This is a genomic window from Amycolatopsis sp. NPDC021455 (assembly GCF_040640995.1).
Taxonomy (GTDB): domain Bacteria; phylum Actinomycetota; class Actinomycetes; order Mycobacteriales; family Pseudonocardiaceae; genus Amycolatopsis.
The window spans coordinates 1-57671 of the sequence record NZ_JBFACT010000055.1 but is presented as its reverse complement, the minus strand read 5'-3'; the positions used below and the strand labels follow the sequence as shown (position 1 = coordinate 57671).

Sequence of the window (57671 nt, the reverse complement as noted above, 5' to 3'; positions counted from 1 at the left end):
CCACGCGGCGGCCCGCCACGTGGCCGCGGCGCTGTCGGCGCACCCGGCTTCCGCCGAGGCGTTGACGAGCCGGGAGACGGAGGTGCTGCGCATGGTCGCGACCGGGGCGACGAACCGCGAGATCGCGACGAGGCTGTTCCTGAGCGAAGGAACGGTGAAGAACCACATTTCCCGCATCCTGAGCAGGCTCGGCCTCCGTGACCGCACCCAGGCGGCGATCTATGCCCGGGACCGGGGCCTGATCTGAGGGTGCTGCCGGGTGGAGCCGGGGATTGTGCGGCCGGATGCGCCGGGCGGCGGCCGTGCCGTCGGTGCGGATCAGGAAAGCCGGCCGGGTTCACCACCGGCCGCCGTGGTGGCCCGTGGTCCGGCCAGCCGCCGCTGGAGATCGAGCACGGCCTTGGCCCTCGCGAACTCCACCGGGGTGAACGGCAGCAACGGCCGGGTCACCACCACCAGACCGCCGTCGGTGTCCACCAGCCGCAGCACCGTTCCGTCGATGCCTTCACCGGCCCGCTTGCCGCGACGCCCGGCGGGTTTCCGTTCGATGCGGCAAACCCCCAGCACCGCCGGCAGCAATCGGACCAGGTCCGGTTCCTCCTCGGCCGCCATCGTCAGCACGCGGGTCGGCAGGTCGACGAACTCGTGCACGTCCGCCCGGACGACCCGCACGTCCCGGCCGCCGCCCAGTTCGGTGACCGTGGCGATGTCCGCCGCCGTCGCCCCGTCCGGCGTGCGGACGAAGAACTCGTCCACCACACCATCCGGAACCGCGAGCACCTGCAACGAGACGATGTCGTAGCGGTGCGCCGCCAACGCCGCCGTCACCCCCGCCAAACTCCCCGGCACGTCACGCACCGTGGCACGCACCCGCCACGCCACCCCGGTCCGCAGCGGATCCTCGTCCGCGGTGCCGCGTGCCCGCGCCGGCCGAGGACGGTGAGTCCACCACCGGCGCCACCCGGCGGTGGCCACCAGCAGCCCACCCAGCGCGAACAGCACGACCGGCCCGACACGGTCGTGGGACAACGTGCTGACGAACAGATCGGCGACCCCGGTGGCGATGAACAGCGCCGCCAGTTCGATCAGCTCACGGCTGATCGAGGTCCTCGCTCGCTCGCCGGTCTTCGGCGGTACGTCGGCTTCGGTCATCCAGCCAGCGTCCGGTCTTTCCTTTACCCCGCCCGCGCCGTCGGTGTCACGATTCAGTTAAACCGTCGGTGGGGTGCGGGCGAGCCGTTCGCGCAGGCGAGCCGCGAGTTCCGCCTCGTCGGCCGTGACCAGCCGGTAGTCCCGCACGACGACACGTCCCCCGGCGACCACGTGTTTCGGCCGCCGGCCGGGCGATGCCCACAGCAGTCCCGCGATCGGATCGTGCACGCCCGCGTCGGCGACCCCGGACACGTCCCACACGCACAGGTCACCTGCCGACCCGGCACCGAGCTGCCCGAGCTCGGGCCGACCCAGCCCCGCCGCGGATCCCGCCGTGGCCATCCCGAGCACGGTGCGCGCGGGAAGCTGCGCGCCCACGAGGCCGGAGACCTGAAGGGCGAGCCGGGCATCGGCGAGCAGGTGCCCGGCGTCGTTGCTTCCCCCGCCGCTCGTCCCCAGGCCGACGACGACGCCCGCCTCGAGCAGCGCGGCGACCGGTGCCACGCCCCACCCCATGGGCACGTCGCACCCCGGCGCGTGCGTCGCGGTCACCCCTGCCCGCGCGAGCAGGCGGATCTCTCCGGGCGTGACGTCGCACAGGTGTGCCACGGTGACGTCCGGTTCCAGCCAGCCCCATTCGTCGAGGAGCTGGAGCGGCCTGCGCCCGTAGCGCTCGACGGCGATCGCGGTGTCGACCTGCTCGTTGGCCTGAGTCCGGCGGCGCAGGCGGTGGCGGGCCGCGACCGCACCGAGGGCCGCGAACGTCTCCCGTGCGTCGGAATGGACCCCGGCCGGGCCGACCGCGACCTGGAGCATGCCGTCGGGCGAGATCCCGCCGGCGGCCCCGGGAACGAGCGCGGTCACGATGGCCTCGGCGGACTCGCCGGCCCACTCCGGATCGTCCCGCGCAGAGCCGCGGACGAAGACGAGCCGCGCACCGAGGAACCGGACGGCCCCGGCCGTCGCCCTCGCGAGTTCGACCGTGTCCGCGATCGGGGCGCCGTGCGGCCAGTTCAGGTGGTGGTCCGCGATGGTCGTGACACCGCACAGGAGGCTTTCGGCGGCACCCACCGAGGCGGCGACGGCGTAGGCCTCCGGGTCGTGGCCCACCCGCCCGTAGGCGGCGGCCATCGCGGGCAGCCACTCGGCCATCGGCACCCCCCGCGTTCCGGGCAAGGTGCGGAACGCGCTCTGCAGGAGGTGGTGGTGGGCGTTCACCAGCCCCGGCGTCACCACGCATCCGCCGGCGTCGAGCACCGTGCGGTGCGGGGAACCGTCTTCGAGCGCGAGCTCGCCACTGTCCTCTGTGGACGAGTCGACGAGAATGCGCTCGGCGCCCCGGATCGTCAGCATGGGTCCCTTTCACAGATCGAGGACGAGCCGGTCGCCGCGCGAGCGCGAGACACAGATCATCATCGTGCGGTTCGCGGCCTGCTCGTCTTCGCCGAGGATCGAGTCCCGGTGCTCGGCGGCGCCGTCGAGGATCGCGGTCTCGCACGTCCCGCAGGTGCCCTCGCGGCACGAGGAGAGCACGAGTACCCCGGCCTCTTCCGCGACGTCCAAGATGGACTTCCCGGGCGGCACCGGAAGGGTTTGGCCGGACAGCGCCAGCTCGACCTCGAATGCGGCATCGGCCTGCACCGGGAGGGTCTTCGGCGCGAACCGCTCGACTTGCAGGGAACCGCGCGGCCACGACCGCATCGCCGCTTCGACGGCGTCCATGAGCCCCGCGGGCCCGCAGCAGTAGACGACGGTTCCCGCCGCGGGAACCTCCAGGAGCCGGCCGGGGTCGAGCCGGGCGCCCTCGGCGCTCACCCTCAGCTCGACCTTCCCGGGGTGACGGCGTTCCAGGTCGTCGGCGAACGCCATCGACGCCCGGGTGCGCCCGGCGTAAACCAGCCGCCACGGCGTGCCGCTCGCCTCGGCCGCCTCGATCATGGGCAGGATCGGCGTGATGCCGATGCCGCCGGCGACGAAGAGCGCCGGAACCTCCGGCCGGAACTCGAAATGGCTGACCGGTCCACGGGCCCGCAGCGACGTCCCGGCATCGAGGACATCGTGGACGTACGCCGATCCCCCGCGGCCCGGCTCGGCCCGCCGCACGGCGATCCGCCAGGTGTCCGCGGCCAACGGCCCGCACAGCGAGTACTGCCGCTCGTCCGCCGTCGGGAGCACGAGGTCGATGTGCGCTCCGGGCCGCCACGCGGGCAGGCTGCCGCCGTTGGTGGCCGCGAGGTCCAGGACCACGACCCCGTCCGCGGCAGCGGACTTCGAGAGCACGACGAGGTCGATCATCCGTCCTCCCCGAGTTTCTGTTTCACCACGACGAGGTGGAACCGCGATCCGTCGGGCGAGCACCAGCGGTGTGCCGTGCCGCCCGGGTAGTAGACGGAGTCTCCCGCTTCGAGCCGGACCGTCCCGTCCTTCTCGAGGTCCAGCAGGAGCGCCCCGCTCACGACGTGGACGAACTCGTCCTCGGGGTGGCGGAAGTAGTCCCCGAACTCGGTGGTCGTCCCGGTCCACTCGATCGGATCGAACGCCCGCCTGCCTCGCGTGAGCAACCTGACCTCGCCGTTGGGGAACTGGTTGCGGGCGCCCTCACCGGCGCGCAGCACGTCGGGCCGCCCGACGTCGGTGTCCGGCAGGCCCGGGCCACCGGCGGCGATGAGCTCGACCTGGGTGGTGCCGAGGGCCTTCGCGATGCGGTCGAGCGAAACCATGCTCGGCCGCGTGTGTCCTCGCTCGAGCTGGCTGAGGAACGGGTGCGAAAGTCCCGTGCGCCCGGCCAGCTGGACGAGCGTGAGGCCACGGGACCGGCGCAGCTCGCGGATGCGCGCGCCGACCCGCTCGGCCTGGTCGTCGACGACCCGGGAAGACCCGTCCTTCACGGCGACCATCCCGCCTGGTCGCAGGGGCAACACAAAGAACACGGGGATTTACACATCGGAAATCTCGGCTCCGTACCGTTCGGCGATGTTGATGCCGTCAACATTTACAGCATCCCCGCGGTTGCGCAACACCCGAGACCGGAGAACCCCATGGCGAACTCGCTGCCCCGCCCGCTCACCGCGGTGCGCAACGCGCAGCTGCCCGGCGGGCGCGTCGTGGACCTCTCGTTCGCCTCGGGCGTGGTCACCGGGATCACCGAGCACCGGCCCGGAACGGAGCCAGGTCCCGGGCCGACGCTCGATCTGGCCGGCCGGCTGCTGCTTCCGGCACCGGCCGAGCCCCACGCGCATCTCGACAAGGCCGGGAGTTTCGACGCCATCAACCCGAAGCTCGGCGACCTCGGCGCCGCGATCGACGCTTGGCGTTGCCACGCCACGGGAATGAGCGTCGAGTCGATCGCCGAGCGTGCCCGGGCGCAGGCCCTCGCGATGCTCGCCGCGGGCACCACCGCGATCCGGTCCCATGTGGACGTTCTCGGCGACGGCGATGCGGACCTCGAAGACGTCACGCGCGGAGCCCGTGCGCTCGTGCAGGTCCGGGCGGAACTCGCGGGCCTGATGGACATCCAGCTCGTGGCGCTCGCCGGGCCGCACTGCCCCGACCACCACGTGGAAGCGGTCCTGGACGCCGGCGTCGACCTCGTCGGCGGTGCGCCGCACCTGGCCCCCGATCCCGCGGCGGACCTCGCCCGGCTGCTGGCCATCGCGCAGCGGCGCGGGATCGGCGCCGACCTCCACGCCGACGAAAACCTGTTCGGCCCCGTCACCCTCGACGCCTACGCCCGCGCGGTCCGCGGCTGGCCGGACGACCGCCCGCGCACAGCCGGCCACTGCGTGCGGCTCGGCACCCTGGACGCCGCGCGCCGGGACGCGATCATCACCGAAGTCAAAGCCGCGGACCTCGGTATCGTCACCCTGCCCATCACGAACCTCTACCTCCAGGGCTGGGAGCACGCCGTCGCGACGCCGCGCGGCCTCGCGCCGGTGCGCGAGCTGCTCGACGCGGGCGTCCGGCTCGGTGCCGGGGCGGACAACGTGCGCGATCCGTTCAACCCGGTGGGCCGCGGCGACGCACTCGAAACCGCGTCGCTTCTCGTGACCGCGGGCCATCTTTCGCCGGAGGAGGCCTACGGGCTCGTGAGCACCGGGGCGCGCTCCGTCCTGGGACTGCCCGCCGCGGGACCGTCGGTCGGCGCCCAGGCCGACTTCCTGACCATCGGGGCCGTGAACCTCGTCGACGCGATCGCCACCGCGCCCGCCGACCGCGTCGTCATCCACCGCGGGCGCGTCGTCGCGATCACCGAGACCCGGCGCGAACTCCCGGCCCTGTCCGTCACCGCTTCCTGAAGGGAATGGCATGTCCACCACGACCGCGGCCGAGCCCGCCGTCCGCTCGACCCTGCTGGATTTCCACGACGTCGACCTCGTCTTCCCCGACGGCACGGCGGCGCTCGGCGGCGTCGACCTCAGCGTGGACCGCGGCGAGTTCGTCTCGATCGTGGGCCCGAGCGGCTGCGGCAAGTCCACGCTCCTGCGCATCGCGTCGGGCCTCGAGTCGGCTTCGGGCGGAGCGGCCGACGTGAGCGCGAGCCGCATCGGCTACGTCTTCCAGGACGCGACGCTCCTTCCGTGGCGATCGGTCCAGGGCAACGTCGAACTCCTCGCCGAGCTCCACCGGATGACCAACGCGGACCGGGCCGCGAAGGCGGCCGCCGCGATCGGCCTCGTCGGCCTCGACGGCTTCGAGAAGCATCTGCCGAAACAGCTCTCGGGCGGCATGAAGATGCGCGTCTCCCTCGCGCGGTCGCTCACGCTCGACCCCGAACTGTTCCTGTTCGACGAGCCGTTCGGGGCACTCGACGAGATCACCCGCGAACGCCTCAACGACGAACTCCTGCGGCTGTTCGTCGAACAGCGCTTCGCCGGGCTGTTCGTCACGCACTCGGTCTCCGAGGCCGTCTACCTCTCGACCAAGGTCGTCGTCATGTCCGGCCGGCCGGGCTCCATCGTGGCGCGGTTCGACGTGCCGTTCCCGATGCCCCGGGACCCCGACATCCGCTTCACCGCCGAGTTCGCCGAGCTCGTGGGCGACGTCTCGCACGCACTCAGGGAGGGGCACCGCTGATGGCCACGCTCCAGGAAACCGCGGTCCGCCGCGCGACCGCGGCACGCACGGTCCGGCGCCGGCTGTCGTGGTGGCAGCCCGCCGTGGCCTTCGGCGTTTTCGTCGGGCTGTGGTACGGCGTGGCGGCGTACTACGACCGGACGGTCGAGCTGCCCTACCTCGTGCCCTACCCGCACCTCGTGCTGCAGGCGATCGTCCACGACACGCGTCCCGACGGCAAACCGACCGGGTTCAACGCCGAGCTGTGGGCCGCACTCGGCCGCACCACGGTCGTGTCGCTCACCGGGCTCGCCGCCGCCATCGTCCTCGGCGTCCTGTGGGCCACCGTGATGGCTCAGGCCAAGGGCCTCGAGAAGGCGTTGTACCCGTACGCCGTCGTGCTCCAGTGCGTGCCGATCCTCGCGCTCGTGCCGCTCATCGGGGCGCTGTTCGGCTACGCCTTCCTCTCCCGCGTGATCGTCACCGTCATGATCGCGCTGTTCCCCATGGTCTCCAACACGCTCTTCGGCCTGCACTCCACGGACCGGGCGCAACGCGAGCTCTTCGCGCTCCAGGGCGCGGGCCGGCTGACCCGCCTGGTCAAACTGCAGATCCCGGCCGCGCTCCCCTCGATCTTCGTCGGCCTCCGCACCTCGGCGGGCCTGTCCGTGATCGGCGCGATCGTCGGCGACCAGTTCTTCCAGCGCGGCGATCCCGGCCTCGGCGTCCTCATCCAGGTCACCGCTTCCCGGCTGCTGGGTCCCGAGCTGTACGCGACGATCATCATCGCCTCCCTCTACGGCATCGCCGTCTTCCTCGCCTTCGGGCTCATCGGCCGGCTCGCCGTCGGCCGCTGGTTCGACTTCTCCTGACCCACCCCGTCCCCGTCCGAAACCCCGCCGCACCCTGAAACCGGAGCCCCATGCGCACTCGACCCCGCACCGCCGCCATCACCCTGTCCGTCGCCACCCTCGCCGCCGTCCTCACGGCCTGCGGCGGGAGCGGATCGGCCGACGCCGGTGGGCTGTCCTCGGCGCCCGCCCCGACCGGTCCCGCCGTCGACCTCGCCGGCGTGTGCCCGTCGACGGTCGTCGTCCAGACCGACTGGAACCCCGAGGCCGACCACGGGCACGTCTACCAGCTGCTCGGCCCGAACCCCTCGATCGACGCGAGCAAGAAGTCCGTGACGGGCGACCTGTACGCCAACGGCAAGCCGACCGGCGTCAAGCTCGAAGTCCGCGCCGGCGGGCCGGCGATCGGCTACTCGACCGTCTCGGCGCAGCTGAAGCAGGACAAGTCGATCACCCTCGGCTACGTCTCCACCGACGAGGCCGTCCAGTTCTCCGGGGACCTGCCGACCACGGCCGTGTTCGCCGAGAACGACAAGTCCCCGATGATGATCATGTGGGACCCGAAGACCTACCCGGACGTCGCCACGATCAAGGACCTCGGCACCAAACTCCAGGCGAACGGTGGCGTCGTCCGGTACTTCAAGGGCGCCGCCTACATGTCGTATCTCACCGACGCGGGCTACCTGCCGGCCGGCGTCATCGACGGGAGTTACGACGGCGCCCCGGCGAAGTTCGTGACCGCCAAGGGAAAGGACGCGCAGCAGGGCTTCGCGACCGCCGAACCGTACGTCTACCAGAACGAAATCGCCGCGTGGGGCAAGCCGCTCAAGTTCCAGCTCGTCGCGGACACCGGCTGGTCCCCGTACCCCGAGACGATGTCCGTCCGCACCGGCGACCTCGCTTCGCTCTCGCCGTGCCTGAAGAAGCTCGTGCCCGTGATGCAGCAGGCCGACGTCGACTTCCTGAAGAACCCGGAGGCGACGAACGACCTCATCGTCAAGCTGGTGCAGGCGTACAACAACGGCTGGACCTACGACGCCGAGGTGGGCAAGGCCGCCGTCGCGCAGATGAAGGACCTCAAGATCGCGACCGACGCCGGCCACGGCCACGTCGGCGCGATGGACGAAAAGCGCGTCACGGACCTCATCAAGCTGGCGGCGCCGATCTTCACCAGGTCCGGCGGGCACGTCAAGGACGGCCTCGTCGCGGGCGACCTCGTCACGAACCAGTTCCTCGACCCGAAGATCAGCCTCGGCTGGTGAACAGGAGCGCCATGACCAGCACCGAACGCATCGAGGCGCTCCACGCCGAACTCGTCGGACTGCTCGGCGAACGCGGCGTGAGCGCCGACCTCAAGACCCGCGAACGGGCCTCGGTCGACGAGGCCACGTTGAGCCCCATCCTCTCCGAGCAGCTCCCGCTCGGCCTCGCCGATCTCGTGGCCTACCCGGCGAACGCGGACGAGATCGCGGCGGTCGTCGCCGCCGCGACCCGCCACCGCGTGCCCGTCACCGCACGCGGCAAGGGCACCGGCAACTACGGGCAGGGCATCCCGCTGCACGGCGGCCTGGTTCTCGACACCACCCGCGCCCGCGCCATCGTCGAAGTGGGCGACGGCGTCATCACGGCGGAAGCCGGCGCCTCCATGGTCCAGCTGGAACGGGCGGCCGACGCGAGCGGCCAGCAGATCTGGATGTACCCGTCGACCGCACAGTCCACTGTGGGCGGTTTCCTCTCCGGGGGCTCGGGCGGCACGGGGTCGATCGCGCACGGCTCGAACTGGGAGGGCTTCGTCGTCGCGCTCGACGTCGCCCTCCCAGGCCCCGAGCCGACCCTCGCCCACGTCGAGGGCGACGACGCGCGGACCTTCGTGCACACCTACGGCACCGCGGGCGTGATCGCCCGCGCGACCGTGCGACTCGAACCCGCCCAGGACTGGCGCGCTGTCTACGCGAGCTTCCCCACCTTCGAGGAAGCCCTCGGTGCGGTACGGACGTTGCGTTCGATCGAGCCGCTGCCCCGGCTCGTGAGCGCGGACCGGGCCGCCATCGCGGAACGGCTCCCCGCGGACCCGGCGATCCCCGCCGGGCGCGCCAGCCTGCGCGCGATCATCGACGCGGCGGCGCTCGACGAGGCGGCGGCGCTCATCTCCGCCGCCGGCGGCTCGGTCGAGGACGTGCGCGAAGGGGCTCAGCAAACGGTCAAGGTTTCGATGCTCTCCTACAACCACCCCATCTGGTGGCTCAAGAAGAACAGCCCCGGCAAGGAGTACTTCCACGTCGAGGTCGGCGGCGAGGCGCTGATCGACCGCATCCACGACGTCGAAGCCGTGTACCCCGGCGGCATGCTGCACATCGAGGCCGCGCACCGCTTCCCCATCGGGATGCTCACCGCGGAATACACGGGCGCGGCGGACGTCTACGCGGGGTACGCGAAGCTCGTCGAACTCGGTGTGCGCGTGCACAGCCCGCACCAGTTCTACGTGGACCACGGCGTCGAAGAGCTCCTCGCGCTCAAGGAACGCACCGACCCGGACGGGCTGCTCAACCCCGGCCACCTCGGCGTGCCCGAGCTCGCCGTGACGCTGCCCGCGCAGGCCAAGATATGAACCGCGCCATCGCCGACCTCGCGGGCCCGTCCCTCGCGGATCGGATCGGCCGGGAATCGATCGTCGTCCTCCCCACGGGCGCGATCGAGCACCACGGACCGCACCTGCCGCTCAGCACCGACGCCCTGCTCGCGGAAGCAGTGGCCGGCGCCGCCGTCGAACGCGGCGCGGCCGAGGGCGTCGACGTGTGGCAGCTCCCCACCCTCACCTACACGAAGTCGGACGAACACAGCTGGGCCCCCGGCACGGTCTGGCTCGACACCGAGACGCTGTTCCGCACCGTCGTCGAAATCGGGCGGGCCGTGGAGCTCGTGGGAGCCGGGACGCTCGTGTTCCTCAACGGTCACGGCGGCAACGTCGCGCTCCTGCAGGTGGCGCTGCGGGAAATCCGGAAACGCTCCGGGCTCAAGACGTTCCTCATGCCTGCGCTCGTCCGCACGGCCCCGCCCGCGGGCGAAGGGCTCGACGAACGGGAGCTCGGCATCCACGGCGGCGCCGCGGAGACCTCCCTCGTCCTGCATCTGCGCCCCGACCTGGTGGACCTCTCGCGGGCTGAGCGCTGGGTGCCCGAGCACCTCGCGGACTTCCGGCACATCGGATTCAACGGGCGCCCCGTGAGCTTCGGCTGGCTGTCGGACGACTTCGGCACGCCGGGCGTCGTCGGCGACCCCACGCAAGCGACACCGGCCTACGGCGAGGTGCTCTGGGAAGCGTCCGTGCGCCAGGCGGTCGAGTCCCTCCGCGAGATCGCCCGCTTCGAGCACCACCCCGCGGCACGCGCACGGTTCGAATGACCGGCACCCGACGAGGATCTTCCGGCCAGGTGTGCGAGCACGGCTCCCCTGCGACCCCGCGGGGAAGCCGTGCTCGCGGTCGGTGGGTGTCTCGTCAGCTCCAGGGCGAGGCGACGAGCCAGCTGGTGTCCTGGGCCCACGATGTCGTGGAGTCCCAGGCGTTGCTGCCGCCATTGCTCGCCACGTAACCCGTGAAGTTGTAGTGGCGGATGTACTTCGTCGGGTAGTTGACCGACTGGAACGACCGCCCGACGCCGCTGTTGCCGGTGGTGGGGCAGAACGTCGCGTCCTGGGCGAACGCGGTTCCTCCGTCGTCGGCGTTCAGGTGGAGCTGGAACGCGTAGTGGCGCAGGAACCGGCCGGGTTGGTCGGCCGACTCGAAGGTCAGGCAGGAGGTGTTGGCCAGGCCCGCCCGGACGATCCAGGTGGCGTCGGCCTTGAGGGTGGCCGTGCTGGTGGAGTCGACGGCGGAGATGACGACCTTGTCGTCGGCGTCGTTGTGGCGCAGGTAGTCGGACGTGCAGCACGCCGTCGTCGCCTGGAGGGAGACCTTGGCACCGGGCGTGAGAGTTCCGGCGCCGGTGGGGGCACTGCTGTAGCCGGCCGCGGTGATGTTGGCCTGGACCGCGTTCTCGGTGGCGTCCGAGGGGTAGCCCGCGGTCATGACGCCTTCGTAGAAGGTGCCGCGGCCGCCGACACTGTTGTCACCACCGATGCCGAGGATGATCGCACCCTGCTTCTTCATCGGGTTGTAGCCGGCGACGTTGGGGCGCACGCCGCTGTAGTAGGTGGACAGGCCGCCCGACTGCGCGTTGGCGCCGCGGATGGCCCACTGGTTCGGGCCGCCCTTGACGATCGCGGTCTGGAACCGGTTGCTGACCGTCGGGTCGTTCGCGTTGAAGTGCTGGTTCACGCCGGAGAACAGGCCGTTCTCCAGGTCGGCCATGATCCAGGGGCCGGCGCCACTGCCGTAGCCCCAGCCCTTGTTGTTGCCGAAGTAGATGGCCTCCATGGTGCCGTTGCCGTCGTCGTTGCCGCTCGTCTCGGCGTTGCCGTAGTCGAAGCAGCAGCCGCCGTTGTAGTTCGTGCCGTCGAAGATGGCGTACATCCCCTCCGGCTGGTCACCGGTTGCGATGCCGTTGGTGTTGTTGTTGCGGTAGCCGGTGCCGGGAGCGATGTAGACGCCGTACGCCTTGTGGCCGCCGACCGTGACGGGCGCCTCGAATGCGTTGGCGAGGTTGTCGTTGCCGCCCGCGGCCGGGCCGGGCCAGTGCCCCCGGAGCGCCTGGGTGAGGTGGTTGCCCTTGCCGGACTCGTCGTAGATGACGGTGATGACGCAACTGGTGTTGGCGCAGAAGGAATCCTGCGCGGCGGCGTCGGCGTACCCGCCGGCGGTCAGCACGCCGATGTCCTTGGTCGTGTTGTCGGACGCGCGCCGCACCTGGTACAGCGGGCCGTTGTAGGCCGCGTACAGGGCACGTGTGGTGCTGTGCGCGGCCACGCACGGGGTGTTGCCCGCGGCGTAGATGTCGCACGGCCCTTGGGCGGCCGCCTGCGAGGTGGTGGCCGTGGCCGCGAGCAGGCCCGCGGCGAGGCTGGTGGTGCCGGCCGCCAGGAGGGCGCGGCGGATCCACGGTCGACGGGTCATCGAATCTCCTTCACACGGTGGGAAATGCGTCACTGGACTTCCGGTGCGTGGTCAGTTCCAGGGGGCTGCGGCGAGCCAGGTGGTGTCCTCACGCCACAGCGAGGTGGTGTCCCAGGCGTTGGTGCCGCCGTTGCTCGCGATGTAGGCCGTGGAGGCGTAGTGGCGGAGGTACTTGGCCGGGTAGTTGTACGACGGGAACGAATATCCCGTGCCGCTGTTTCCCGGCTTCGGGCAGAAGGTGGCGTCGGCGGCGAACTGGGCGGTCGCGTCCTTCGGCTGGAGGTGGAGCTGGAACGCGTAGTGCCGCAGGTAGCTGCCCGCCGCGTCGGCCGACTCGAAGGAGACGCAGCTGCCGTCGGCCAGGCCGGGCCGGACGATCCAGGTGGCGGCCGCCTTGTCGGCGGAAGCGCTGCCCGCGGTCACCGGCGCGATCACGACCTTGTCGTCACTCGTGTCGTGCCGCAGGTATTCGTTGGTGCAGCAGGAAGTGGTGGCCTGCAGCGAAACCTTCGCGCCCGGGGGTGAAGGGGGTGGTGCCGGTGGCGTAGCCGGCCGCGGCGATGTTGGCCTGGACCGCGGCGTCGGTGGCGTCGGAGGGATACCCCTTGACCATGGCGCCTTCGTAGAAGGTGCCCGCGCTGGCGTTCCGGTTGGTCTGGCAGCAGTCCCCGCCGCTGCCGAGGATGATCGCGCCCTGCTTGTGCATCGGGTTGTAGCCGCTGGGCAGCGCGCCGCCGTAGAACTTGGTCAGGCTCCCGGACTGGGCGTTGGCGCCCTGCAGCGCCATCTGGGTGGTGCCGTTGTTCTTCAGCATCGCGGTGACGAAGTGGCTCGGCTGGGCGACCTGGCCCGAGTTCCACGTCTTGCTGCCGCCGGAGAACAGGCCGTTCTCCAGGTCCGCCTGCACCCATGGCCCGGTTCCGCTGCAGCCGCCGAACCAGCATTCCGTGCCGAAGTTGATCGCGTCCATGGCACCGTTGCCGTCGGCGCGGTGATCGGTCTCGGTGTTGCCGTAGTCGAAGCAGCAGCCGTTGTTGACGTGGGTTCCGCTGGTGACCATGTACTCGCCTTCCGGCGAGCTGCCGGTCGGCACCCCGGAGCCGCCGGCGAAGTAGCTGTTGCCGGGGTTGATGTACAACGCGTACGCCTTGCGACCGCCCACGGTCAGGGCCTCGGTGGTGGCGACGGCTGCGGTGTCCGCGCCGCCGGTTCCCCCGGGCCCCTGGTAGACCAGCGTGTTGCCGCTGCTGCCGGTCTGGTCGTAGACGCGGGTGATGGTGCACGTGGTGCCCGCGCAGAACGCGTCCTGCGCCGCCGCGTCGGCGATACCTCCGGCGGACAGCAGCCCGATGTCCCGCACCGCGTTGTCCGAGGCCCGCTGCACCTGGTAGAGCGAACCGTTGTAGGAAGCGAACAACGCGCGGGTGGTGCTGTGCGCCGCGACGCACGGCGTGCCGCCCGCGGCGTAGATGTCGCAGGGCCCTTGCGCGGCGGCCTGCGAAGTGCCGCCGAAAGCGATCAAGACGGGCAAAACGAGCGCCACCACGGCCGAAGAGACAGTCACTCCACGACACAGTCGGCGGAACACGGGCAGCGCGGGCATCATGAACTCCCTTGTTCATCGATGACGAATGTTAGCGCTAACAGTTCAAGCGGCAGGCGATTTCGGCTCGAAGTTCGGATTGGAGTCACCACTATCGACGAACGCCGGGAGCACGTCAAGAGCCAGTCGGATCAGCAGGCGACTCCGGAGCCTTATGTCCCTTATGGACGGATTCGGTGTCCCCTTCGGAGGGACGATTCCGGACACCGGTCCGTCCGCGCACTCAGTTCCGGTCCCGCACCCGCCGGCGCACCACGATCCCGCCGGCGATCAGCAGCACCAGCGCGCCGGCCGCCGAGAACCACCACACCAGCCCGGAACCCGTCACGGTCGCGGCCGGCGAAACCGTGCTGCCCGGCCGGACCGCGCCCGGATCGCCCGTCAGGGCGACGTCGTTGCCGTCACCACCGTGGTAGGTCAGGTGGAACGCACCTACTGCCGCTCCCTCGGGGAGTCCGTCGAAGGTGCCGTTGATCCGGTCGGGTCCTTGGTTGTCGATGATCACTCCGGGGCCCTGCGCCGGGTCCGGAGCGAAGGTGCCCGCGAGCGTCACCGCGCCGGTGACACTCATCCGCGTGCCGGTCAGGCGGGCACCGGGCCGCTGGGTGTAGGAGCCGCGCACGGTCATGCCGGTCGCCTCGACCGTCCCGGCGTTGTCGACCGCACCCTCCACCGTGCCACCGGCCCGCAAGGTGCCGGTGGGCCGCACGGCGACCTGCCGTGCCTGGACGGACCCGGCCAGCGCGAGCGTTCCCTCCCGGACGGTCCAGGCGGCGTTCGGGGTGGTGTGCTTGCCGGTCAAGGTGAGTGTTTCGGCCCCGGTCTTCGTGACGCCGTCAGTGGCCTTCAGGGCGCCGCCGAACGTCGTCGCGGCCGTGGCGCGGACGGTCAGCGCGCGCCCGGCGACCACCGTGCTCCCCTCGGCGCCGGAGAGATTGCCGACCGTCCCGTCGCCCGCCCGGGTCAGGTCCAGCGTCGCCCCGGCCGCCGGCAGGTCGACCGCCGCGCTCGCGACGAGGGAACCGCCGGCGACCACGAGCGTGCCCGCCTTCACCGTGGTCCTCCCCGTGTAGGTGAGCTGCCCGGTCAGGGTGGTGCCGGCCGGGCCGGCCTGGGTCACCGACCCCTTGCCGCCGATCCGGCCCAGTCCGGCGTCCCTGGTCGCGTTCTGCACGATCAGCTCGCCGTTGTCGACGATCTCGCCGGTCGGCAGCAGCGCACTGTCCCCCTGCGGGGTGCCGTCACCCAGCCGCAGTGACGCGCCATCCCCGATGGTCGTGTCGCCGTCGTAGTTCTGCGGCGCGGTGAAGGTGACCGCGTTGCCGCGGGTCGCCGCGATGACGACGTCGCCGCGGCCGACGTCCGCCATCGTGTCGTGGTACCGGCCGCCGGAGATGGGCGCGTCCAGGGTGACCGGCCCGTTGTAGTCGAAGGTCAGCACGCTGCGGGTGCCGTTCCGTTCCGCGTGCATGTTGATGTAGACGGTTTTCTCGTTGCCCGGCAGGAAGAACCGGTTGCTCGTGCCATCGCCCCAGGTGACCGTGGCGCCCTCGATGTTGATGCCGCGTTTGTTGTCGCTGTGCGGCACCGTGGCGAAGTTCCGGGACGGGGCGCTCAGCGCGGGATCGGTGTCCGACCCGTTGTCCGACCAGCTGTACACACCCGACATCCGCACCACCCCGGAGCCCCAGGTGTGGAAGTTGATGTCGTTGCCGTAGAACTGCGAGTAGATGTCGGCGGCGTCGGTGACGACCTCCCCGTCCGGTGCATTGTGGATGAACGATCCCTGGTTGACGACCTTGCGCACGTGCGGCATGGCGGTGAGGTAGTTCACGCTGCCGTAGTCCGCGCCGGTGCCGACGTACAGCGTGCCCGAGAACGGGTGCGTACCCGGCAACTCGATACCGGGCCAGGTGCTCCGCCGTTGCTTGACGAGTCCGGAGCCGCTGATCACGCCCAGGTCCACCGACCGGTGCACGGCAAGGTCCAGGGTCCCGTCGACCTGGTGGTTGAGGGTGTTCAGCGACACCCCCGGCGCCTGCGCGAAATGCCCGATGACACCCTCTTCACCCGATCCGGCCCCGTACTGGAGAGTCGCACCGCGTTGTACGATCACCGCGGGTGGGTCGGGGTTTTCGATCGTGGTCACCGGGTGGTTGCCGCCCACCGTGACGACCTTCTGCCGGCGGCGATCGGCAGGCAAGGTGAAGTCACTGTCCTTCACCAGCACCAGAGTGCCCGTTCCCCCGACGGTGAAGACACCTTCACCACTGAGCACGCCCGTGTAGGTGGTGACACCGCCGGTGAGCCGCACGACCGTGTCCCCGCTCAGCGTCACGTCCCGGTTCGCGAGAACGTCGGCGGTGACATCCCTGCCCCCGGCTTGCGCGAACGCACCCGGTGAACCCAGGACCACGAGGAGGATCGCGGTCACCACCACCGAAAACCAGCAACCGCCACGCTGAACGCGCACGTCCGACCTCAAGATGTTAGCGATAACATTTCCGGCGCTCAGTCTTCGTCCCCGGCACGGTCCTGTCAACCCGCGGCGGTGCCCGGTGACGCATCCTTTGCCCGACGTTCTCCGGTCAGCGATCGCTTGCCGGCGCCTGGCACGCCCACGCACTCCGCGATCGGCTCGATGCCGGGCCTCGCGCATCCCCAGGTCCCGGAGCGCTTGCGCGGATCCGGCTCCCCCGGCCGGCGGCCCGTGCTTCAGTTCCGCCGCTCGGGTGGCACGTACTCGAACGTCGGGCCCGCGGTCGTCTTCCCGTCGCCGGTGGGCATCTTCATCAACGCCATCGCCTGCTTGCGCAGCGCGAACATCGTGCCGACGGCGTCCCTCATCCCGCCCGGGTTGCCCGTGAAAGCCTCCTCCAGCTGGAAGAGCAGCAGACAGTACGTCTGTTGAACTCCTCCTGCGCGACCCGGACAGGGCTGCCCTCCGGGTAGTCGGCGGTCCGCGGGTTGTGCCGCATCGGCAGCACGCCGTCGAGGTCGACCACGATCTCCTCGCCGGTCGGGCCGGACTGCGGGGTGTCGCCGGTCCGGTAGCGGCGGCCCACTTTCAGCTCCTGGAACCGGAAGTAGTGCGCGACCTCTTCCCGATCGGGGTGGAAGACGTCACGGTCGCCGTCCCCCACGTCGGTGCGCGCGGCCCCTTCGCCCTGCTCGACGATTTCCGCCAGCGCGGCCGTCGCGGACTTCAGGTCGTGGACCGGCAGCACCTCGCCACCGCCGCCGCGGAGGTGGCGCCGAAGGTCGCGATGGCCACGGCGATGGCGAGTTCGAAGTTGTTGCCCGCGGCGGTGAACGCCAGCGTGGTGGACCGCTCGCAATTCAGTCCCACGGCCTTGCCGAGCGCGTAGGAGCCGGCCCACATCAGTCCGAAGTAGACGAGCAGTGGAACGGCGATGCGCACGACGTCGAGCGGGCGGCTGGTGATCTGGTTGCCCTGCAAGGCGAAGAGGATGAGGATGGTGAACAGCAGCCCGTAGAGCGCGATGGGCCCGACCTTCGGCAGGAAGTTCTTCTCGTACCAGTCGCGGCCCTTGGCGCGTTCGCCGAAGCGGCGGCTCAGGTAGCCGGCGACCAGCGGGATGCCGAGGAAGATCAGCACGCTCTTGGCGATCTGCCACCCGGACACGGCGAGATCGGCCTGAGGGAGACCGAGCCAGCCGGGCAGGACGGCGAGGTAGAACCAGCCGAGCAGCCCGAACGCGGTCACCTGGAACACCGAGTTCAGTGCGACGAGTACGGCGGCGGCTTCGCGGTCGCCGCAGGCGAGGTCGTTCCAGATGATGACCATGGCGATGCAGCGGGCGAGGCCGACGATGATCAGCCCGGTCCGGTACTCCGGCAGGTCCGGCAGCAGCAGCCAGGCCAGGGCGAACATCAGCGCCGGACCGGCAAGCCAGTTCAGCACCAGCGACGGCCACAGCAGCCGCCGGTCACGGGTGACGGTGCCGAGCCGGTCGTAGCGGACCTTCGCCAGCACCGGGTACATCATCACCAGCAGCCCGAGAGCGATCGGCAGCGAGATCCCGTCGACTTGCACCGCGGACAGCGCGGTGTTCAGGCCCGGCACCCCACGCCCCGCCAGCAGCCCGGCGACCATCGCGGCCGCGATCCACACCGGCAGGAACTTGTCCAGAGTGGACAGCCGCGGTGGCGCCTCGACTGTCGTCACGCGGTGACCGCTTCGCCCGTGGTCGTCAGCACCGCCGACAGTCGCGCGAGCACCTCGGGGTGTACGCGGTAGTAGATCCAGGTGCCGCGCCGGTCGCCGGTGATCAGGCCGGACTCGCGCAGCACCTTGAGGTGGTGGGAGATGGTCGGGCCGGTCAGGTCGAAGGCGTCCGTCAGGTCGCAGACGCACGCCTCGCCACCGGCGTGGGAGGCGATCAGCGAGAGCAACCGCAGCCGGACGGGATCGGCCATCGCCTTGAACAGCTGCGACAGCTCGACCGCCTGGTCCTGCGTCAGCGGCTCCCGGGCCAGCGGCGCGCAGCAGGCGTCCATCGCGACGAGCGGCAGTTGCTTCGACATGCCTCTATATTGACAGATTCACATATAGACGGCAATCTAAGTTCTGCTGCTTAGGCAGTCATCTATTCAAGGAGGTAACGGAGATGTCACGGGTACAGCTGGCCTTGCGGGTCGGAGACCTGGCCGGATCGATCGACTTCTACTCGAAGCTGTTCGGCACCGAGCCGGCGAAGCTCCAGCCGGGCTACGCGAACTTCGCGATCGAGGAGCCGGCGCTGAAGCTGGTGCTCCTGGAGGGCGAGCCGGGCCAGGAGACGGTGATGGACCACCTCGGCGTCGAGGTCGAGTCGACCGACCAGGTCAACGCGGCGACCCGGCGGCTGACCGGCGAAGGGCTCGAGACGCTCACCGAGGACGACACCACGTGCTGCTACGCGGTGCAGGACAAGGTGTGGGTGCACGGGCCGGGCAAGGAGCCGTGGGAGGTCTACACGGTGAAGGCCGACTCGACGACGTTCGGCGCCGACAGCGCCGCGCTGGTCACCCCGGCGACGTGCTGCACGCCGGACGCCGAAGCCGCCACCCCCGAGGGCTGCTGCAACTGAAGCCCCGGAGCCGGTGCGCAATCGAGGGGCGCACCGGCTCTGCTCAGCTGCCGACCCGCGAGCTGCGGCGTTCGATCATGACGACGTCCCGCCACACGCCGTGGTGCCGGCCGACGCGTTCACGGACGCCGATCTCCCGAAACCCGGCCCGGCGGTGTAGTTCCCGGCTGGCGGTGTTCTCCGGGAACACGCCGCTCTGGATCGTCCAGATCCCCGCGTTCTCGGTCGAGGCGATCAGGGCGGCAAGCAGCGCCCGCCCGACACCGCGGCCCTGTGCCTCCGGGTCCACGTAGACACCGTGCTCGACGACCCCGGCGTACACGCACCGGGAGGACACTGCAGAGACCGCGGCCCAGCCGACGACCCGCCCGGCCGGATCGAGGGCGACCAGCCGGTGCTCCGGAAGGTGGGCGGCGTCCCAGGCTTCCCAGGCGGGAGCGGCGGTCTCGAAGCTGGCTTGGCCGGTGTCGAGCCCGGCCTGGTAGATCGCCAGCACGCGGTCAGCGTGTTCGGCGGACATCGGGACAACCTCGACCGGCTTGGCGGCACGGATGATCGCGGAGTGGAGCTTGTCGCCGGCCTCGTGGGTGAGCTGGACGTCAACACCGCTGAGCCCGGCACCGTGCAGAAGCGCCCGGTAGCGATCGGCGGTGAGCGCGCCGCCGAGGCATTCGACCGCACCGGCACGGGCCGCGCGCTCGGCATCGGTGAGGCTGTCGTCGGCGAGGATGTCGGCGATGCCGAGCCGGCCGCCGGGCCGCAGGACACGGGCGATCTCGCCGAACACCGCAGGCTTGTCCGCCGACAGGGCGATCACGCAGTTGGAGATGACGACATCGACCGAGGCATCCGGCAGCGGAATCTCCTCGATGGCGCCCTTGACGAACTCGACGTTGGCCACCCCGGCCTGCTCGGCGTGCCGACGGGCGAGTTCCAGCATCTCGTCGGTCACGTCCAAGCCGATCGCCCGCCCGCCCGGCCCGACCCGGCGGGCGGAGAGCAAGACATCCAGCCCACCACCGGAGCCGAGGTCGAGCACGGTCTCACCCGGCTTCAGCTCGGCGACGGCGAGCGGGTTGCCGCAGCCGAGGCTGGTCGCGGCCACCTCGACCGGCAGCTCCCCGTCGGCGTAGTGGACGGCGCCGAGCCGGTCGGCGTCCCCTTCGCCGGCCAGCAGGCCGGTCCCCTCACCGGCCAGGGCCCGCCGGGCGGCGGTGGCGTAGCGGTCATGAACGGCGTCGCTCATCGGGCCTCCGCATCGACGGTCTCGGCGAACGACCGGACCCCACGCCCCATGACAACGTCTGCAGCGCTCGGGAAGCACGACACGCACTCTTCGTTGACCCGGTAGAGCCGAGCGGTCCCGCGCGGCTCTACCAGCACGAACCCGGTATCGGCGAGGACCTTGAGGTGCACGGAGACGGTGGACTGCCCGACGCTGACCTGCTCGACGATCTCCCCCACCGTCATCGGCGTACTGGTCTCGGCGAGCAAGTTGAGGATCTGCACCCGCGTCGGGTCCGCGAGCGTGCGGAACCACTCCGCATAGGTCTTGGCAGTGTCGCGGTCCAGCACAGCAATCCCCTTCCATCGCTCATCGACGATAGACGATAGAGCCGAACCAAGGAAGCAGCTCACACGTGAACTAACGCGTCAGCGAATAGGGCGTTATACGCCATCAACTGCCCGAGCTGCCAGAACCGGCGCCACCTCCACCCGGGACGGTGGACCTGCTCGCGCAGTGGCTGGCCACCGGCAAGCCGACCCGCACTTCTCCCCCACCAGATCACAGCGACGGACCCAGGTTCGCCTTCTACGGCTGGCAACGCACGCCGCGTCCCATGGACACAACGACCACACGCCGCACGGCTCCTGCCCGAGATTGCCGGATCAGACAGGACAATCGACGCGATCGTGGTCGGCGAATACGAGCGCGCGTTCACCGGCTCCCAGTTCACCACCCTGTACACCTGGTGTACCCGGCACGGAGTCCAGCTGTGACTGCCGGAAACAGGAGGTCCTGTCAATCTCGGCAACCGAGACCATCGAGCGCTGATGTCGCTGCTGGCCAACCAGTCGCGGCGCGAAGTGCTCCGCGCCCGCCGTCGGGTGCTGGCGGCGATGCGCAACCAGGCCATCCGCAGGGCCAGCACCTCGGCGGCCGGCCACCGTATGGCTACCGACTCGTCGACGCCGGCCCCACCCCAGTTCCGCGGACGCCCGCCGGGGCGACGGCTGCAGCAGCCAATGAGCGTGGTGTCCCCTGTCCGTCCATTGCCGACCCGGACCGCAACCGGCACCGCACCCGCAGGGCCTGGACGTTGCGCACGGTCGCGGTCATCCTGGCGAATCCGCGCCACACCGGTCGGCAGATCCAGGTCCGCGTGGTGTCGCCCGCCGCGTGTGCTCGACGTCGAAGGCGCTGCCGGTCAGCGCTGCTTACGACCACGCTTCAGCAATTCGATCACTTCGGCGACGCGGCTTTGCCTGGTCTCCTCCTTCTTGGCGCCCTCAATCCACGTCACGTACTCCCGCCGATAAAATCCTGACAGGCTGTCGAAGAAAGACTTCGCCGTGGCATCGGCCCGGAGTGCGTCCGCCAGGTCCGCGGGCATCGCGGGAGCTGAGCTGTCACCCGGCTCCAAGACGACGTGAACGTCGTCGCCGGGACCGATACCGCACGAAGCCCGCAATGCCTTGTTGACCGGAAAGAACCACTCACCGCCCCTGCTGCCGAGCGAACCCTCGAAATCCATCCCATTCAGCGAACCGCGGACGAAGTGCCGTTGCTTCTTCCCCCACGCCTCCGACGGGTTGAACGGCAGCCTGACGCGGACGTGCCCCCGCTGGTCGGCTTCCAGAACGGCGTCGAACTCACGGCGGTCCATCAACCCCTCCTCGGGAAAATCGGTTCACGACCCAGCTTGGATCCTGAACGGGACATGGTCAACCCGACCGCGACAATAGCAGTCTCGAAGAAGAACCGCGTCGCTCATCGGGCAAGAGTTGAGATCGACTAAACCGGTCAGGGCTGGGGAGGAGGCCCCAAGATGACGCTGTCGAGTACGCAGTTGAAACAGATCGCGCACCAGTGGGTGGACGCGATCAATTCCGGGAACGTGGAAGCGCTGGACAACATCGTCGCGCCGGACGTCGTCGACCATTCCGGCCTGACCGCCGGGCACGGTGAGGGCTGCTATGGGTACAAGCAGCTGGTGCAGCAGCTGCTCGACAGCCTTCCCGGTTATTCGTCGCAGGTCGATTCCATCGAGGTGCAGGGCGATCTGGTGACGATTCGGCAGACCGGCAAGGCGCCACCCCCCGCGCACTTCTCGGCCATGCTGGCCCCGGATGCCGCCGGCGTGGACACTGCCGGAGAGATGGAGTTCAAGGTCACCTCGGTCGTCCGGGTCGACGACAACGGCAAGATCGCCGAACACTGGGCGGCCGAAGGACCGTTCGGGCAGAAGAGCACGCCGGACGACTGGCACCCCGGTCCCCCTCCTACGGGATCGCCCGAGGCCAACAAGGTGTTCATGCAGACCTACGTCCGCAACGTCATCGACGCGATGACGGCCGAGAACGCCCGGTACTACATGGCGGACAATTTCTACAACCACGACCCCGCACCCGGCGAGAAGCACGGTGTCGAGGGCGCGATCGCCTTCATATCCAGCATTTTCGCGGCGTTCTCCGAATTCCACACCACGATCGAGGAGCAGCTCGCCGAAGCCGACATCGTCGTCGGACGCTGGTCGCAGAACTTTGTGAACACCGGCCCCTATCTCGGTTTCCCGGCCAGTGGCAAGCAGATCCACATCGGCGGAATCACCATCACGCGCGTGCGCGACAACCGGATTCTCGAGGAATGGGAGGCCCGTGACGCGTTGAGCCTGCTGAACCAGATGGGCATTCCGTCGCCGTTCGGCGCGCTCGAAGGCGACACCGAACCGGGGACCACGGACCCGAAGGAGCTCGCCCGCCGGTTCTTCTACGAAGTGTGGGACAGCGGCGACCTGGCCGTCGCGGACACGATCTTCGCCCCGGACTTCGCCAACAACAGCACCGTCGCCGGGCAACGCCCCGGGGTGGCCGGGGTGAAACAGCTCGTGCGTGCGTTCCGGACCGGCTTCCCGGACTGTTCCGTGAGCGTGGACCTGCAGACCGGGGAAGGCGACCGGGTCGCGACGCGGTACACGTTCCGGGGCACTCACCGCGGGACGTTCCGGGGTCTTAAGGCCACCGGAAAGCCGGTCGAGGTCAGCGGGATCAGCATCCACTCGGTGGCCGACGGCAAGATCACCGGCCACTGGGGCTTCTTCGACGACGCGAGCCTGCTGTTCCAACTCGGCCTCGTCCAGTACCCGGAACCGGGGCCGGGGCCCACACCAGAGCCAGGCCCTTGGGGCACGGCCGGGACTGCCGGCCGATGACCGTGCACACGTCCGTCCGCACCCCGGCCGACGTGGTCCGCAGCCTGATCGACACCGTCTACCGGAGCCGGGATGCGGGTCCGCTCGCCGGGCTGGTGGATCCCGCCGCGCCCGACGCGCTGCTCGACTGCGCCCGGGTGCTGGCCCTGCTGGCCGGGTTCCCGGACGGGCGGCTGGAAATCGAGGACTCGGTGCACGAGACCGATTCCGTGGTGCTCAGGCTCACGCTGCGCGGCACCCAGACCGGTCCAACCGCTGGGCACGGGCCGACGGGCCGGCTGCTGGCGTTGCCGGTGTTCGGCAGCTACCGGGTGGCGAACGCCCGGATCGTCGACGCGTGGCAGGCGTGGGACACCGGGGAGATCGGCGGTCCGCCGACGCCTGCCGCCGGCGAACCGCTGGTCGACCTGGACGAACTCCAGGGCAACGTGTTCCCCGGGTTCAACAAGGCCCGGCTGGCCGTGGTGCAGTTCGCGATCACCGACACCGCGGCGGCGGGCCGAGCGCTCGCCGCGTTCGCCGATCAGGTCGCGACGGCGGCCGAGGTGCTCCCCTTCAACCGGTTGTTCTCGGCGTTGCGTTCGCGGCGAGGCGCCGAGCCGGTGTCGTCGACCTGGTGCAACGTCGCGTTGTCGTACCCCGCGTTGCGCGCGCTGACCGCCGGCGCCGAGCAGTTCGCCGACGCCGGCTTCCGCTCCGGCATGCGCCCCCGGATGGCGGCGGCCGGCGTCGACCTGACGTCCTGGGACGACGTCGCCGCCGCGGACGTGCTGCTCCTCGTCGCCTCCGACGACGGGGACAGGCTGCGCGCCCAGGTGGCCGAGGCGGCCGGCCTGCTCGCTCCCGGGCTCCGGCCCGTCGCCGAGGAGTACGGAGCGAGGCAGGCCGGCCAAGAGCCGTTCGGGTTCCGGGACGGGGTCTCCCAGCCTGGCCTGCGCGGTCGCAGGTCCGATGTCCCGTGGGAACCGCTGACACCCCGGCAGAACCCGGTGCTCCCGGACGAGGGCAAGCCAGGGCAGGCACTGGTGTGGCCGGGCGAATTCGTGTTCGGCTACCCGGCACAGCCCGCGGCCGGGACGAGCACCCCGGTGGAGCGGTCCGGTGCGCCCGGCTGGGCGCGCAACGGCTCCTTCCTGGTGTACGGCCGGTTCCGGCAGGACCCGGTCGAGTTCCGCCGGTTCACCGGCGCCACCGCGGAACGGCTGGCCGCCACCGAGCCGTCACTCGCCGGGCTGACCGAGGAACGGCTCGCCGCCTTGCTGGTCGGCCGGTGGCGCAGTGGCGCACCCACGATCCGGGCACCGTGGGCGGACGACCCCGCGATGGCACACGACCGCTGCGCCGACAACGACTTCGCCTACCGGTCACCGCGGCAACCGCTCGGCGACGCGACGCCGGGACTGTGCGGCGGTGGCGGCTTCCCGCCCGCACCGGCCGACCCCGGCGGGCTGGCCTGCCCGTATTCGGCCCACATCCGGAAGAGCAACCCCAGGGATGACATCGCTCCGGCCGAAGCGCAGCGGCACCGGATGCTGCGCAGGGGCATCCCGTACGAGTCCTCTGTGGACGATCGGGAGCGGGGCCTGCTCTTCCTGAGCTACCAGACTTCGATCGAGCAGCAGTTCGAGTTCGTCATGGAGCAGTGGCTGGCGAACCCGAAGTTCCGCGCCCCCGACGAGGGAGAGGACCTGATCGTCGCCCCGGTGTTCACCGGACGGCACATGTTCGGTCTCCGGGTCCCCTCCGGCGATGGTGTCCGCACCATTCCCCTGGAGCCGGAACGACCATGGACCGCGTTGACCGGGGGCGGCTACTTCTTCACGCCGTCGATCAGCACGTTACGGCACCTCGGCGGGCAATGAGCCGGGATCGAGAACGCGGAAGGGCGAGATGACGCAGTCAGCCGACCAAAGCACGGCGGCCACCCGGACCGATCCGGTGATCCAGCAGACCTTTCGGACGCTGGTGAGCACGCCGGCCTTCTTCGCCTTGGCACACTTCGACTACGGCGTCGGGGCATCGTTTCCGCCGGCGAAGGGCGCCGGACCCGTCGCCTTCCGGGTGGTGCGGGGAACACTCGAGTTCACCGCCGAGGGTGTGGTCACCAAGACCCCGGCCGGGAGCCGGACCGCGCAGGACATCCCCGCCGGGCAGACGTTCACGGTGACGGTGGACGACCAGCTGGTGGTGCCCGGCGACGTCGTGCACAGCGCCCGCACGGTGGGGGACGGCCCCGCCCGCATCCTCGGGCTGGCGCTGTTCGCCGGCGAGCCCGCCCAGCAGTTCCCGCCGGGCATCACCTTCGAGCCGCTGACTCTCGGTCCGGTCACCGCACTGCCCGCCGCCCCGGCCACGGCGTCGGTGCGCAGGTTCACTCTCGCCGCCGGGCGGCACCGGACGTCCGAGGAGTCGGACGGCCCCCGCATCCTGCATGTCGAGTCGGGCACGCTGACCGCGACGCTGCGGTCGGGGACGGGAAGCGTCACCCGCGCGGCGGACCCGCTCGGCCGGCCCGATCCCCTCAGCGCGGGACAGCCCGCCGAGCTGTCCGCCGGGGACGGCGTGCTGCTGCAGGCCGGCGGAGTCGTAGAGCTCGCCGGCGATGGCGCGAGCGTGCTCGCCGCCACGATCGGCAGTGGCGGTTCCGCCCAGCAGGCCGACAACGTGGCACTCTTGCTCGGCTACGCCGACGACGTGTCCGGCGACGCGCCCGGGCAGCTCGCGGCCCGCTATTTCGCGGATTCCTACGTCCTGCACGACGCGGTGTGGGGCGAAGAGGTCGGCCTGACCGGTGTCGCGGGGATCGCGAAGACCGGATCCACCCGGTTCTCCGGCTGGTCGGCCCGGATCGACGACCAGGTCGCCCAGGACGATCTCGTGGCGGCCCGGTGGGCACTGACCTTCGTCCACGAGGGCAAGGAGGTCGGCATCCCGGGGATCACGATCACCAGGGTGCGCGAGGGCAAGATGGCCGAAGGGTGGGAGGCGCCCGACGTGAACGAGCTACTCCGGCAGACGGGCGCGGCGAGCGCGCCCGGCGAGCTCGACGCCGACGGCGGCGGCCACGTCACGGCCACGGCCGGCCGGTTCGTCTACGAGCTCTGGAGCGCCGGCGACCTGACGCTCGCCGACTCCCTGTTCGCCCCGGATTACACGAACCACACGCCGCTGGCCGGCCAGCGGCCGGGCCGGGACGGCGTGCGCCAGTTCGTCGCCCGGTGGCGCACCGCGTTCCCCGACGTCAACGTCTCCGTCGACCTGCTCGTCGTCGACCACGACCGGGCCGTGGTGCGCTGGACGTCCCGCGGGACGCACCGCGGCGGCCTGCTGGGCATCCCGCCGTCGGGCCGGTATCTCACGCTGTCCGGCATCACGATGCTGACCGTCCGGGCAGGCGTCATCGTCGAGTCCTGGCAGCAGTGGGACGTCCGGCCGCTGCTCGCCGCGGGAAGTCACTGAACGAAGGGACGGTTGTCATGACCACTGCGGACAACACGACGGTGCTCCAGTCCTTCGTCAGGACCGTGCTGGACGGCAAGGACCTGCCGGCAGCAGAGAAGTTCCTCAGCCGGAACTTCCTGCACCACGACCGGGCACCGGGCGAGGACACCGGGCAGCAGACCGGGCTCGCCGGCACGCAGAGCTTCCTCGCCAACACGGTGTTCACCGCGTTCTCCCGGTTCAACACCACGTTCGAGGACCTGGTGGCCGAGGGCGATCTCGTCGCGGCACGCTGGCACCAGACGAGCGTGAACACCGGCACCTGGCTTGGCAGGCCCGCGACCGGCAGCACGGTGGACATCGCGGGCATCTCGATCGTCCGCGTCCGCGACGGGTTGATCGTGGAGGAATGGGAGGCGCGGGACAGCGTCTCGATGCTGCGCCAGCTCGGTGTCTCGCTGCCGAGGCTCACGGTGCTGCCGGGGCAGGACGCGGCAGCACCACCGCAGTTCACCCCGGCGCCCTTCCGCGCCAACGGCCCCCTCATGGGCGGGCCGCTCGACCTGCTGGACCTCAAGTCACTGGTGGCCAGCCTGTTCGCGGGCGTGTACAACAGCGGCAACATCGGCCTGTTGCAACTGCTGCTCGCGCCCGGCTACGTGCTGCACGACCCGACCGGCCTGCTGCCGGGCACCAGGAACGGGATCGCCGCGCTGGTCTCGACCTTCCGGTCCGGGATGCCGGACTTCGCCACCACGGTCGATCTGCAACTGGCACAGGGAGACCGCGTCGTGACGCGGTGGACCGGCCGGGGCACCCACAAGAGCACCCTGTTCGGGATCGCCGCCACGGGCGTCCCGGTCAGCGTGAGCGGGATCAGCGTCGTGCGAGCCCGTGGCACCCAGATCCAGGAGGAATGGCTGCTCTGGGACCAGCTGTCCCTGCTGCAGCAGATCGCGAACGGGCCCTTCTGACCGGCCGTCCGGGTTGACAATAGTTCACGTTTATCATAAACATGACGCATGCCGAGGCCTGTCGCCACCGAAGACGTCTTCCGCGCGGTGGCCGACCCCACCCGCCGCGCGGCGCTGGAAGTGCTCGTTCGCCGACGGGATCTGCCGGTCGGCGAGCTCGCCGGTGAGCTCGGGGTCGGGCTGCCGATGCTGTCCCGCCACCTGGCCGTGCTGCGGGCCGCCGGCCTCGTCACCGAGCAGCGCTCGGGACGGCAGCGGCTGTACCGGCTGCGCCCGGAGCCGCTGCGGGAGCTGTACGACTGGGCGGCGCTCTTCGGCGAATTCTGGACCGAACGGATCGGCAGCCTGCGCGCATACCTCGACCGCCAGGCCGGCAACGAAACGGATGGAAGATGACCACCTCGCGAGACATCACCGTGGACGTCGAACTGCCTTACCCACCGGCTCAGGTGTGGCAGGCGCTGACCGACGCCGATGCGCTGGCCGACTGGCTGATGCCGGTCGACGGGTTCGCCCCGGTGGTGGGGCGGGCATTCACCCTGCGCGCCAAGCCGATGCCCGGCTGGGACGGTGTCGTGCACTGCGAGGTGACCGAGGTCGACGAACCGCACACCCTCGCCTACACCTGGCGCGGCAGCCGGATGCGCACCACTACGACGGTCACCTGGACCCTCGCCGAGGCCGACGGCGGGCACACCCGCCTTCGCCTGGCCCACCAGGGTTTCACCGGGCTGGGCGGCGCGGTGCTGGCACTCATGCACCGCGGCGGCTGGAAGAAGATCGCGCACACCCGGCTGGCCGGCCACCTCGCCCGCACCACTTCGAAGGACAACAGCTGAGCCCGCACCCGAAATGGTGGTCACCGGCGGGAATCCCGCCGGTGACCACCCGATCCCTCGCCAGGTGCCGCTGGGCACTCAGTTCTGTTCGTAGGCCTGCTTGAGCAGGCCGGCCAGTTCGCCGTCGGCCTCCGTCACGCCGATCTTGTGCGTGGACTGCCCCGGCGCCGAGACCAGCCGTTTCGACTTCGGCGCGCCGGTGAACCGGAGTCCGAGGTCGGTCCGGGTCGCCGTGGCTCGTCGATCGTAAGTCCCGCCTGCCGCAAGGATTGCACGTCGGCGTCGGTGTTCTTGGTCTGGAGCATCACGTTGATCACTCGGGGCGCTTCGGGCATCCAGTTGCACAGCACGAATGAGGCCTGGCCGCCCCGCGGCGCCACTTCGATCCAGCGCGCATTGTTTCCCATCGGCAGCGGAGTGTCCTGTACGACCGGCCACTCCGGGCAACGTCGGAGTAACTCCCAACCGGGTGAAGGCGCACGCTGAACCGATGATCGGCCGCGTCCTGATCGCCGGTGGCGGCATCGCCGGGCTCGCCCTCGCCACCGCACTCCGCCACCGCGGGCTCGATGCCGTCGTGGCCGAGCACACCTCGGCGCCCGCCCGCTCCGGCGCCGGGCTGGTCCTCGCCCCGAACGCGATGAAAGCCCTGCACTCCATCGAACCGGGGCTCGCCGCGGCGGTCCGCGCGGCCGGCCGTCCCTCGGGCGTACGCGGATCCACCGGGCACCGGACCCCGTTCCTGGACGCGCGCGGGCGAGAACTGGGCCGGGTTTCGTTCGACGGCTTCGAGGAGCGCTGGGGCCAGCCCGCGGTGGCGATCCTGCGGGCCGACCTCCACGCGGTGCTGCTCGACGCGGCGAAGGCCGCGGGCGCCGAGCTCGTGCCCGGCTTCACGGCGCAGCGGTACTCCGGCGACAGCGCCTCGATCGAACTCGTCGCGTCCGACGGGCGCGGGCTTCGGGGTGACGTCCTGGTCGGTGCCGACGGGCTGCGGTCGGCCGTCCGCCGGAGCCTGGTCGGGCCCGGGGAACCCCGGTACCGGGGAATCACCGCGGTGCGCGGGACCGGTGTGGCACCGGAGGCACATCCGGACGGTTTCATCGCCTACGGCAGGGGAATCGTGGTGTTCGCCGCCGGCGTCGGGGACGGGCGCGTCTACTGGGTGGCGTCGATGGCCGCCCGGCGCGGCGAATGGCCCCGGCGGCCGGCCGCCGAAGCGCTGCGGCTCGTCCGCGACCGGCTTTGCACCTGGGATCCGGCCGTGCGGCAGGTGGTGGCCACGGCCGGGGACGCCGGTTGCGTCGTCACGGACGTGTTCGACCGGCCGCCTTCGCGCACGTGGCACCGCGGACGGGTGGCACTGGTGGGCGACGCGATTCACCCCATGGTGTACACCCTGGGGCAGGGCGCGGGCATGGCTCTGGAGGACGCCGCGGTGCTGGGCGTCCGCCTGTCCACGGCGGAGACGTGGGAATCGGCCTTGGCCGGATACGCCGCCGAACGGTCGGCGCGGGCCGCCAAGGTCGCCCGGCAGTCGCGGATGCTCGGGCGGGTGGCCCACGTCCGATCGCCGTCCGGCGCCGCGCTGCGCGACGCCGTACTCCGGATCGTCACCCGGACCACCGGCGGCGGCCGGCAGAACGCCGCCCTCTTCGGCTGGTCGCCGCCGTGCTGACGATCAGGCCGAAGCCGGATAGGCGGCACCCCGCGAAGCGATCGGCACCCGTCCCCACCTGACTTGGCTCAAGATCGCTGATCTTGGGTAGGGTGCTGGCTTGTTGAGCTGCGGTTTCGTCGTGTGAACGGCGAAAATCTGCGCACCAAGCGGCCGGTTCCAGGGGTCTGCCCATCGCTTCCCGGTTACGGCTTCAGCGACAAGCCGGCCGCGCCGGGGTGGGGGATCGAGCGGATATCCGACGCGTGGTGCGAGCTGATGGCCCGGCTCGGCTACCGGCGGTTCGGTGCCCAGGGCAGCGACTGGGGCACCAGCATCGCCACGAGCATCGGTCAACGGCAACCCGATCGGGTCGCCGGCATCCATCTCATGCCGCCGCTCGCACCGCCCGATCCGGCCACGTTGGACGACCTCACCGGTGCCGAGCGGGCGGCGCTCGCGACACTGCGGGAGGCGGACGAATGGGGCTCCGGATACTCGGCGCAGCAGTCGACCCGGCCGCAGACGGTCGGCTACGGGCTGGTCGGCTCGCCGGCCGCCCTCTGCGCCTGGATCGTCGAGAAGTTCTGGTCGTGGACCGACTCCGGTGGCGACCTGCATCGGGTTATTACCCGGGATGAGCTGCTCGACAACCTGATGCTCTACTGGCTGCCCGGCACCGGTGCCTCATCCGCCCGGCTGTACTGGGAAAGCCTCCGGCAGGTCAACGAATGGATCTCCGGGTCGGCCGGCGCGCCGGTGACCGTACCCACCGGCTGTTCGGTCTTCCCCAAGGAGCTGCAGCGCCCGTCTCGGCGGTGGGCGGAGCGCCGGTTCCCGAACATCCGGCACTGGAACGAGCCCGGCAAGGGCGCCACTTCGCGGCATTCGAGCAGCCGGCGTTGTTCGTCGACGAGGTCCGGCATTCTTCCGGCTGGTCCGCTGATGGTCACCCGGACTCGGTAAGCGGCTGGCTGAAGATCAACAAGTGCCCATCGGGTGTCCGTACGTTGAAGTCGCGCATCCCGTAGGGCCGGTCAGCCAGTGGCTCGACGATGTCGGCGCCGCGGGCGCGCAGCTCGTCGTGGCAGGAATCGACGTCGTCGACGACAACCGTCACCCTGGCCGGGCCGACGCTGCTTTCGGCGTACAGGTGGAACTCGGCGGTGTCGCGGATCACGGCCGCGTAGCTAGGTGGGGTCTCCCAGGTGAATATGGTGTCGAATCCGAGCGCGTCCGTGAAGTACGACCGCGCTGCCTGCACATCTCGGCACGGCAGCACGGGAACCGCCACCCGCATGACCATTCCGTCACCTTACCTGACTTTGGCTCAAGATCGCTGATCTTGGGTAGGGTGCTGGCTGTTGAGCTGCGGTTTCGTCGTGTGAACGGCGAAAATCTGCGCACTAAGCGGCCGGTTCCAGGCCGTCTCTCGTGGCGTACGTGCGCACGGTGAAGACGGCGTCGGGGGCCAGGGCGGTGCAGATCGTGCACTCCTCGCGTCGCGGGTCGCGGGACATCGAGCACATCGGCTCGGCGCATGACGATGCGGCGTTGGAGGCGCTCAAGGCGGTGGCGAGGCAGCGTCTGGCTGTGGGGCAGCCCGAGCTCGACTTTGGCCCGGACTTCGCGGCGTTGCAGGCCGGCAGTGGTGCTGGTGGTGGGCCGCTTGCGATCACGTCGTCGCGGATGGGGTACCTGTGGGACGCGCTCGGCCACGCCTACCAGCTGTTGGGGTCCGAGGAGGCCGCTGGTGGTGACGAGGTGTTCCGATTACTGGTGCCGGCACGGATCGTCGAGCCGACCAGCAAGCTGGACAGTCTGCGGGTGGTCGAGGAGGCAGGTTTCGACCCGCCGGCGTACGCGACCCTCAAGCGGCGTCTGCCCGCGTTCGCGAAAGAGCCCTGGCGGCAGAAGTTGGCCGCGGCGTGCGCCCGCACCGCTGATCTGGGGCCGGCGTCACCGGTTCTCTACGACGTGTCCACCTTGTACTTCGAGACCGATGCCGGGGACGGGTTCCGTGAGCCCGGGTTCTCCAAAGAACGCCACCTGGAGCAGAACGCCGCCTGGAGCCGCAGATCACGATCGGGCTGCTCACCGACGCAAGCGGGTTTCCGTTGATGGTCAACGCGTTCGAGGGCAACCGGGGCGAGACCACGACGATGCTGCCGACCATCCGTGCGTTCATGGATGCCCACCAGCTGGCTGATGTCACGGTCGTGGCCGACGCCGGCATGATCTCTGCGGCCAACCAGCAGGCCATCGAGGCCGCGGGGTTGTCGCTCATCCTCGGCGCGCGGATACCCGACGTGCCGTACGTGGTCCAGGCGTGGCGCCACGAGCAACCCGGATGAGCAGATCCCCGACGGGCACATCTTCACCCAGCCCTGGCCTGCCGGCCCCAAGGACCAGCGCCGCGACCAGATCATCTACTGCCAGTACCGGGCGGACCGGGCTCGGCGCACCCTGCACGGCATCGACGAACAGGTCGCCAAGGCCGAGCAGGCCGTCGCCGGCAAGACCGCGGTCAAACGCAACCGGTTCATCCAGCTCACCGGCGCCACCAAGAGTGTCAACCGGACCCTGGAAGCCAAGGCACGCGCCCTTGCCGGCCTCAAAGGCCACGTCACCAACCTCCCGGACGTCACCGCCGAGTTCGTGATCGACGCCTACCACCGACTGTTCCACATCGAGAAGTCGTTCCGAATGTCCAAACACGACCTACGTGCGCGGCCGATCCACCACCACAAGCGCGAGTCGATCGACGCGCACCTGACGGTCGTGTTCGCCGCCCTGGCCGTCAGCAGGTGGATCGAGCAGACCACCGGCTGGTCGATCAAGAAGTTCGTGCGCACCACCCGCCGCTACCGCACCATCAACATCCAGGCCGGCGAGCACACCCTCACCGCCGTCGACCCGCTACCCGACGACCTCCGCGATGCCCTCACCCGCATCCACGACCGCGGTGCGCACTAATTTGAGCCAAGTCAGGCCGCGAAGCGATCGGCACCCGTCCCCAGGCTGATCGTGAGCCCGAGGTTCTTGAGCTTCCGCACGTCGCGCTTGAACTGCACCGCCTCGAGCCCCTTCGCGCTCATCAGCCAGTCGGCCTCGTAAATCGCATCCGGGTAGTCCGGCGGCATGAGCCCCCGCCCGGCCCGGAAGCCCACGTTCCGCCGCAGGCACCATCGCCGCGAGCGGCGGCAGCCGGGCGATTCCGCCGGGGTTCCCGGTCGCCGAGGACGGCCGCGAAGGCCGGCGGGAGCTTGAACCCCGCCGGGCTCGCCTCGAGGTAGCCCGGCCGGCGGACGTACCGGGTGTCTACTTAGGACTCCCGGGCGAGCTGCCCGGCATCGCGCGACTCGCCGTCCACGAGGACCGCGAGCAGATCGAGCCGGTCGCCGAGGGCGAGCGCGACCATGGCCCGGCTGAGGTCCGTCATGAACCGGGTACCGGCCGCCAGGGTGTCACCCACGTCCGGGCCGGCCTCCCGGATTGCCTGGTCGCCCGTCTGCACTCGCGTGCCTCCTCGCTGGTCGAAGCCCGGCTCGCAACCGTTCAGGGGCGCGGGCGGGCCCCCCGGGAGCTGCCGGTCCGGGCCCGGTTGACGATCGAGCGCAGGACGACCGGGCCAGCCATGGCCTGGAAGTTGATGCGCGGGTCCAGCTGCTTCACCTGTCCCTCGATGGCGAGCAGCGCCATGAACGGAAAAATGAATTCGGCGCGCGAGAACGCGCGGTGTCGCCGCTGGATGGCGAAGAACCGGGCCGCGAAGCCGGCCAGCGAGAAATCACCGGCGGTCATTCCCGTCGTGGTGGCGATCAATTCTTCCATATCGGTCCGGAAACCGGCTTCGTCGGCCGGCATGACCGGCTTCGCCGCGGCGGCGAGCGCGTGGGTGGCGCAGACTTCAGCGTTGCCACTGGCCATGCCGAGGAAGAACTCGGCGAAGTGGCTGCGCATGTCCTCGTCGAGTTCGTAGCTGAAGCCGGCGTCGACGATCGCGAGCCGTCCGTCGGGCAGCGACCACCAGTTGCCCGGATGCAGGTCGCAGTGCACCGTACCGGTCACGAAAAGCATCTCGTACACCGTCATGACCAGCCGTTTCGCCACCTGGCGCCCGTTGTCGAACCGGCGCCCGCCCTCCTGCCCCGGGACCCAGGTCATCACGAGCCGGTCGGCGTCGCTGTGGTCGGCGAGCACATGCGGGAAGACGACGGGCAGAACGTCCTCCAACTCCTCGAAGCGGCCGAGGGTCGCCGCTTCGGCGACGAGGTCCGTCTGGCGCCGCACGGATTCGCAGATCTCGTGCACGACCCCGCGCAGTGGTCCGCCGGACCGCCGCATCAGCGCACCCGGCCAGCGGGCGAGCAGGTCGATCAGGTCGAGGTCGACGCGCAGCCGTTCCGCGGCGCCGGGCCGGATGGTCTTCAACGCCGCGTCGACGTCGCCGAAACGCCGGCGCCGGACCATCGCCACCGAGCCGATCTCGATTCCCGCCTGAGCGCCGTTTCCGGCCCGGCCCCGCGCCAAGCCGGCCTCGAGCACGTCACAGAGCCTGTCCGGGAGCACGTCGCGCCGGCTCGACAGCATCTGCCCGACCTTGACGAAGGCCGGGCCCAGCTGCCAGAGACAGGCGCAGATGATCGCGCCGGCCGCATCGGCCGACCGCTTGGTACTGCCCCGGGCCTGAACCAGTGCGCACGCCAGCCGGGCGCACGCACCGCAGAGCACCACCGCGATCTGCACGGACCGTACGACCGAGCGTCCCACGGCCGGCGCGCTCATCGACCGCCGGCCCTTCCCGTGGTTCTCCCGGCCAGGTACCGGGCAAGCACGTCCAGGTAGCCGGCCCAGCCCTCGCGGTACCCCTCGGCCAGTGACAGCGGCGGATCGAGGTGCCTGAGCCGCACGGCCGAGCCGCACGCGCCGCGCGAGGTCACTTCGACTTCGACGACGCTGTCGGGATATCCCTCGTCCTCTAGCCGGAAGCGGAACCGGCCGCCACCTGCCGTCCGGTGGCCGTCGACGACGGTCGCGTACTTCGAATAGGCATTCCCGTCGCCGGAAAAGCAGATCTCGAAGCGGCCGCCGCGTCCCCGGTGGCACGGTTCGAACCACGCGGAAACGATTCTTGGAACGGTCACACACCGCCACAGTTCCGCGGCACCGCAGGCGAACTCACGGCGCACCTCGACCACATCGGAAGACTCCTGTTCAGTGTCCACTGTGGTCACATCGAACCTCCCGCCCCGGCCATGCCGTCATCGTAACACCGCGCAGATCCTCAGGAAACCGTTCAGGCCGCCCCGGCAGGACCTGCCGGATCGGGCAATTTCGAACAACCTCCGGCGCCACGAATCGAACACAATTCGCCACAGACTGCCCGATTCCCGTTCTCGCGACCACGAAGCGAGCGCCGGGGTGAGGAGTATCCGATGGGTGTATCCGCCGGCCGGCAGCCTGCCGGGGAGGCCGTGCCCCGCCCGATGGCGATGCTGGCCGAGGCGATGACCGCGGCGCTGCTCGAGTTCGGTTCGCGAACAGGACTGACCGCCGCGCTGGGCGCGGGCCCCGCGGACGTCACCGAACTCGCCCGCCGAGCGGGCGGCGACGCGCGGATGACCGAAGAGTGGCTGCGGGGCATGGTCGCGGCGGGGTTCGCGACGCACACGGACGTCGGGTACGCCTGGGACCAGGAAGCCGCAACGTGGTTCGGAACGCCGGGCGGACCGGCCGATCTCGGGCCCGGCCTCGCCCTGTCGGGCGCGCTCACCCGCTGCGTACCTGCGGCCGCCGACGCCTTCCACCTGGGTGGCACGCTGGAAGCCGAGCGGTACCCCCGTGAGCTGGCCGACGCGATGCAGCGGACGAGTGCACAGTGGACCACTTTCGTGCTGCCGGAGATCTGGCTGCCCGCGGTGCCCGGGCTCACCGATGCCCTCCGCGAGGGTGGCCGGGTCGCGGAGATCGGCTGTGCGTCGGGCGAGACTGTCGAGGCACTGGCGACAGCCTTCCCGCGCATCACGGCCGAGGGCTTCGACCTCGACGAACGGCTGACGAAGTCGGGGAACGCCCGGCTGTCGGAACGCGGCCTCGCCGGCCGGGTCGTGCTCCGGGCGGTCGACGCCGCCGCCGGGATGACCGGCCACTACGACCTGGTCCTCGCCTTGAGCGTGCTGCACGACGCCACCGATCCCGCGGCTTTGCTGCGCGCCGCGGCGGCGGTGCTGCGGCCGTCGGGATGCCTGCTCGTCGTGGAGTCCCCGCCGGTCTCCGGTCCGCTGGCGGCGATGCTGCTGACGACCAGCTTGCTCTACTGCGTGCCGGCCACGGCGGCACGCGGCGGCCGGCCACTGGGCACCCTCGGCCTGCCGCCGGAGGCGCTCCTCCCCCTCGCCGAAGCGGCCGGCTTGCGGCCGGTCCCCGCCCTGCCGGCCGTCCACCCGCTCGTGGCCGCGTCGGCTTTCCGGCCTCCGGACGCCGTCGCGCGGCCCGTCCCCGTCCCACTGCCCGAGATCGGCGGGCTGCCCCGGGCCGGCCGGGGCCGGATCGCCGCCCGCGCGTTCCACCTCACCGCCCGCACGGGTCTCGCCGCCGCCCAGCTCGGTCCTTTGTGGACGGCGGCCCGGCTCCGGCACGGCCGCACCGCCGCGCGGGTGCGGCTGACCCGGGGCATCGTCCGGGCGCTGGAACGGCTGGGGCCGGCGTACGTGAAGTTCGGCCAGATGCTGGCCAGCCGTGCCGACCTCTTCCCGGCGGAGGTGACCGAACAGCTCGGCGCCCTGCACGACGACGTCACGCCGATGGCGGAAGCGGAGTTCCGCCGTCAGCTCGCGCTGGCCGAGCGGCAGCAGCCGAACCTGCGCCGGCTGCGGATGACCGGGCGCCGCCTCGGCAGCGGGAGCATCGCCTGCGTATACGAAGCGGTCGAACCCGACGGCGCCGCCGTCGCCGTCAAGCTGCAGCGCGAGGGCATCGCCGAGGCAATGTCGGTCGACCTCGCCCTGATGTCCTCGGTGACGCGGCTGGCCGAGCGCCTCCCCGCGGCGGGCGGGGCGCCGCTCGCCGACCTCGTCGACTACGTCGGCCGGGCCCTCTACGGACAGATCGACTTCATCCGCGAGGCGGCCTGCACCCGGCGGCTGGCGGCGAACCTGGCCGGCCACCCGGGCATCGTCGTGCCGCGCGTCCGCGACGATTACACCTGTGGCGCGGCACTGGTCACCGACCTGGTCGACGGGCTGACCGGCGACTCCCCGCCCGAACTCGGCGACGACGTCCGCGACGACGCCGCGGCACGCGCGCTGAGCGCGGTCGGCGCGATGATCTTCCGCGACGGCTTCGTGCACTGCGACCTGCACCCCGGAAACATCTACGTCCGGCAGGACGGTTCGGTGGTCATGCTCGACGCCGGGTACAGCGTCGAGATCCCCGAAACGGTGGGCCGCGCGCTGCGGGACTTCTTCGTGAACCTCTCCCTGCGCAACGGGACGCGGTGCGGGGAGATCATGTACGACTCGGCTTTCCCCGGAGGACCTCCGCGGCGGCGCTCGCCGGCCGGCCGGACCGCCTTCGCCGCCGAGATCGCCGACCTCGTCCGGTCGGCGACCGCGGACCGCTTCGACATGACGGACTTCGGCCCCAAAGTGTTCGAAACGCAGCAGAAGTTCGGGGTGCATCCTCCCGCCGACTTCGCGTTCCCCCTGATGTCGCTGATGATCGCCGAGGGCACCCTGCGCCGGTGGTGGCCCGGCCTGCAGATCCCGGCGGCCACCGGGCTGCACTGATCTGTCATGCCCCCGCCGCCCGGCGTAGCGCGTGCCGCCAGGTCGCGGCGAAACGGTCCCGCACCATCTCGCGCGCCTCGGCGTCGATGTCGATCGTGAGCCAGCCGCTGTGCCGCACCGTGAGCTCCAGCGACTCCCGCCCCACCGCGAGCCCGATGTCGGCGCGGGTGGGCCGGACGCCGGGGACGATGCCGATCCCGATGACGAGCCGGTCGTCGTAGTGCACCTGCCAGCCGGTGATCGGGAACGGCCGCGCGCCGTGGGAGTCGACGACGTGGAACCAGCGTGGCGGCCACCCGGTCCCGGACAGCGGCAGCCAGTCGCGGAGCACCGCCCCGTGCAGCGGCCGCCGCCCGGCCCCGCCGAGATCACGGGCGACGACGATCGCGTCGCCGTCCACGGGGCCGGACTGCGCAGCAGTGTCAGTAGTGGCGGTCAGCCGGTCGAGCCGGTGCCGCCACAGTTCCCGTGCCTGGTGGACGGTGGCCGGATCGTCGGTGGCGAGCTGCTCCGACAGCCTGAGCCGCGTCCGGCCCGGTCCGGGTTCGGCCACTTCGACACGAACGAAGGTGACCGGCTCGACGCCGAGGTAGGCGGAGGTGAACTCCAGGAGCCTGCCGGGTTCCAGCGTCTCGATCCAGAGCCGGTAGTGCGACGCCGAGCCGGTCCGGACCACGACCTGCTGGGCGACGCGGGTGATGTCCCGGTCGAGCCGGCCCCACCACGGCCGCGTGCGGCGGGCCTCGACGAGCGTCCGCCAGGCCGCGCCGGCGTCGACGGGCAGCTCGGCCGCGAGCTCGATCGGGTACGGGATCATCCCGGCCGCCGGTCCGCCCAGTCGTGGACGGGCGAGGTCCAGGTCGCGACCGCGCGGCCGTCGACGACCGCGCGGACGACCGACCCCCGCCCGCCCGCCCCGCGGTGGCGGCCACCACGAACCGGACGGCACAGCGCCACCAGCCGGTCCACGGATTGCCCGTCCCTGGCCACCGAAGTGCCCGCGACGCCGGCGATCGCCGCCAGCGGACGGTCCGCGGTCGGCTGGGGGCCGCCGAGGACAAGTTCGCCGGGCACGGAGTTCCCCGCGTCCAGCAGCAGTTCGGCAGCTTGGGCACCCCAGTCCGGTGGCACCGTGGCGAACCCGGCGGCGGCCGCCGCGCCCGCGCTCGGGCTCGCCATCCCGACGTCCGACCACAACGACCACTCCGCGGTGACCAGGCGCACCCCGCGGTGCTTGCGGCGCAGCCGCGCGGCCTCGAGCCGGACCAGCTCGTTGGCGAGCGCGTACCCGCCGAACAGCGGGTGCGGGCGCCGCGATTCGGTCGAGCCGAACACCAGCACCGAGCGGAGCCCGCCCGGCGCGAGTGCGCGGACCAGCGTGCGCAGCCCGGCGGCCTTGGCCGGTGCCAGCCGTTCCAGCCGTCCGGCACCGATGTCCCGCAACGGGTGCAGCTCCAGGTCGCCCGCCGCGTGGACGAGCGCGGTCACCGGGAACGGGCTGTCCGGCACCGCCTTCGTGACGTCGGCTTGGTGCACGACGACGCGAGTCGCTCGCGCGACCGCGGCCAGCCGGTGCTGATCGGCGACCGCGAGCCCGCTGACCGGCCGCCGGTCGAGCAGCCAAAGCCGGTGTCCCGCCGCGCCGAGCCGGGCGGCCACCGCCAGCCCGAGCCCGCCGAGGCCGCCGGAGATCGCTATCCCCGTGGGCCGCATCGGCCGCCCCGATGGGAGCAGGCGGTGGTGCGCCCAACGCGGCAACCGCGGCCGGAACGCGGCATGCGCGTCCCGCACGACCTCCCGGCACTTCAGCCGCGGCCACTCGGCCGACGCGGCCAGCAGCAGGCTCCGGCCGCCCGCGCCCCGGTGGAGGAGGGTCAGCGGGACCTCGCCGGCGGCCGCCGCGCGGATCGCGTTCAGCATCAGGGTGGCGTCTCCCGGACGCCAGCGCGCACCGAGTTCGACGACGATTCCGTCATCGTCCACTCGAATAACGGAGTCGGAAATCGACTCGCCTGCGGGAATGTTCCGTTTTGGGCGCCGAGCCACCGGAACAAATGTCAAATCCGTTCCCGGCCGGAGATTCGTGCCCATCAAAACCCTCCCCGACAGCGCGGCGGACCGGCGAATGAGATTGTCCCGGGCACCTCGACCCTACCTGATCGACTTGACCCTCACCACTGCCGACGGCCCAGGTGGCAATGGCAAGTCGCGAGAAGTTTCCCGGGTGGACCGCTCGTAGCGTGACAGCAAGCAGACCCGACATAGCCAGCACGGAGGCACAGCCGATGGCCATTGATCTGTGCAACAAATCAGCACAATCGCTGAGTGAACTGGATCCCCAAGCCGCTCTTCCGGTCGACGTCCCGCCGCTCGTGACGCTGCGGAACGAACAGCGGGACGCATTGAACTTCGCCTACCGCACGACGCTGAGCGTGGACCCGCGGTTCGTCGCGGGCGACCCGGCCGCGTGGGCGAGCGACTTCGGCTATGCCCTCAACCGGGCCGCTGTCCGCGTCGACAGCCGCACCGACGACGAGCTGCGGCACGACGCGCTGCACCATCCGGATCGCGTGCTGCGCGAGCAGGCCGTCTACGAGTACGCGGACCGCGATCTCCCCGACGCTTTCGAAGTGCTCGCCGAGGTCGTCCGGACCGAGCAGGACCGCGAGGTCCGCTGGGGCACCTTGTGGGCCATCGAAAAACTCGGCGGCCCGCACGCGATCGCGGCACTGCGCCGGTTCCAGCGCGACGCCGACCCCGAGATCGCCGAGTGGTCGACGCTGTTCGCGAGCGAGCTGGCGACGGGCGACCCCGCGTTCGACGGCCGCGGCGCGGTCTTCACCGAGGGACGCACCTTCGACGAGACCATCCACCTGCTCATCCACTGCGACCTCTACGTCCGGCTGGACGCCACCAACCGGCACTGGGGCAAGATGTCTCTCGGCCCACTCGGGCTGGCCCGGATCTACGGCCAGGCGCACGCCTGCCCGAACGTGGCCACCCGCGAGAAGCAGCTGCTGATGGCCAAGACCATCACCGGGCTGCACGCGGACGGCTCGCCGCACATGGACAACTACCTGTTCCGCGGGTTCACCGAGCGGACCCGCAGTGACCGCGGCAACTTCTACTTCGAGTCACAGGTCCCCCGGACGTTCTTCAAGTCCGGTCGCGCGGACGACCCGTCGAAGGGCACGCACGAGACGAGGATCGGGTTCGCCCGCTACGGCAACTGGCACCTCGACCCGTCGATGCTGGTCCACGGCGAGCCGGCGATCAGGTACGTCCGCGGCCGGTTCCAGGGCTGGGGCTATACCGACGTCGATTCCGTGGCGGGCAAGTCGCTCGGCGAGATCCTGCGGCCGGGCAACGGCGTGCTGTCGACGCTGCACGACCCGGAGGTTCGCGACCTGACCAACGTCTTCATCCTCGGCACCTTCAAGGGCAAGCTCAACGACTGGGACGGCGACGGCCGCATCGACCTCAACTCCCGCGACGTCTACAGCACCGTCGACGGCGAGCTCGACAGCGACCAGGACGGCATCCCCGACGAGCCCGGACGCACGTGCTGCGACTACCGGACCGTGGGCATCTGAGCACCGCCACAACTTCCCGAAAGGACCAGTGATGACCACAGCCGATCACGCCAAGACCACGATCTACGGCCGTCCGGTCTCCGTCGACGGCGTGCCGAATCTCTACGAGGGCACCCCGGTCGTCAAGTGGACACCCCCGGAGCCCGGCATCGACAACCTGGGCCTGCACTCGTGGGACACGTTCAACATCCCCGGCGTCGGCGAGTTCAACGTCGAGTTCGACGGCTACGTACGCGTCGTCCGGTCCGAAGCCACCGACTGCGAGTGGGCGGGCGCCGAGGTCTACACCAACCTCATCGAGATGAAGATGGTCGCCGAGTCCGAGGAACTCGGCCGGATCACCACTACGCTCAACCCCGACTGCCTGTCCGCGGGCCAGATCCGCACTCCGTTCGATCCGTACGCGGGCGAGGGGCCGGCCGCCAAGGCGTGCCGGATGGCCGTCGGCTGCCTGTTCGACATGCCGAAGCTGGGAAAGACGCTGTTCAACCGGGAGCCGGTCATCCTGACCATCGACGACGTGCGGTCGATCCCGCCGGCCGGGGCACCCGGCAAGGGCCAGATCTACCGGATGCTCCCGCTGTACGACGTGCAGGACCCCGACGGTGAACCGGTCGGCTACCTGACGAGCCTGCGGTTCAACATGGGCGGGTACCTCGCCGAGGAGCAGGTGCGCTGATCCGTCAGCTCTTCGCCGGTCCGGCCCGTGGCCTCCCCCACCAGGGGCCGGACCGCTTTCGTGCCCGACCCGAACGGAGGCCGCAGTGACCACAGTAGACAAGACCGCCGTGCCCGACGAACTCCTCGTGCCGCTGGACGAACCGTCACCGTTCCCGCCGCTGCGCCCGTCGGCGAGACCCGTCGCCCAGGACCGGTGGGAGCGGCTGATCACCACCGTGCTGATCCCCGCGTGCGTCGACGCGGTCTGGGAGGCGCTCACGACCTCCGAGCGGGTCGGCCGCTGGCTGGCCGCCACCGGCCCGAGCTGGGCGTGCCCGGGCGAAGCGAGCATCCTGGACTTCCGCGACGGCGAGTTCTTCAGGTGCCAGACCGACGTCGTGGAGCCACCGGGCGACGACGACCGCTCCGCGCGGCTCGGCTACCGGTGGCGCTGGGTCGGCGTCGGCCCGGCGACGCGAGTGACGTGGCAGCTCGCCGAGCTCGGCGACAGCACCTCGGTCACGGTGACCGAGATCGGGGTGAACGGCCCGGCCGACTGGCGCTCCTGGAACGGCATGGGGTGGCCGGGCATCCTGGACCAGCTGGCCGACCACATCGCCACGGATCGCGACGTGCGGTGGACGTGGCGGCGCATGGGACCCTACGTCCAGGCCGAGCTGCCCGTGCCGCCGTTCGAGGCGTGGGCGGCGCTGACCGCGGTGCCCGCCCTGCAGTTCTGGCTGGGCCGCACGGCGGGCTCGCTCGCGAGCGGCGACCGGATGCCGTTCGTGCTCGGCGACGCGAGCGGGACCGCCGCGCTGACTGTGACCGAGCACGTCGAGGCCGGGCAGCGGTTCCCGTCGTACCTGCCGAGCGTGAGCTTCACCCTGGAGCGCCTCGGCTGGCCCGGGCAGCTGTCCGGGTACCTCTGGATCGAGCCCGCCCAGCTGGGCGGGAGCCTGCTCCAGGTGTTCCACACCGGCTGGGAGATATTCGGCTCGCGGGAGGCGGCGCCGCACGACCGCACCCTGCTCACCCAGTTCTGGGTGGGCGCGTTCGGCAGGCTGGAGCACCTCCTCACCGGCGGCCGTCCCCCGGAGCCGTCGGGCCGGCCCTCCTCGGGGCCGCACTCATGGAGCGCGTGACCGGGAGCCCGTCGTGCCCGCTCACCCGGACACGACGGGCAGGCGCACCGCGCACGGCACTTCGCGGCAGTCCAGCTCGGGGAGGAACAGCAGGATCGGCAGGTCGGTCAGCGCCATGGGACGGATCCGCAGGGCGCATTCGCCGTCACACACCCCGCCGCGGACCAGTACCGGCCCGCACTCGCCCACGCCGAGCGGGCGCCGGACCCACGGCCGCGGGTCGACGTCGGTGGTCGCGACCGCCGCGGCACGGATGTACCACGTCCCGTCCGGCACGCCCGGCAGCCGGTAGTCGCCCGGGCCTTCCAGGACGGCGCACGAGACCGGCAGGCCCTGGGCGATCGGAGTGCCGAACAATCCGACGTACACCCGGTACGGCCGCGTGATCGCGACCGGTTCGAGCCGCCCCCGCAGCTCGCCGCGGCGCTCGGGACAGCGAGGCGACGGCACGAAGACCCCCGGCGCCCCCGACTCCGAGTGGTAGCGGTACCGCACCGGTGACATCCCGACGCTCCAGCCGAACCGGCTGGTGAAGGTGCCCACGCTGTTGTAACCGACCATCGTCGAGATGTGGCCCGCGCTCAACGAGGTCCGCAGGAGGTAGTTCTTCGCCTTGGTCAGCCGGATGGCCGACAGGAACCGGCCCGGTGAGGTTCCCGTGGCGTCCTTGAACACCCGCGAGAAATAGAATCTGCTGACGAAGGCGGCATCGGCGAGGTCGGCCAGTGTCAGCGGATCCCCGAACCGCTCCCACATCACGGTGATCGCCCGGTCCACGGTCACGCGCACGGAAGTTCCCCCCTTCGCGCCACTTGTGGTGCACGTCGCCGCACGGCGCCGGCAATCGCGAAGATCAGTCGCAACGACCTGGCCAAGACCGAACGCATTCCGGCACGGTGAAATCGTCAAACCGTGCGAGACGTCGCGACGCGGCTGCCCACCCCGAAGGCCCTGCTCACTCGGAGTCTAGCACACGAAATGACATGCGAACGAGCATCTTGATCAGGGTCAGGGCAAGTCGAATATTCCCGCCGAAGGTTTTCACTATCGACTATTGCGCTTTTTCGCAGACGATCAACCGAGTGGGAGAATCGAGTTGGGATTCGACCGGTTCGGCGGTACCGCGTAGCGACTCAGCGCGGCTCGGAGCGGCTCGGGCACCCGGCATGGCCGGATGTCGTCGTCCGGACCCCGCAAGCAGGCGACGCGCTGGTAGCCCCGTGCCACGAGTTCGCCGCACCCCTTGACGTAGTCGAAGGCGAACCCGATCCGGGTCTGGGTGAGGTCGTCGAGCCGCATCCGCACGGAGATCTCGTCGAACGCGGTGGTTTCGGCGAGGTAATCGCATTCGCAGCGGACCGTCAGCAGCCGGAGACCGGCCCGGATATCGGCGATCAACTCCGGCACCTCGTCCCGGAGGAACAACTCGCGGCACCGTCCTTGCCAGCGCAGGTAGTTCACGTAATAGACATTGCCGACCAGATTGGTCTCCTCGAATCCGACGACGTGCCGGTATTCGTAGAACGGCGGCCCGGTCACGGCCGTTCTCCCGCGGCCACCGAGAACACCACCGGATCGCCGGCGTGGCGCAGCGTGCCGGCCCAGGTGGCGATCCGGACGGAACCGGAGCGGAACCGCACCCAGCCGTCCGGCCCGGCCTCGTCGAAGACCAGCGGTTCACGCACGACCGCGTGGCCCAGCTTGCGCAGGCACTCGACGGCACTCCACACCCGGCCCGCACTTCGCCCGAAGGCTTCGCCGCTTTCCCGGCAGGCCAGCCTCGCGAGGGCGAGCCCGCCGTCGTCGAGCAACGCCGGCCACCGCTGCCCGCTACCGGAGGCCAGCGGCTGCACGTCGCACCCGACCGGCACCGTGCCCGCGACAGCGAAGGTCACGCCTGCCCCGTGCGACGCCGAAACCTGCAAGCCCCGGCCGGCTTCCGGCCTGCCGTCGGGCCGGTACCGGACGACTGTTCCGGTACCGCCGGCCGCGGCGGTGATCGCGGCCGCGGACCGCTCGCGGCGGGAGAGTCCCTGCCCGTCCGGCACCACGGCGCAGCCGGGCGTGCCCGGCAGCCACGCGGCGCACCGCCGCGCCAGGTACGGACCGAGCAGCAGCGGGGGCCACGGCTCGCGGATGTCGCGCCTGGCCACGGCCCGGAGCTCGAGCCCAAGCCAGCGCTCGACCGGCACACCCCGGGAGTCGCGCACGGTGAGGTCGTAGACATAGGTGTCCCCGTCGTGGCCGCGCTCGGTCGCGGCCACCGTGACCGAGCCGTCCCCCGCGTCGGGGACGATCTCCAGCCGACCGACGCGCACCGGCAGCAGCGTCGTGTCCGGGACACAGCACTGGACGACGTGCATCAGCGCATCCCGGCGGCCGGGATCGCCGAGCACGAGCCCGGCGGGCAGAAACCCGCCGAACCACCCCTCCGCCGGTCCCGGCGCGATCTCCGCGACGCAGTTCTTCGCGCCGAGCACGCGATATCCGGTCAACCGCCGGAACCGGGTGCCCTGGAACAACACCGAACCGTAGAGATCGGTAACTGGGTCGATGGGAAGCAGCGAGCCTTCCCCGGCGGGCGCCGGTTCCCCGGCAGCGCTCTGTCCGAATCGGACGGTCGCACGGACGTGGTCGGCCACGAAGCCCGTCTCGGCCGCGCGGACGGCCACCCGGACCGCGTCCCCGGCCACGGCGAGCGCGGCGATCCGGATCGTCCTGGTCTCACCCGGCGGCACGACGACGGGTCGCAGGAGCTCCGCGTCTTCGAGGGCCCGCACGTCGGTCCGGCCGGCGACCGCGGACGCGACCTGGCAGACCGCCTCCATGCCCAGCACCGCGGGGAACACCGGGTTGCCGTCGAGCACGTGGTCGGCCAGGTACGGGTCGCCGCCCGCGGACAAGCCGGCCTCGGCCACCAGTTCCACGCCGGGGCAGTGGACCCGGGTGCGTTCGAGGAAGCGCAGCAGCGGCAGTTCGTCGCGCTGCTGCCGCACGGTCGGCAGTCCGCCGGACCGTCCCGCCACCACCACGACTCCGGGAGCATCCGGCTCGCCCAGCACCCGGCGGAGCATCGCCGCCCCCTCGGCGGCCGGGATCGGCTGGATTCCCTCCCGCACCAGGGCTTCGAGGACGCCGAGCCGCTCACCCATCCCGGTGCCCGACCACACCGACCACTCCAGTGCGACGCACCGGCACTCCGGCCGCTCCCGCCCGTACCGCTCCGTCAGCTCGGTCAGCCAGTCGTTGGCGACCGCGTAGTCGGCTTGGCCGCGCAGGCCCGCCCGCCCGATCACGCTCCCGAACGTCACGAGCAACCGCGGGGCGACCGCGGCCAGCACGGTGCGCAGCCCGCCCACCTTGGGCGCCAAGGTCCGGCGGAACGCGGATGCCTCGAGCTTCGCGAGCGCACGCGGTTCGTTGTGCCCGGCGCCGTGCAGCACGACGCTCACCGGGCCCAGCTCGCGGCCGATCCGCGCGACCGCCGCGGCCACCTCGCCGGGCGCGGTGACGTCCGCCCGGTAGTACCGCACGCGCATCCCGGACGCCTCGATCCGCTCGAGGTTGGCGGCGAGCGCGGCGTCCTCGCCCGGCGAGGAGCGCCCCAGCAGGGCCAGCGCCGCCCCGCTCTCCGCCGCCAGCGCCAGTGCGCACTCAGCCGTGATGCCCTTGCCTCCCCCGGTGACCAGCACGACGTCGTCCGAGGCGAGCACTGGTGCCACCGCCTCGCCCGGGAAGCAGGGCAGCACGCGCAGAACCGGCGTCCGCGCGGTCCCGGCGGCGTCGAACACCGTCTCGCCGAAGCCGCGGGTGCCGGCGACGGCCCGCAGGATCCGCTCGGCCGCGGCCTCGGCCTCTTCGCCGACGAGGTCCTCCGGGCCGGGCAGCGTCAGCACGCTCGTGGTGATCCACGGCGCCTCCAGGTGCAGCGTCTTCGCCAGCGCGCCCGCGCCGCGAGGACCGCCGACCGCGACGAAGCGTGCCGGCTTCGCCAGCGCCAGTGCGGCACGCGCCGCGGCGAGCATGGCCTCCGCCTCGTCCTCCCCGCAGTCGGCCCGCAGGCACAGCAGGACACCGTTCCCGAGTCCCGCGTCCTCGAGCAGCCCGGCCAGCACCTTCGCCAGCGGGTACGGCTCGGGCGCGACGAGCCGCCAGGTGCCGGCCACGCGCTCCGCGGGCGCGGGTCCGGGCACCGGCTCGTCGAGGTCGACGCGGAAGGCCCGCACCCAGGGAGCCACGCCCGGCACTTCGGCCGGTGCCGCTTCGTCCGGCCCCGTCGAAGTGCTCCGCAGCTCGTCGAGCATTTCGCCGAGGTCGGCGAGGCTGGCCGTGGCATAAGCCGTGGCGGACACCGGTGCACCGATACCGAGCTCGCGGACCGCGTCGCCGACGATCTGCCCGACGGTGATCGAACTGAGGTGCAGATCGTCCAGGAGGTGGGTGTCCGCCCCGACGGCCTCGAGCGGCAGTTCCGCACGTTCCGCCGCGAGCCGCCGGAGGACGTCCACGGGATTCCCCCGGCTGCCGGACAGCGGATCGGGCTCGCCGCGTTCGGGGACCGCCGGCTCGGCGCTCCCGTCGTCGACCGGCGCCGCCTCGCACGGGCTCGCGAGGAAGCTGAACTCCTTGTCAAGGGGGAACGGCCGGGTGAACCGCCCGTCGAACAGCACACGCACCGACACGGGCGCGCCGAGCGCGTAGGCCGCCGCCACGCCGCGCAGCAGCCCGCAGAGGGACGGGCTGTCGGTCTCCAGGGCCACCGCCGGGCGCTCCGGCGCGATCTGCGCGACCAGATCGGTCAGCGTCCGGCCTGGTCCCACTTCCAGCAGCAAATCGCAGTGCGCGGCGAGCGCGGTGACCGCGTCCGCGAACCGGACCGGCGCGTGGACCTGCCGCTCCAGGAGCGCGGGCAAGTCCGTGCCCGGGGCCAGGCACTCCCCCGTGACCGTCGAAAAGACCGTGCGGTGCAAGCGGTGGAAGCCGCCCTCTTCGTCCAGCCACGCGCGCAGCCGGGTACCCGCCGGGCCCATCTCGGCGGAGTGGAACGCGTGGGACACCGCGAGGGGGCCGACCGTGAACCCGCGGTCCTCCGCCAGCATGCTCACCGCCCAGACCGCGTCCTTCGGCCCGGACACGACGGTCTGCGACGGCCCGTTGTAGCCGGCGATCGTCACCGGCTCGCCGGCCAGCAGCGGCCGGACCTGGTCCGGGGACGCGCCGATCGCCGCCATCGTGCCGTCGCCGGTCGCGGCAGCGGCCATGATGCGGCCGCGGACCTCGGCGATCCGGAGCAGGACGTCCTCGGCCATGCCGCCGGCCCAGTGCAGTGCGGTCAGCTCGCCCAGGCTGTGCCCGGCACTCGCGGTCCCTTCGATCCCCAGCTCGCCGAGGACGCGCAGCCCGGCGGCCGACGACGCCACGATCCGGGGCTGGGCCAGTTCCGTGGCCGCGGGATCGCCGTCCACCGGCAGCCGGGCACACTCGTACAGCCGGTCGGCGGCGGCGAACCGGCGCCGCAGCGCGCCGCCGTCCCCGCGCCGGCCCGCACCCTGGCCGGGGAACAGGAACCCGATCCGGGGCCGGGCCGTCCCGCTCCCCAGGAAGATCCCCCGCCGGGGATCGACCAGTTCCCGGCTGCCGTCCGCGACGGCGTCCGCGAGCTGCCGCAGTGCGGCCGCGGCCGTGGCCGGCGAGCCCACCACGACCGCCGCGCGGACACCTCCTCCGGACAGCCCTCTGGCCAGTGCCGCCGCGAGGTCTCCCAGCTCGGCGAAGGACATCAGGTCCGCCATGCCCGCCAGCCGCCGGGCCTCGGCCGCCAGCTCCGGCGGGGTTCCGGCGTCGAGCAGGAGCAACTCGGCGTCCTGCCGCGATCGCACCAGCGTCCGCGCCGCCGCCGGCGAAGCCGCGGTACCGTCCGCGTGCTCCACCACGACATGCGCGTTGATGCCGCCGAAACCCATCGAAGACACCCCTGCCCGTGGCGGCCCGTCGCCCGGCCACGGCTCGGCGACGTCGGGCACGCGGAGCACCGGCCGGTCCCCGGTCAGCTCCGGATGGGCGGCGGAGTGGCCGCTGGCCGGTGGGATCACGCCATGGCGGACCGCCAGCACCGCCTTGATCAGCCCGGCGACTCCCGCGGCCGCCTTCGTGTGGCCGATGTTCGCCTTGACCGTGCCGATGGCCACCGGGGCCGTGCCGGGCCCGGCCTCGCTCAGCGCCTCCCCGAGTGCGCGCAGCTCGGCGGCGTCCCCCACCGCGGTGCCGGTCCCGTGCCCCTCCAGGTAGCCGACGTCCCCGATGCCGAACCCGGCCATCCGGTACGCCCGGCGCAGCGCGAGCCGGTGGCCGGCGACCTCGGGCCGGGTCATGCCGCCCGCACCGTCGGAGGAGTAGCCCCATCCCGCGATCGTCGCGTGCCGCCGAAGGCCGCGGGCGACGGCGTCCTCGTCCCGCATCAGCACCAGCATCCCGCAGCCTTCGCCGGGCCAGAACCCGTTCGAACCGCGGTCGTAGACTCGCATCTCGTCTCGCGCGAGCGCACCGGTTTTCGCGAACCCGACCAGCTCGAAGGGATCGATGCTCAGGTCGACCCCGCCCGCGATCGCCGCGTCGAGGTCACCGTCGGCGAGCGCTGTGCACGCCGTGGCCACCGAAAGCAGGGAGGACGAGCACGCGCCGTCCACGGTGTAGCCGCCCCCGCCGAAGTCGAAGTAGTTGCAGATCCGGCCCGCGATGGTGTTGGCGAGGCCCCCGGCGAGACTGTCCTCGTCGATCTCCGGGAACGGCGCCTTGTACCGGCGCTCGAGCTCGTCGAGGAACGGCCGGAGGCGATCCCCGGTCCACTCCAGTTCGCGGAGCGCCGCCGCGACGGTCCGGCGGACGTACGGCCACCGCAGGCGCAGTACGTTCGCCCGGCTGAACTCGCCGGTCAACGTGTTGCCGACGACGACACCCGTGCTTTCCAGGGGTATTCCCGCCCCGCCCGGCAGACGGGCGTCCTCGAGGGCCTTCGCCGCGGTGTCCAGGGCCAGCCAGTGCACCGGGTCGGTCGACCGGTGGGTGCTCCCCGCGATCCGGTAGCGCACGCGGTCGAACTCGAATCCCTCGAGGACGGCAGCCATCGCCGCGTAGAACCGGTCCGGCACGGCCGGGTCCGGTGCGTAGTAGTCGTCGAGCCGCGTCCGGACATCCGGCAGCCGCCGGAAGGCTCGCCGACCGGCGAGCACGTTTTCCCACAGCCGGTCCGGCGAGTCGGCGTCCGGGTAGCGGCAGGCCATGCCGACCACCGCGATCCTGGCCCGGTTCATGCCGCCGCACCGGCCACCGGGTCGCCCTCACCACGCCGCTCCCGCGCCTGGGCGATCCACCAGGCGGCCCCGCGCACCGCGCACACGATCGACACGGCGAAGAACAGCGTGTAGACCACGTTCAGCACCATGAGGACGCCGTAGACCACGGCGACGGCCGAGCCGAACACGAACTGCGCGCGCGGCTTCGACGGCGTGGTCCCCGGGTCGGTGATCATGTAGTTGGTGAAGAGCACGAACGCGACCCCGGACATCACCCCGAGCGCGGTGCTCAGGGAGACGTCCCAGATCCAGTGCCGGATCAGGGCCTGGACGGCGAACCCGCCCATCCAGCCCGCGATCAGCGGGATCCGGCGGGTGAGCGCGGCGTTGATCACCGCCCCGGCGGTCGCGATGACCAGCGGGATCATGATCCGGAAGAACGTGTTGGCGTTCTCGGTGAACTCGTACGGCGGCGCGATGCTGACCCACGAGCCGAAGCACAGCAGGGTGACCGTGATCCCGAAGTTCGACGGGTTCATGAAGTGCCGCAGCCTGCCGCCGATCGGGGCCTGGAACGCATGCTTGCCCGTGACGCCGACGACCACCGCGAAGATCACCGGCCAGATCTGGTCGTTCGCGTACAGCAGCATGTTCACCGCCAGGCTGGTGATGTGTGCGGGCAGCAGGAACTCGTACACCCCGCGTGCGCCGCGCCCGGTGAACCGCGCCGGACGGCGCCAAGCCCACGCGCTGATCAGCTCGAAGACGAGCTCGGTCAGATAGCCCACCGCGACCGCGATGACCGGCCACAGCCAAGGCTGCTCGAATCCCAGCACCGTGTAGCCCAGCACGTTGAACACGCTGATCGAGATGGCGAAGTTCCGCAGCGCCAGGTACCGCGCGTCCAGGGCAGGCAACGTCTTCGGCGCCGCCGGCGGGAAGAGTGTCTTCTCCGGCGCCTCGGGTGACCGGGTGGGGACTGTGGCTGTCATCGGCTCGGGACCTCCTGGACACCGTCGGTCAGCAGGAACGTGTGGGTGCCGGGCTCGAGCGGCCGCATCTGCCGGTGCCGGACCCCCGCCCCGTCTCGCCAATCGAGCTGCACCTGTACCGGACCCGAGGCCGTACCGAGTCCGAAGTGGACTCCGAAGTCCCGTTTCCCGCTGTGACCGCCACCACCGTCCAATTGGGACAGTTGCGTGCGACCGTCCGGAGTGGTGACCCGCACGGTGGCGCCGTAGGCCGGCGTGCCGGCCGCACGCATCCCGCCGGTGCCCGCGACCGGCCGGTACAGCCGCAGATCGAGGTACGCACCGCGGCCGGGTGACTGGTTGACGTAGAAGGCAGGCGCGTCCCACTGGCGGGCGACCGCGAAGTCGAGTGTTCCCGTCCCGGTGGTGTCCGCGATGGCGATGCCCCGCGTCGGAGTCGGCACGGCCAGGCCCAGCTGCTCGCTGATGTCGACGTACTTCCCGTCGTCGCCCCTGGCGTAGAAGGCGAGCGGCTGGTGCCCGGCGATGTCGTCACCGGGTTCGACGTGAGGCCACATCGCCGGGTTCACCAGCAGGTTGTCGTTCGACATCGCCAGTTCCTGCAGCCACGCCCACCGGTCGGTGCCGCCCTTGACGAAACCGACGGTCTGGACCACGTCCAGGTCTCCGGTGTTGCGGAAGTCGGCGGCCTTGACGTCCCAGCCCCAGCCGGACCACGCCAGCCCGTACTCCTGGGCCTCCTGCCGGAACGGCGCGAAACCGGCGTCCAGGTCCTTGGCCATCGCGGCGGCACTGTCGGCCTGGTTCACCCAGACGAAGTTGCTCTCCTCCAAGCCCCACGCCGTGGTGATGTTGCTGACCAGCATGTCGAACCGGCCGCGGCGGTTCAGGTCCGCGAAGTCAATCCCCATGCCCTTGAACGAGTCGTTGCCCAAGACGAACGACTTCGGTGTCACCGGAGTCCGTTCTCCGCGCACCACCGCGAAACGGATGCGGCCGGGTGGCGATACGTTGTGCAGCAGGAAATCGTGCCCGAAGTCATTCGCGACGTAAACGTCCTGGCGGCCGCTTCCGGTCAGGTCCGCCGAGGCGACCGCCAGTGTCCAGCCGTTCGACGCCTCGTACGGAACCGCGCCGGGTTCGGGCACATAGGTCGCCGTCGGCTGCTCACCCGCAGTCCCGGCGTACCAGCGGAACACGTGCGCGCCGCCCGCGTTGGCCGCACTGGACATCGACGTGTTCATCTCGACGTTGCCCTGGCCACGGGGATCGAGCACATCGGAGTCGGGGAAGTAATTGCCGATGAACAGCGCGGGGCGGCCGTCACCCGCGAAGTCGCCGACCCCGACGGCGTTGGTGTTCCACCGCGGACCGTGGTAGCCGCCGTCCGCGGATTCGTTGGCCACCAGTTCCCGGGGCTGGTAGGAAACCGCTGCGGGTGCCGACGCCTTCGCCTTGGCCAGGAACAGGATCGGCGTGCGACCCCAGTAGTAGACCAGCAGGTCCATCCCGCCGTCACCGTTGAAATCGCCGGGGACACAGCCCATCGGCGCCATCGCCGCGTCCATCGGCAACGGCGCCGGATCCAGCACGAACGGGGTGAACCGGTCCGCCTCGGGTGCGGTCGGGGTGTAGGTGACCACGACGGCGTCGGTTCTCGTGTCGACGAAACACATCCCGTCGGCGCGGCCGTGCCCGGTCAGGTCGTTGACCGCGATCGCGGCGCCCACCGAGGAAATCCACGACCTGATGCGCGTATAAGCGGGATTGACCTCCCGGACGGTGCGCTTCGGCAGGCGTTCGTATCCGGGCGGATACGCGATCGGCAGCTCCTGGAAACGGTAGCCGCCGGCCCGCGGAGCCGGGTCCTGAGCGGCGACTTGGCCGTCGACTACAAAGAACAGCGACAGCGCGAGCAAAACCGCCGCAATGGCCGGGACCGATCTGCGCAACCAGGACACCGCAACGATCTCCCCTCTATCCCTTCCCCACACGGGCAAAAGATCCGCCAGTTCCGACCAGCCTGCACCCGCCCGCGATCGCGGTGTTCTCCGACATTGCCCGGCCCGTACCCGAGAACGGGACCGTCGGCCATCAACCGCCCGGCGAGACGAACTTCTCCGCCACGCGCGTCCGCCACAACTCGTAAGCCGGAACGACGCCATCCGCCGACGGGCCGGGTTTCGCTTCCCTGGCCAGTTGCGCGGCGTCCTCCGCGGACATCCCGCACAACACGCGCGAAGCGCTTTCTGTCTCCGGTACGACGAGGCCGGCGCGTGCCCTGGCTTCGGCGGCGAACGCGCTTCCCTGGGCGAGCTGCGGACGGTACTCACGGGCACGCTCGGCAAGTTCAGCCAGCTCCTCGGGATCCGCGCCGCCCGCATACGTCGCCGCGAGGCCGGCTCCACTATAGAGATCCGCGTGCCGGTCTGCGTCGAATCCGCCGATGAGCTCCGCCACGCGGTTCGGGTCGGTTCCCCCGATGAACCACAGCGCGCGCCCGATGCCCTGGTCGATCGCACGATCGGAATACGCCGTGCCCGTGCCGCCCAAGCGGGGGACATAAGCATCGCGAAGACGGCGGTGAACGTACCGCGCGGTGTGGAAGTAGGCTTGGTGGAACCCGTATCCGTCGAGGACGAGCCACCGCAGCACCGGATCGCTCACTGCGGCGAGCACGCGGGCATGCCGGAACCGCGGCAGCCTGGCCAGCGCCCAGCCGATCCCGACGTAAGCCATGTACAGATGTGGTTCTCCTGGCCCTGCAACGAATCGCGGCGTGTTCCGGCCCCACACCGAGAGCCCGTCGCGGATCGCGAACGCCATCGCCGCGCCCTCGTAGCAGAATCCTCGCATCCTCACGGCGACCTGGTCGAGCGGATCGGGGACGTCCTCCGGTCCCCGCGCCTCGGCCGCGACGGCGAAACCGTGCAGGAACGACCGGCCGACGGCCTCCAGCAGCCGCGTGGCGGCATCGTCCTTGACGTGGAAGCCGCGGCGCGAAATCCGGGTTTCGGCGATGTCCGGGGTCAGCACCCGGCGCCGGAGGCTCCGCCAGGGCGCGGTCATCCGTGTCACCGGAGGTACTGGCGGGCGGGGTTCGCGCGCGGGTACCGGCGCAGATAGCCGAAGAACTCCGAGAGGGCCCGGTCCGCCGGCGTCAGCAGTCCCGGCGTGTAGTGGATCGTCGTCAGGACGGAGGCGTCCTCGGCCAGCAGGTCGAACATGAAGAGCTGCACCTTGGCCAGGAACGCATCCGCAGCGTCCGGCGGCTCACCGGGCACCCGCTGGGTGCTCCAGCTGAAGAACGACGCGGTCGTCCCCGCCCGCGGCGCCGACATCCCGGTGATCCACCGGAACCACCGGCCGTCGAGTGTGCCGTGCTGCCAGAAGATGTTGCTCCCGTGGATGGATGCCCAGACCTTGTACTCCTCGCCGCCCGGCATCAGCGCGTGGTAGCGGTACCCGACCGAGAAGTCCTTCCAGGACAATGAATCGTGCGGGTCCTCGACGAACTTTCCCTCGTGCGGCGGGGAGAGGTGCTGAAGGTCGAGGGTTTGCGCGGCGACCACCCACGGGTCGACGGCGAGGCGCCGGCCGAACGCGGCCGCGCGGTGCACCAAGGGCAACCCCGGCTCCGGCGGCGAAGTCCCGGGGATCGGGAACAACGGCTCGGTCCCGTTGAACGCCCAGACGATCCCGTACTTCTCCACGGTGGGGAAGCGGAACAGGCCGGCCTCCCGGCCCGGGCCCACCGAGCGGCACCGTCCGTCCATTCCGTACCGCCAGCCGTGGAACGCGCACCGGATCCCTTCGCCGTCGAGACTCCCCACGGCCAGGTCGGCGCCGAGGTGGACGCAGTACGCGCTGAGCACCGCAACCTCGCCCGCAGCCGAACGCACCGCGATCACCCGGCCGTCGAGGAGCTCGGCACCCACGATTCCGCCCGAGGGCGGGAGGTCGGCGCTGAGACAAACCGGGAACCAGGTCTGCGTGAACACCCCATCCTGTCCCTCGGCCGGGATAGGCACCGCGCGTGGGCGCGGTCGGACGGAATCGATGATCGGCATATGTGTGGACCGTCCTTCCCAGTGACGACGAACGGACGGGAGCCAGCCCCAGTGTCGACGGCTCGTCGTGGCCCGTCAAGGCCGCCGTTTCGACAATCTCGGAGAACCCGCGCTCGCGCCGCTGTGGTCAGATGACTGTGATTCGACGACCGCCATCGACGTGGATTCGGGGGGATTATCGTGACATCCCGACGCGAACCGGTCGGCCGCCAACAAGGCTGTCGCGCAGCGGCTGGTCGATGCCTGGAACGTTCGGGACGTAACGGCGATGATGCGTTACTGGGCCCCGGGAATGGTCAACCACGGCCGAGATGGCACCTCGCCGGTCGCCGAGGTCGGTGCCGAGATGCAGCGATTCATCACCGCCTTTCCCGACATCCACGTCGAAATCGAGGAAATCGTCGCCGGGCGCGATCTCGTCAGCACGCGGCTCACTGTTAAGGATTTCGCGGTGATCCAGGACGTCTCGGCCCCCGAGTTCGTCGACCACTTCGCCCCGCCGTGGGATCCCCGGGGCGGGACGGCGTCGCGCACCGGTTCGGCCAAGCGGCGAACGCGCTGACGGCGACCAAGGTCGAGGTGCTGGTTTCGGTCTGCGAAAGCGGTTTCTTGGCCCAGGCGATCGAACTGCGCTTTTCGCACACCGGCGATTGCATGGGCATCCCGCGACGGGCAAGAAGTTCGCCGTCGGCGGCTCCGACACCTTCAGCTTCGACGGGAACCGGATCGTCGAGCACTGGGGGTGGCCTACCACGACATCGGGAGCTTTGGTGAAGACTCGGGAGGCCACGGGCACGTCCGAGGACGCCCACCTGTGGGCGGTCGGGCAGGCACTACGGCGGATCAAGGCCGACCTCGGCGGTACGCATTCACTCGACGAGCTCGCGCGCGTCGCGTACCTCAGCCCGTTCCACTTCCACCGGGTTTTCCGCCAGATCACCTCCGCCACCCCGGCGCGGTTCCTCGCGGCCTTACGGATCGCCGAGGCCAAGCGGCTGCTGCTGGGAACGAAGGCGAACGTGACCACGATCTGCATGGACGTCGGGTACTCCAGCCTCGGCACCTTCACCACCCAGTTCACCCGGCTCGTCGGCACCTCGCCCCGGCACTTCCGGCGGCTCGCCCGCGATCTGGCGGCCCTGCCGCTCGAGGAGGTGCTGGCCGGGTCGGTCCCGGTCGAGCCGCAGCGAGCGGCGCCGCTGCGGATCCGGCTCAGCGGCCTCCCCAACGGGCACCTGGCCCTCGTCGGGCTCTTCGAGTCGGGGATCCCCCAAGGATGGCCCGCGGCCTGCACCCTCGTGCGCGGCTCGGCCGAGGGGGATCTCCGGATCGGCGTGGACGGCAGCTACATGGCGCTCGTGATGAGCCTGCCCGCCGACGCCGCCGCCGAAGCCGCGCTGACCGAGGTCCGGCCCGACCAGTGCCGGGTCGGCTCCTGGGGGCCGGTGCACGTCCGGCGCGGCCGTCCCGCCCAGACCGACGTCGAGATCGTCCTGCGGCCACGCCGGGCCAGCGACCCGCCGATCCTGTCGGTCTCCCCACTGCTCGCCGCCGGCCGCCGGCCGCACGGGACGTTCCCGAAGATGCGCGAACCCGGGCCGCAGCCGGCCGGGTCCGACCGATGGGGAGGCGCCCGATGACGAACTCCGCGCCGCGGCAACGCCCGCTGGGCAAGCACCTGCCACACGAAGGCGACGACGGGCTCTACACCCAGAGCCGGCACCCGATCTGCATGGCCGAGGATCGCCACAACGGCAATGGGGATTTTCATCTTGGTTTGTGCTGGTGGGGGTGGGTTGACGGGGTGTGGTAGTGGTCAGGCTGCGGCTGGCCGGGCCGTGTCGCGGGTGTCTTGTTCGTGCTGGGTGAGCACGAGCAGGGCGCGAACCAGGGTGGTGGCGTGGCGGGGGTGGAGGCGGAGTTTGTCGAGGATGCGCCAGGTTTTGAGGGCGGCGAAGCCGCCCTCAACCGCGCAGCGCAGCCC

General features: G+C 71.0%; 50 protein-coding genes and 2 pseudogenes (1 of these 52 running past the window's edge). 23 read left to right on the top strand and 29 right to left on the bottom strand.

The genetic code is table 11. The features are described 5' to 3' along the window. A protein-coding gene (locus AB0G28_RS37620) for a response regulator transcription factor (RefSeq protein WP_361100759.1) crosses the window boundary here: on the top strand, positions 1–247 show its final stretch. It extends 380 nt beyond the left edge of the window; 247 of the gene's 627 nt are visible here — the last part of the coding sequence; its start codon lies off the left edge, out of view; its stop codon occupies positions 245–247. A 71-nt stretch (positions 248–318) separates the two neighbouring features. Here AB0G28_RS37620 and AB0G28_RS37615 read toward each other — a convergent pair whose 3' ends face one another. The 4 genes from AB0G28_RS37615 to AB0G28_RS37600 are packed head-to-tail and all read right to left on the bottom strand — an operon-like array spanning position 319 to position 4049. Then, positions 319–1152, bottom strand: a complete 834-nt coding sequence (locus AB0G28_RS37615; RefSeq protein ID WP_361100756.1) for an ACT domain-containing protein — start codon at positions 1150–1152, stop codon at positions 319–321. Positions 1153–1209: 57 nt separating this feature from the next. Further along, the gene (locus AB0G28_RS37610) at positions 1210–2505 is read right to left on the bottom strand and encodes an amidohydrolase family protein (RefSeq protein WP_361100752.1); all 1296 of its coding nucleotides are present in this window, start codon (positions 2503–2505) and stop codon (positions 1210–1212) included. 9 nt (positions 2506–2514) lie between these two features. Continuing rightward, on the bottom strand, positions 2515–3447 hold the full coding sequence (locus tag AB0G28_RS37605) for a PDR/VanB family oxidoreductase (protein WP_361100749.1): 933 nt from the start codon (positions 3445–3447) through the stop codon (positions 2515–2517). Then, positions 3444–4049: an XRE family transcriptional regulator gene (locus AB0G28_RS37600; RefSeq protein ID WP_361100746.1), complete on the bottom strand. Its 606-nt coding sequence runs from the start codon at positions 4047–4049 to the stop codon at positions 3444–3446. The genes AB0G28_RS37605 and AB0G28_RS37600 overlap by 4 nt, the downstream gene beginning before the upstream one ends. 141 nt (positions 4050–4190) lie before the next feature. Between AB0G28_RS37600 and AB0G28_RS37595 the strand changes: the two genes are divergently transcribed. The 6 genes from AB0G28_RS37595 to AB0G28_RS37570 are packed head-to-tail and all read left to right on the top strand — an operon-like array spanning position 4191 to position 10457. Then, positions 4191–5447 carry an amidohydrolase family protein gene (locus AB0G28_RS37595; RefSeq protein WP_361100743.1) on the top strand — a complete coding sequence of 419 codons (1257 nt, stop codon included), beginning with the start codon at positions 4191–4193 and terminating at the stop codon, positions 5445–5447. Between the two features lie 10 nt (positions 5448–5457). Then, positions 5458–6225, top strand: coding sequence for an ABC transporter ATP-binding protein (locus tag AB0G28_RS37590; protein ID WP_361100740.1), 768 nt, complete (start codon positions 5458–5460; stop codon positions 6223–6225). Then, the gene (locus AB0G28_RS37585; RefSeq protein WP_361100737.1) at positions 6225–7076 is read left to right on the top strand and encodes an ABC transporter permease subunit; all 852 of its coding nucleotides are present in this window, start codon (positions 6225–6227) and stop codon (positions 7074–7076) included. The genes AB0G28_RS37590 and AB0G28_RS37585 overlap by 1 nt, the downstream gene beginning before the upstream one ends. 50 nt (positions 7077–7126) lie before the next feature. Next, on the top strand, positions 7127–8317 hold the full coding sequence (locus AB0G28_RS37580) for an ABC transporter substrate-binding protein (RefSeq protein ID WP_361100734.1): 1191 nt from the start codon (positions 7127–7129) through the stop codon (positions 8315–8317). An 11-nt stretch (positions 8318–8328) separates the two neighbouring features. After that, a complete protein-coding gene (locus AB0G28_RS37575) occupies positions 8329–9663 on the top strand; it encodes an FAD-binding oxidoreductase (protein ID WP_361100731.1) in 1335 nt (444 codons plus the stop codon). Next, a complete protein-coding gene (locus AB0G28_RS37570) occupies positions 9660–10457 on the top strand; it encodes a creatininase family protein (RefSeq protein ID WP_361100728.1) in 798 nt (265 codons plus the stop codon). Before AB0G28_RS37575 ends, AB0G28_RS37570 begins: the two co-directional genes overlap by 4 nt. Positions 10458–10551: 94 nt before the next feature. Here AB0G28_RS37570 and AB0G28_RS37565 read toward each other — a convergent pair whose 3' ends face one another. From AB0G28_RS37565 to AB0G28_RS37530, 8 genes are all read right to left on the bottom strand, one after another. Further along, positions 10552–12105: an alpha-L-arabinofuranosidase B gene (locus AB0G28_RS37565; protein WP_361100725.1), complete on the bottom strand. Its 1554-nt coding sequence runs from the start codon at positions 12103–12105 to the stop codon at positions 10552–10554. Positions 12106–12156: 51 nt separating this feature from the next. Continuing rightward, the gene (locus tag AB0G28_RS37560; protein WP_361100777.1) at positions 12157–12570 is read right to left on the bottom strand and encodes an AbfB domain-containing protein; all 414 of its coding nucleotides are present in this window, start codon (positions 12568–12570) and stop codon (positions 12157–12159) included. Continuing rightward, entirely contained in the window at positions 12551–13669 is a 1119-nt protein-coding gene (locus tag AB0G28_RS37555; protein WP_361100722.1) for an arabinofuranosidase catalytic domain-containing protein, read from the bottom strand. Before AB0G28_RS37555 ends, AB0G28_RS37560 begins: the two co-directional genes overlap by 20 nt. 262 nt (positions 13670–13931) lie before the next feature. Next, positions 13932–16142 (bottom strand): hypothetical protein, encoded by a 2211-nt coding sequence (locus AB0G28_RS37550; RefSeq protein ID WP_361100719.1) that lies wholly within the window; start codon positions 16140–16142, stop codon positions 13932–13934. Positions 16143–16423: 281 nt separating this feature from the next. Next, the gene (locus AB0G28_RS37545; RefSeq protein ID WP_361100716.1) at positions 16424–16555 is read right to left on the bottom strand and encodes a hypothetical protein; all 132 of its coding nucleotides are present in this window, start codon (positions 16553–16555) and stop codon (positions 16424–16426) included. Then, positions 16552–16935, bottom strand: coding sequence for a ferritin-like domain-containing protein (locus tag AB0G28_RS37540; RefSeq protein ID WP_361100713.1), 384 nt, complete (start codon positions 16933–16935; stop codon positions 16552–16554). The genes AB0G28_RS37545 and AB0G28_RS37540 overlap by 4 nt, the downstream gene beginning before the upstream one ends. Next, on the bottom strand, positions 16914–17897 hold the full coding sequence (gene arsB, locus AB0G28_RS37535) for an ACR3 family arsenite efflux transporter (RefSeq protein WP_361100710.1): 984 nt from the start codon (positions 17895–17897) through the stop codon (positions 16914–16916). Before arsB ends, AB0G28_RS37540 begins: the two co-directional genes overlap by 22 nt. Next, complete coding sequence (locus tag AB0G28_RS37530) at positions 17894–18256, bottom strand: metalloregulator ArsR/SmtB family transcription factor (RefSeq protein ID WP_361100707.1); 363 nt, start codon at positions 18254–18256, stop codon at positions 17894–17896. Before AB0G28_RS37530 ends, arsB begins: the two co-directional genes overlap by 4 nt. Before the next feature lie 83 nt (positions 18257–18339). Here AB0G28_RS37530 and AB0G28_RS37525 point away from each other — a divergent pair, with 83 nt between their 5' ends. Beyond that, positions 18340–18801 carry an ArsI/CadI family heavy metal resistance metalloenzyme gene (locus tag AB0G28_RS37525; RefSeq protein ID WP_361100704.1) on the top strand — a complete coding sequence of 154 codons (462 nt, stop codon included), beginning with the start codon at positions 18340–18342 and terminating at the stop codon, positions 18799–18801. 43 nt (positions 18802–18844) lie between these two features. Here AB0G28_RS37525 and AB0G28_RS37520 read toward each other — a convergent pair whose 3' ends face one another. The 3 genes from AB0G28_RS37520 to AB0G28_RS37510 all read right to left on the bottom strand — a co-directional run bounded on the left by AB0G28_RS37520 (position 18845) and on the right by AB0G28_RS37510 (position 21689). Then, positions 18845–20047 carry a GNAT family N-acetyltransferase gene (locus AB0G28_RS37520; RefSeq protein ID WP_361100701.1) on the bottom strand — a complete coding sequence of 401 codons (1203 nt, stop codon included), beginning with the start codon at positions 20045–20047 and terminating at the stop codon, positions 18845–18847. Next, positions 20044–20376, bottom strand: a complete 333-nt coding sequence (locus tag AB0G28_RS37515; RefSeq protein ID WP_361100698.1) for a metalloregulator ArsR/SmtB family transcription factor — start codon at positions 20374–20376, stop codon at positions 20044–20046. The genes AB0G28_RS37520 and AB0G28_RS37515 overlap by 4 nt, the downstream gene beginning before the upstream one ends. A gap of 854 nt (positions 20377–21230) precedes the next feature. Then, on the bottom strand, positions 21231–21689 hold the full coding sequence (locus tag AB0G28_RS37510) for a YdeI/OmpD-associated family protein (RefSeq protein WP_361100695.1): 459 nt from the start codon (positions 21687–21689) through the stop codon (positions 21231–21233). A 162-nt stretch (positions 21690–21851) separates the two neighbouring features. On the opposite strand from AB0G28_RS37510, the gene AB0G28_RS37505 reads away from it, so the two are divergent. The 8 genes from AB0G28_RS37505 (at position 21852) to AB0G28_RS37470 (ending at position 31111) form a co-directional block, all read left to right on the top strand. Continuing rightward, positions 21852–23234, top strand: coding sequence for an ester cyclase family protein (locus AB0G28_RS37505; protein WP_361100692.1), 1383 nt, complete (start codon positions 21852–21854; stop codon positions 23232–23234). Next, the gene (locus AB0G28_RS37500; RefSeq protein WP_361100689.1) at positions 23231–25096 is read left to right on the top strand and encodes a Dyp-type peroxidase; all 1866 of its coding nucleotides are present in this window, start codon (positions 23231–23233) and stop codon (positions 25094–25096) included. Before AB0G28_RS37505 ends, AB0G28_RS37500 begins: the two co-directional genes overlap by 4 nt. 28 nt (positions 25097–25124) lie before the next feature. Next, the gene (locus AB0G28_RS37495) at positions 25125–26693 is read left to right on the top strand and encodes an ester cyclase (protein ID WP_361100686.1); all 1569 of its coding nucleotides are present in this window, start codon (positions 25125–25127) and stop codon (positions 26691–26693) included. Between the two features lie 17 nt (positions 26694–26710). After that, entirely contained in the window at positions 26711–27649 is a 939-nt protein-coding gene (locus AB0G28_RS37490; RefSeq protein ID WP_361100683.1) for an ester cyclase, read from the top strand. 48 nt (positions 27650–27697) lie between these two features. Further along, positions 27698–28045: a metalloregulator ArsR/SmtB family transcription factor gene (locus AB0G28_RS37485; protein WP_361100680.1), complete on the top strand. Its 348-nt coding sequence runs from the start codon at positions 27698–27700 to the stop codon at positions 28043–28045. Beyond that, positions 28042–28488, top strand: a complete 447-nt coding sequence (locus AB0G28_RS37480; RefSeq protein WP_361100677.1) for an SRPBCC domain-containing protein — start codon at positions 28042–28044, stop codon at positions 28486–28488. Before AB0G28_RS37485 ends, AB0G28_RS37480 begins: the two co-directional genes overlap by 4 nt. A 490-nt stretch (positions 28489–28978) precedes the next feature. Continuing rightward, positions 28979–30166 (top strand): FAD-dependent monooxygenase, encoded by a 1188-nt coding sequence (locus AB0G28_RS37475; RefSeq protein ID WP_361100674.1) that lies wholly within the window; start codon positions 28979–28981, stop codon positions 30164–30166. Between the two features lie 123 nt (positions 30167–30289). Beyond that, on the top strand, positions 30290–31111 hold the full coding sequence (locus AB0G28_RS37470) for an alpha/beta fold hydrolase (RefSeq protein WP_361100671.1): 822 nt from the start codon (positions 30290–30292) through the stop codon (positions 31109–31111). Here the strand turns inward: AB0G28_RS37470 and AB0G28_RS37465 are convergent. Further along, positions 31095–31451 (bottom strand): VOC family protein, encoded by a 357-nt coding sequence (locus AB0G28_RS37465; RefSeq protein WP_361100668.1) that lies wholly within the window; start codon positions 31449–31451, stop codon positions 31095–31097. The genes AB0G28_RS37470 and AB0G28_RS37465 overlap by 17 nt on opposite strands. Positions 31452–31624: 173 nt before the next feature. Here AB0G28_RS37465 and AB0G28_RS37460 point away from each other — a divergent pair. Beyond that, positions 31625–33121: pseudogene (locus AB0G28_RS37460) on the top strand (IS1634 family transposase). Between the two features lie 11 nt (positions 33122–33132). On the opposite strand, the gene AB0G28_RS37455 reads toward AB0G28_RS37460, so the two are convergent. The 4 genes from AB0G28_RS37455 to AB0G28_RS37440 all read right to left on the bottom strand — a co-directional run bounded on the left by AB0G28_RS37455 (position 33133) and on the right by AB0G28_RS37440 (position 35346). Further along, positions 33133–33315, bottom strand: a complete 183-nt coding sequence (locus AB0G28_RS37455; protein ID WP_361100665.1) for a hypothetical protein — start codon at positions 33313–33315, stop codon at positions 33133–33135. Positions 33316–33470: 155 nt separating this feature from the next. Further along, entirely contained in the window at positions 33471–33662 is a 192-nt protein-coding gene (locus AB0G28_RS37450; protein WP_361100662.1) for a hypothetical protein, read from the bottom strand. 41 nt (positions 33663–33703) lie between these two features. Further along, on the bottom strand, positions 33704–34894 hold the full coding sequence (locus AB0G28_RS37445) for an AarF/UbiB family protein (protein WP_361100659.1): 1191 nt from the start codon (positions 34892–34894) through the stop codon (positions 33704–33706). A 35-nt stretch (positions 34895–34929) separates the two neighbouring features. After that, the gene (locus tag AB0G28_RS37440) at positions 34930–35346 is read right to left on the bottom strand and encodes an SRPBCC domain-containing protein (RefSeq protein ID WP_361100656.1); all 417 of its coding nucleotides are present in this window, start codon (positions 35344–35346) and stop codon (positions 34930–34932) included. A 237-nt stretch (positions 35347–35583) separates the two neighbouring features. Here AB0G28_RS37440 and AB0G28_RS37435 point away from each other — a divergent pair, with 237 nt between their 5' ends. Beyond that, a complete protein-coding gene (locus AB0G28_RS37435) occupies positions 35584–37935 on the top strand; it encodes an AarF/UbiB family protein (RefSeq protein WP_361100653.1) in 2352 nt (783 codons plus the stop codon). Positions 37936–37939: 4 nt separating this feature from the next. Here the strand turns inward: AB0G28_RS37435 and AB0G28_RS37430 are convergent, their stop codons facing one another. After that, positions 37940–38752: a hypothetical protein gene (locus AB0G28_RS37430; protein ID WP_361100650.1), complete on the bottom strand. Its 813-nt coding sequence runs from the start codon at positions 38750–38752 to the stop codon at positions 37940–37942. Then, positions 38749–39918 carry a KR domain-containing protein gene (locus AB0G28_RS37425; protein WP_361100647.1) on the bottom strand — a complete coding sequence of 390 codons (1170 nt, stop codon included), beginning with the start codon at positions 39916–39918 and terminating at the stop codon, positions 38749–38751. Before AB0G28_RS37425 ends, AB0G28_RS37430 begins: the two co-directional genes overlap by 4 nt. Positions 39919–40220: 302 nt before the next feature. Between AB0G28_RS37425 and AB0G28_RS37420 the strand changes: the two genes are divergently transcribed. From AB0G28_RS37420 to AB0G28_RS37410, 3 genes are all read left to right on the top strand, one after another. Beyond that, positions 40221–41528 carry a HEAT repeat domain-containing protein gene (locus AB0G28_RS37420; protein ID WP_361100644.1) on the top strand — a complete coding sequence of 436 codons (1308 nt, stop codon included), beginning with the start codon at positions 40221–40223 and terminating at the stop codon, positions 41526–41528. Positions 41529–41559: 31 nt separating this feature from the next. Continuing rightward, on the top strand, positions 41560–42207 hold the full coding sequence (locus AB0G28_RS37415; RefSeq protein ID WP_361100641.1) for a DUF6073 family protein: 648 nt from the start codon (positions 41560–41562) through the stop codon (positions 42205–42207). Positions 42208–42292: 85 nt separating this feature from the next. Then, entirely contained in the window at positions 42293–43333 is a 1041-nt protein-coding gene (locus AB0G28_RS37410; protein WP_361100638.1) for an SRPBCC domain-containing protein, read from the top strand. 21 nt (positions 43334–43354) lie between these two features. Here the strand turns inward: AB0G28_RS37410 and AB0G28_RS37405 are convergent, their stop codons facing one another. The 7 genes from AB0G28_RS37405 to AB0G28_RS37375 form a co-directional block, all read right to left on the bottom strand. Continuing rightward, positions 43355–44122: a helix-turn-helix transcriptional regulator gene (locus AB0G28_RS37405; RefSeq protein WP_361100635.1), complete on the bottom strand. Its 768-nt coding sequence runs from the start codon at positions 44120–44122 to the stop codon at positions 43355–43357. A gap of 285 nt (positions 44123–44407) precedes the next feature. Further along, complete coding sequence (locus AB0G28_RS37400; protein WP_361100632.1) at positions 44408–44872, bottom strand: acyl-CoA thioesterase; 465 nt, start codon at positions 44870–44872, stop codon at positions 44408–44410. Beyond that, positions 44869–50643 carry an SDR family NAD(P)-dependent oxidoreductase gene (locus tag AB0G28_RS37395; protein ID WP_361100629.1) on the bottom strand — a complete coding sequence of 1925 codons (5775 nt, stop codon included), beginning with the start codon at positions 50641–50643 and terminating at the stop codon, positions 44869–44871. Before AB0G28_RS37395 ends, AB0G28_RS37400 begins: the two co-directional genes overlap by 4 nt. Next, positions 50640–51617 (bottom strand): enediyne biosynthesis protein, encoded by a 978-nt coding sequence (locus AB0G28_RS37390; RefSeq protein WP_361100626.1) that lies wholly within the window; start codon positions 51615–51617, stop codon positions 50640–50642. Before AB0G28_RS37390 ends, AB0G28_RS37395 begins: the two co-directional genes overlap by 4 nt. Then, positions 51614–53578: an ASPIC/UnbV domain-containing protein gene (locus AB0G28_RS37385; RefSeq protein WP_361100623.1), complete on the bottom strand. Its 1965-nt coding sequence runs from the start codon at positions 53576–53578 to the stop codon at positions 51614–51616. The genes AB0G28_RS37390 and AB0G28_RS37385 overlap by 4 nt, the downstream gene beginning before the upstream one ends. A gap of 133 nt (positions 53579–53711) precedes the next feature. Continuing rightward, entirely contained in the window at positions 53712–54686 is a 975-nt protein-coding gene (locus tag AB0G28_RS37380) for a DUF1702 family protein (protein WP_361100620.1), read from the bottom strand. Between the two features lie 5 nt (positions 54687–54691). Beyond that, positions 54692–55687, bottom strand: coding sequence for a Rieske (2Fe-2S) protein (locus AB0G28_RS37375; RefSeq protein WP_361100617.1), 996 nt, complete (start codon positions 55685–55687; stop codon positions 54692–54694). Positions 55688–55916: 229 nt separating this feature from the next. Here AB0G28_RS37375 and AB0G28_RS37370 point away from each other — a divergent pair. Together AB0G28_RS37370 and AB0G28_RS37365 are read left to right on the top strand one after the other, a co-directional pair. Continuing rightward, positions 55917–56249: pseudogene (locus tag AB0G28_RS37370) on the top strand (ester cyclase); the annotation flags it as partial. Between the two features lie 208 nt (positions 56250–56457). Next, the gene (locus AB0G28_RS37365; protein ID WP_361100614.1) at positions 56458–57327 is read left to right on the top strand and encodes an AraC family transcriptional regulator; all 870 of its coding nucleotides are present in this window, start codon (positions 56458–56460) and stop codon (positions 57325–57327) included. Positions 57328–57671: the final 344 nt, after the last annotated feature.

What these genes read in the sequence shown, in the direction of transcription:
- AB0G28_RS37615 (WP_361100756.1), bottom strand. Translation starts at nt 1,152, where the DNA reads ATGACCGAAGCCGACGTACCGCCGAAGACCGGCGAGCGAGCGAGGACC.
- AB0G28_RS37610 (WP_361100752.1), bottom strand. Translation starts at nt 2,505, where the DNA reads ATGCTGACGATCCGGGGCGCCGAGCGCATTCTCGTCGACTCGTCCACA.
- AB0G28_RS37605 (WP_361100749.1), bottom strand. Translation starts at nt 3,447, where the DNA reads ATGATCGACCTCGTCGTGCTCTCGAAGTCCGCTGCCGCGGACGGGGTC.
- AB0G28_RS37600 (WP_361100746.1), bottom strand. Translation starts at nt 4,049, where the DNA reads ATGGTCGCCGTGAAGGACGGGTCTTCCCGGGTCGTCGACGACCAGGCC.
- AB0G28_RS37595 (WP_361100743.1), top strand. Translation starts at nt 4,191, where the DNA reads ATGGCGAACTCGCTGCCCCGCCCGCTCACCGCGGTGCGCAACGCGCAG.
- AB0G28_RS37590 (WP_361100740.1), top strand. Translation starts at nt 5,458, where the DNA reads ATGTCCACCACGACCGCGGCCGAGCCCGCCGTCCGCTCGACCCTGCTG.
- AB0G28_RS37585 (WP_361100737.1), top strand. Translation starts at nt 6,225, where the DNA reads ATGGCCACGCTCCAGGAAACCGCGGTCCGCCGCGCGACCGCGGCACGC.
- AB0G28_RS37580 (WP_361100734.1), top strand. Translation starts at nt 7,127, where the DNA reads ATGCGCACTCGACCCCGCACCGCCGCCATCACCCTGTCCGTCGCCACC.
- AB0G28_RS37575 (WP_361100731.1), top strand. Translation starts at nt 8,329, where the DNA reads ATGACCAGCACCGAACGCATCGAGGCGCTCCACGCCGAACTCGTCGGA.
- AB0G28_RS37570 (WP_361100728.1), top strand. Translation starts at nt 9,660, where the DNA reads ATGAACCGCGCCATCGCCGACCTCGCGGGCCCGTCCCTCGCGGATCGG.
- AB0G28_RS37565 (WP_361100725.1), bottom strand. Translation starts at nt 12,105, where the DNA reads ATGACCCGTCGACCGTGGATCCGCCGCGCCCTCCTGGCGGCCGGCACC.
- AB0G28_RS37545 (WP_361100716.1), bottom strand. Translation starts at nt 16,555, where the DNA reads ATGAGGGACGCCGTCGGCACGATGTTCGCGCTGCGCAAGCAGGCGATG.
- AB0G28_RS37530 (WP_361100707.1), bottom strand. Translation starts at nt 18,256, where the DNA reads ATGTCGAAGCAACTGCCGCTCGTCGCGATGGACGCCTGCTGCGCGCCG.
- AB0G28_RS37525 (WP_361100704.1), top strand. Translation starts at nt 18,340, where the DNA reads ATGTCACGGGTACAGCTGGCCTTGCGGGTCGGAGACCTGGCCGGATCG.
- AB0G28_RS37520 (WP_361100701.1), bottom strand. Translation starts at nt 20,047, where the DNA reads ATGAGCGACGCCGTTCATGACCGCTACGCCACCGCCGCCCGGCGGGCC.
- AB0G28_RS37510 (WP_361100695.1), bottom strand. Translation starts at nt 21,689, where the DNA reads ATGGACCGCCGTGAGTTCGACGCCGTTCTGGAAGCCGACCAGCGGGGG.
- AB0G28_RS37505 (WP_361100692.1), top strand. Translation starts at nt 21,852, where the DNA reads ATGACGCTGTCGAGTACGCAGTTGAAACAGATCGCGCACCAGTGGGTG.
- AB0G28_RS37500 (WP_361100689.1), top strand. Translation starts at nt 23,231, where the DNA reads ATGACCGTGCACACGTCCGTCCGCACCCCGGCCGACGTGGTCCGCAGC.
- AB0G28_RS37495 (WP_361100686.1), top strand. Translation starts at nt 25,125, where the DNA reads ATGACGCAGTCAGCCGACCAAAGCACGGCGGCCACCCGGACCGATCCG.
- AB0G28_RS37490 (WP_361100683.1), top strand. Translation starts at nt 26,711, where the DNA reads ATGACCACTGCGGACAACACGACGGTGCTCCAGTCCTTCGTCAGGACC.
- AB0G28_RS37485 (WP_361100680.1), top strand. Translation starts at nt 27,698, where the DNA reads ATGCCGAGGCCTGTCGCCACCGAAGACGTCTTCCGCGCGGTGGCCGAC.
- AB0G28_RS37480 (WP_361100677.1), top strand. Translation starts at nt 28,042, where the DNA reads ATGACCACCTCGCGAGACATCACCGTGGACGTCGAACTGCCTTACCCA.
- AB0G28_RS37475 (WP_361100674.1), top strand. Translation starts at nt 28,979, where the DNA reads ATGATCGGCCGCGTCCTGATCGCCGGTGGCGGCATCGCCGGGCTCGCC.
- AB0G28_RS37465 (WP_361100668.1), bottom strand. Translation starts at nt 31,451, where the DNA reads ATGGTCATGCGGGTGGCGGTTCCCGTGCTGCCGTGCCGAGATGTGCAG.
- AB0G28_RS37435 (WP_361100653.1), top strand. Translation starts at nt 35,584, where the DNA reads ATGGGTGTATCCGCCGGCCGGCAGCCTGCCGGGGAGGCCGTGCCCCGC.
- AB0G28_RS37430 (WP_361100650.1), bottom strand. Translation starts at nt 38,752, where the DNA reads ATGATCCCGTACCCGATCGAGCTCGCGGCCGAGCTGCCCGTCGACGCC.
- AB0G28_RS37420 (WP_361100644.1), top strand. Translation starts at nt 40,221, where the DNA reads ATGGCCATTGATCTGTGCAACAAATCAGCACAATCGCTGAGTGAACTG.
- AB0G28_RS37415 (WP_361100641.1), top strand. Translation starts at nt 41,560, where the DNA reads ATGACCACAGCCGATCACGCCAAGACCACGATCTACGGCCGTCCGGTC.
- AB0G28_RS37395 (WP_361100629.1), bottom strand. Translation starts at nt 50,643, where the DNA reads ATGAACCGGGCCAGGATCGCGGTGGTCGGCATGGCCTGCCGCTACCCG.
- AB0G28_RS37390 (WP_361100626.1), bottom strand. Translation starts at nt 51,617, where the DNA reads ATGACAGCCACAGTCCCCACCCGGTCACCCGAGGCGCCGGAGAAGACA.
- AB0G28_RS37380 (WP_361100620.1), bottom strand. Translation starts at nt 54,686, where the DNA reads ATGACCGCGCCCTGGCGGAGCCTCCGGCGCCGGGTGCTGACCCCGGAC.
- AB0G28_RS37375 (WP_361100617.1), bottom strand. Translation starts at nt 55,687, where the DNA reads ATGCCGATCATCGATTCCGTCCGACCGCGCCCACGCGCGGTGCCTATC.